45 protein-coding genes, 1 tRNA gene and 1 pseudogene are annotated in these 48,446 nt (G+C 62.1%); 17 read left to right on the top strand and 30 right to left on the bottom strand.

Annotated features, from left to right (window positions below; translation table 11 throughout):
- On the top strand, positions 1-194 hold a 194-nt coding region (locus tag BQ8794_RS34595; RefSeq protein ID WP_143744521.1), incomplete at its 5' end, for a transposase.
- Between the two features lie 218 nt (positions 195-412).
- Here BQ8794_RS34595 and araD1 read toward each other — a convergent pair.
- The 4 genes from araD1 to chvE all read right to left on the bottom strand — a co-directional run bounded on the left by araD1 (position 413) and on the right by chvE (position 5,679).
- Positions 413-1,405 carry an AraD1 family protein gene (araD1, locus tag BQ8794_RS10850; RefSeq protein WP_077376749.1) on the bottom strand — a complete coding sequence of 331 codons (993 nt, stop codon included), beginning with the start codon at positions 1,403-1,405 and terminating at the stop codon, positions 413-415.
- Positions 1,406-1,693: 288 nt separating this feature from the next.
- Positions 1,694-2,986, bottom strand: a complete 1,293-nt coding sequence (gene mmsB, locus BQ8794_RS10845) for a multiple monosaccharide ABC transporter permease (protein WP_077376746.1) — start codon at positions 2,984-2,986, stop codon at positions 1,694-1,696.
- Positions 2,983-4,515, bottom strand: a complete 1,533-nt coding sequence (gene mmsA / locus BQ8794_RS10840; protein ID WP_077376743.1) for a multiple monosaccharide ABC transporter ATP-binding protein — start codon at positions 4,513-4,515, stop codon at positions 2,983-2,985. Before mmsA ends, mmsB begins: the two co-directional genes overlap by 4 nt.
- 99 nt (positions 4,516-4,614) lie before the next feature.
- On the bottom strand, positions 4,615-5,679 hold the full coding sequence (gene chvE / locus BQ8794_RS10835; protein ID WP_023802196.1) for a multiple monosaccharide ABC transporter substrate-binding protein: 1,065 nt from the start codon (positions 5,677-5,679) through the stop codon (positions 4,615-4,617).
- A gap of 314 nt (positions 5,680-5,993) precedes the next feature.
- On the opposite strand from chvE, the gene BQ8794_RS10830 reads away from it, so the two are divergent.
- Positions 5,994-6,983, top strand: a complete 990-nt coding sequence (locus BQ8794_RS10830) for a LysR family transcriptional regulator (protein WP_077376740.1) — start codon at positions 5,994-5,996, stop codon at positions 6,981-6,983.
- Between the two features lie 200 nt (positions 6,984-7,183).
- On the opposite strand, the gene BQ8794_RS10825 is transcribed toward BQ8794_RS10830, so the two are convergent.
- Positions 7,184-7,957 carry an outer membrane protein gene (locus BQ8794_RS10825; RefSeq protein WP_077376738.1) on the bottom strand — a complete coding sequence of 258 codons (774 nt, stop codon included), beginning with the start codon at positions 7,955-7,957 and terminating at the stop codon, positions 7,184-7,186.
- A gap of 397 nt (positions 7,958-8,354) precedes the next feature.
- Between BQ8794_RS10825 and BQ8794_RS35590 the strand changes: the two genes are divergently transcribed.
- Entirely contained in the window at positions 8,355-8,678 is a 324-nt protein-coding gene (locus tag BQ8794_RS35590) for a peptidoglycan-binding domain-containing protein (protein ID WP_167378703.1), read from the top strand.
- A complete protein-coding gene (locus BQ8794_RS35585; protein WP_244554913.1) occupies positions 8,662-9,351 on the top strand; it encodes a L,D-transpeptidase in 690 nt (229 codons plus the stop codon). Before BQ8794_RS35590 ends, BQ8794_RS35585 begins: the two co-directional genes overlap by 17 nt.
- 50 nt (positions 9,352-9,401) lie before the next feature.
- On the opposite strand, the gene BQ8794_RS10815 is transcribed toward BQ8794_RS35585, so the two are convergent.
- From BQ8794_RS10815 to BQ8794_RS10780, 8 genes are all read right to left on the bottom strand, one after another.
- On the bottom strand, positions 9,402-10,286 hold the full coding sequence (locus BQ8794_RS10815; protein ID WP_077376735.1) for a hypothetical protein: 885 nt from the start codon (positions 10,284-10,286) through the stop codon (positions 9,402-9,404).
- Positions 10,283-10,678, bottom strand: a complete 396-nt coding sequence (locus BQ8794_RS10810; RefSeq protein ID WP_077376732.1) for a phage holin family protein — start codon at positions 10,676-10,678, stop codon at positions 10,283-10,285. The genes BQ8794_RS10815 and BQ8794_RS10810 overlap by 4 nt, the downstream gene beginning before the upstream one ends.
- Positions 10,675-11,349, bottom strand: coding sequence for a hypothetical protein (locus tag BQ8794_RS10805; RefSeq protein WP_174654413.1), 675 nt, complete (start codon positions 11,347-11,349; stop codon positions 10,675-10,677). Before BQ8794_RS10805 ends, BQ8794_RS10810 begins: the two co-directional genes overlap by 4 nt.
- 315 nt (positions 11,350-11,664) lie before the next feature.
- A complete protein-coding gene (locus tag BQ8794_RS10800) occupies positions 11,665-11,868 on the bottom strand; it encodes a hypothetical protein (RefSeq protein ID WP_077376729.1) in 204 nt (67 codons plus the stop codon).
- A 139-nt stretch (positions 11,869-12,007) separates the two neighbouring features.
- Complete coding sequence (locus BQ8794_RS10795) at positions 12,008-12,733, bottom strand: Crp/Fnr family transcriptional regulator (protein ID WP_077376726.1); 726 nt, start codon at positions 12,731-12,733, stop codon at positions 12,008-12,010.
- A 154-nt stretch (positions 12,734-12,887) separates the two neighbouring features.
- The gene (locus tag BQ8794_RS10790) at positions 12,888-13,136 is read right to left on the bottom strand and encodes a DUF3606 domain-containing protein (RefSeq protein WP_077376769.1); all 249 of its coding nucleotides are present in this window, start codon (positions 13,134-13,136) and stop codon (positions 12,888-12,890) included.
- Positions 13,137-13,408: 272 nt separating this feature from the next.
- Positions 13,409-13,482 (bottom strand) — tRNA-Gly (locus BQ8794_RS10785).
- A gap of 75 nt (positions 13,483-13,557) precedes the next feature.
- A complete protein-coding gene (locus tag BQ8794_RS10780; RefSeq protein WP_077376723.1) occupies positions 13,558-15,429 on the bottom strand; it encodes an acyltransferase family protein in 1,872 nt (623 codons plus the stop codon).
- A gap of 281 nt (positions 15,430-15,710) precedes the next feature.
- Here BQ8794_RS10780 and BQ8794_RS10775 point away from each other — a divergent pair, with 281 nt between their 5' ends.
- Positions 15,711-15,974, top strand: a complete 264-nt coding sequence (locus tag BQ8794_RS10775) for a DUF6460 domain-containing protein (RefSeq protein WP_077376719.1) — start codon at positions 15,711-15,713, stop codon at positions 15,972-15,974.
- Positions 15,975-16,016: 42 nt separating this feature from the next.
- Here the strand turns inward: BQ8794_RS10775 and BQ8794_RS10770 are convergent, their stop codons facing one another.
- From BQ8794_RS10770 to BQ8794_RS10760, 3 genes are all read right to left on the bottom strand, one after another.
- The gene (locus BQ8794_RS10770) at positions 16,017-16,919 is read right to left on the bottom strand and encodes a histone deacetylase family protein (protein WP_077376767.1); all 903 of its coding nucleotides are present in this window, start codon (positions 16,917-16,919) and stop codon (positions 16,017-16,019) included.
- A gap of 161 nt (positions 16,920-17,080) precedes the next feature.
- Positions 17,081-18,157, bottom strand: a complete 1,077-nt coding sequence (locus BQ8794_RS10765; protein ID WP_077376716.1) for a quinone-dependent dihydroorotate dehydrogenase — start codon at positions 18,155-18,157, stop codon at positions 17,081-17,083.
- Positions 18,154-18,504 (bottom strand): DUF952 domain-containing protein, encoded by a 351-nt coding sequence (locus BQ8794_RS10760; protein ID WP_077376714.1) that lies wholly within the window; start codon positions 18,502-18,504, stop codon positions 18,154-18,156. Before BQ8794_RS10760 ends, BQ8794_RS10765 begins: the two co-directional genes overlap by 4 nt.
- Positions 18,505-18,673: 169 nt before the next feature.
- On the opposite strand from BQ8794_RS10760, the gene BQ8794_RS10755 reads away from it, so the two are divergent.
- Positions 18,674-19,111, top strand: a complete 438-nt coding sequence (locus BQ8794_RS10755; protein WP_077376764.1) for a hypothetical protein — start codon at positions 18,674-18,676, stop codon at positions 19,109-19,111.
- Between the two features lie 126 nt (positions 19,112-19,237).
- On the top strand, positions 19,238-19,897 hold the full coding sequence (locus BQ8794_RS10750) for a response regulator transcription factor (RefSeq protein WP_023803301.1): 660 nt from the start codon (positions 19,238-19,240) through the stop codon (positions 19,895-19,897).
- A gap of 10 nt (positions 19,898-19,907) precedes the next feature.
- Here the strand turns inward: BQ8794_RS10750 and BQ8794_RS10745 are convergent, their stop codons facing one another.
- On the bottom strand, positions 19,908-23,396 hold the full coding sequence (locus BQ8794_RS10745; RefSeq protein WP_077376761.1) for a hybrid sensor histidine kinase/response regulator: 3,489 nt from the start codon (positions 23,394-23,396) through the stop codon (positions 19,908-19,910).
- A gap of 229 nt (positions 23,397-23,625) precedes the next feature.
- Between BQ8794_RS10745 and mscL the strand changes: the two genes are divergently transcribed.
- Entirely contained in the window at positions 23,626-24,048 is a 423-nt protein-coding gene (gene mscL / locus BQ8794_RS10740; protein WP_077376758.1) for a large conductance mechanosensitive channel protein MscL, read from the top strand.
- Positions 24,049-24,160: 112 nt separating this feature from the next.
- A complete protein-coding gene (locus BQ8794_RS10735) occupies positions 24,161-25,327 on the top strand; it encodes a pyridoxal phosphate-dependent aminotransferase (RefSeq protein WP_077376711.1) in 1,167 nt (388 codons plus the stop codon).
- A 23-nt stretch (positions 25,328-25,350) separates the two neighbouring features.
- On the opposite strand, the gene hemA is transcribed toward BQ8794_RS10735, so the two are convergent.
- Entirely contained in the window at positions 25,351-26,628 is a 1,278-nt protein-coding gene (gene hemA / locus BQ8794_RS10730) for a 5-aminolevulinate synthase (protein WP_077376755.1), read from the bottom strand.
- Positions 26,629-26,909: 281 nt separating this feature from the next.
- Here hemA and galE point away from each other — a divergent pair, with 281 nt between their 5' ends.
- The 3 genes from galE (at position 26,910) to BQ8794_RS10715 (ending at position 31,462) form a co-directional block, all read left to right on the top strand.
- A complete protein-coding gene (gene galE / locus BQ8794_RS10725) occupies positions 26,910-27,905 on the top strand; it encodes a UDP-glucose 4-epimerase GalE (protein WP_077376708.1) in 996 nt (331 codons plus the stop codon).
- Between the two features lie 112 nt (positions 27,906-28,017).
- Positions 28,018-29,268 (top strand): D-amino acid dehydrogenase, encoded by a 1,251-nt coding sequence (locus tag BQ8794_RS10720; protein WP_077376705.1) that lies wholly within the window; start codon positions 28,018-28,020, stop codon positions 29,266-29,268.
- Between the two features lie 367 nt (positions 29,269-29,635).
- Positions 29,636-31,462: an alanine racemase gene (locus tag BQ8794_RS10715; RefSeq protein WP_077376702.1), complete on the top strand. Its 1,827-nt coding sequence runs from the start codon at positions 29,636-29,638 to the stop codon at positions 31,460-31,462.
- Here BQ8794_RS10715 and BQ8794_RS10710 read toward each other — a convergent pair whose 3' ends face one another.
- The 7 genes from BQ8794_RS10710 to BQ8794_RS10680 form a co-directional block, all read right to left on the bottom strand.
- Positions 31,463-32,833, bottom strand: coding sequence for an FGGY-family carbohydrate kinase (locus BQ8794_RS10710; protein WP_077376699.1), 1,371 nt, complete (start codon positions 32,831-32,833; stop codon positions 31,463-31,465). It abuts the gene before it with no gap.
- Positions 32,830-33,147: an L-rhamnose mutarotase gene (locus BQ8794_RS10705; protein WP_077376696.1), complete on the bottom strand. Its 318-nt coding sequence runs from the start codon at positions 33,145-33,147 to the stop codon at positions 32,830-32,832. Before BQ8794_RS10705 ends, BQ8794_RS10710 begins: the two co-directional genes overlap by 4 nt.
- Positions 33,147-34,148 (bottom strand): ABC transporter permease, encoded by a 1,002-nt coding sequence (locus BQ8794_RS10700; RefSeq protein ID WP_077376693.1) that lies wholly within the window; start codon positions 34,146-34,148, stop codon positions 33,147-33,149. The genes BQ8794_RS10705 and BQ8794_RS10700 overlap by 1 nt, the downstream gene beginning before the upstream one ends.
- Positions 34,145-35,122, bottom strand: a complete 978-nt coding sequence (locus tag BQ8794_RS10695) for an ABC transporter permease (protein WP_077376690.1) — start codon at positions 35,120-35,122, stop codon at positions 34,145-34,147. Before BQ8794_RS10695 ends, BQ8794_RS10700 begins: the two co-directional genes overlap by 4 nt.
- Positions 35,119-36,660, bottom strand: a complete 1,542-nt coding sequence (locus BQ8794_RS10690; protein ID WP_077376687.1) for a sugar ABC transporter ATP-binding protein — start codon at positions 36,658-36,660, stop codon at positions 35,119-35,121. Before BQ8794_RS10690 ends, BQ8794_RS10695 begins: the two co-directional genes overlap by 4 nt.
- Before the next feature lie 84 nt (positions 36,661-36,744).
- Complete coding sequence (gene rhaS, locus BQ8794_RS10685; protein ID WP_077376683.1) at positions 36,745-37,740, bottom strand: rhamnose ABC transporter substrate-binding protein; 996 nt, start codon at positions 37,738-37,740, stop codon at positions 36,745-36,747.
- Between the two features lie 46 nt (positions 37,741-37,786).
- A complete protein-coding gene (locus BQ8794_RS10680; RefSeq protein WP_077376680.1) occupies positions 37,787-38,596 on the bottom strand; it encodes a DeoR/GlpR family DNA-binding transcription regulator in 810 nt (269 codons plus the stop codon).
- A 214-nt stretch (positions 38,597-38,810) separates the two neighbouring features.
- Here BQ8794_RS10680 and BQ8794_RS10675 point away from each other — a divergent pair, with 214 nt between their 5' ends.
- The 3 genes from BQ8794_RS10675 (at position 38,811) to ggt (ending at position 44,247) form a co-directional block, all read left to right on the top strand.
- Positions 38,811-40,913 carry a bifunctional rhamnulose-1-phosphate aldolase/short-chain dehydrogenase gene (locus BQ8794_RS10675; RefSeq protein ID WP_077376677.1) on the top strand — a complete coding sequence of 701 codons (2,103 nt, stop codon included), beginning with the start codon at positions 38,811-38,813 and terminating at the stop codon, positions 40,911-40,913.
- 13 nt (positions 40,914-40,926) lie between these two features.
- Positions 40,927-42,216 carry an L-rhamnose catabolism isomerase gene (rhaI, locus tag BQ8794_RS10670; RefSeq protein ID WP_077376674.1) on the top strand — a complete coding sequence of 430 codons (1,290 nt, stop codon included), beginning with the start codon at positions 40,927-40,929 and terminating at the stop codon, positions 42,214-42,216.
- 297 nt (positions 42,217-42,513) lie between these two features.
- On the top strand, positions 42,514-44,247 hold the full coding sequence (gene ggt, locus BQ8794_RS10665; RefSeq protein ID WP_077376671.1) for a gamma-glutamyltransferase: 1,734 nt from the start codon (positions 42,514-42,516) through the stop codon (positions 44,245-44,247).
- A gap of 10 nt (positions 44,248-44,257) precedes the next feature.
- Here the strand turns inward: ggt and BQ8794_RS10660 are convergent, their stop codons facing one another.
- Positions 44,258-44,602, bottom strand: a complete 345-nt coding sequence (locus BQ8794_RS10660; RefSeq protein ID WP_167378701.1) for a hypothetical protein — start codon at positions 44,600-44,602, stop codon at positions 44,258-44,260.
- 133 nt (positions 44,603-44,735) lie between these two features.
- Between BQ8794_RS10660 and BQ8794_RS34590 the strand changes: the two genes are divergently transcribed.
- On the top strand, positions 44,736-45,218 hold the full coding sequence (locus tag BQ8794_RS34590) for a hypothetical protein (protein ID WP_143744520.1): 483 nt from the start codon (positions 44,736-44,738) through the stop codon (positions 45,216-45,218).
- Positions 45,219-45,358: 140 nt separating this feature from the next.
- Here the strand turns inward: BQ8794_RS34590 and BQ8794_RS10655 are convergent, their stop codons facing one another.
- Positions 45,359-45,799: a hypothetical protein gene (locus BQ8794_RS10655; protein ID WP_077376668.1), complete on the bottom strand. Its 441-nt coding sequence runs from the start codon at positions 45,797-45,799 to the stop codon at positions 45,359-45,361.
- A 305-nt stretch (positions 45,800-46,104) separates the two neighbouring features.
- Positions 46,105-46,273 (bottom strand): annotated as a pseudogene (locus BQ8794_RS36380) (site-specific integrase); the annotation flags it as partial.
- On the opposite strand from BQ8794_RS36380, the gene BQ8794_RS35580 reads away from it, so the two are divergent.
- A complete protein-coding gene (locus tag BQ8794_RS35580) occupies positions 46,205-46,348 on the top strand; it encodes a hypothetical protein (protein ID WP_167378700.1) in 144 nt (47 codons plus the stop codon). The pseudogene BQ8794_RS36380 and the gene BQ8794_RS35580 overlap by 69 nt on opposite strands.
- 174 nt (positions 46,349-46,522) lie before the next feature.
- Here BQ8794_RS35580 and BQ8794_RS10650 read toward each other — a convergent pair whose 3' ends face one another.
- Both BQ8794_RS10650 and BQ8794_RS10640 read right to left on the bottom strand, forming a co-directional pair.
- Positions 46,523-47,305, bottom strand: a complete 783-nt coding sequence (locus BQ8794_RS10650; protein ID WP_167378699.1) for a hypothetical protein — start codon at positions 47,303-47,305, stop codon at positions 46,523-46,525.
- A gap of 481 nt (positions 47,306-47,786) precedes the next feature.
- A complete protein-coding gene (locus BQ8794_RS10640) occupies positions 47,787-48,317 on the bottom strand; it encodes a class I SAM-dependent methyltransferase (RefSeq protein ID WP_167378698.1) in 531 nt (176 codons plus the stop codon).
- Positions 48,318-48,446: the final 129 nt, after the last annotated feature.

The raw sequence follows: 48,446 nt of genomic DNA, 5'->3' as shown, positions 1-48,446 counted from the left end.
AACCTAAATTCATCCCGCTCTATCGCATGCGCTGGCGCATCGAGCTCGCCTTCAAACGTCTGAAGAGCCTGATCGGACTGCGCGCTCCCCCCGCCAAAGACCCAAGGATCGCAAAGCCTTGGATTCTTGCCCACTTCCTCATCGCGCTTGTGACCGAACCCCTCTCGCAGGAGTTTGGTGTCTCTCCCCCTTGAGCGACGGGCGCCCGCTACTGTGGCGCGCCACCCGCCAGATCGTCGCCTCTCTGATCGCAGCGATCTTTGCTCAACCTCCCTTGGCAATCCTGCGCCAAAATCTCCCTGCCTTGCGACATCGATGGCGTGAGCCACCACGAAAGCGCAAATTTCAGTCCATGCCAAAACTATCTTAGCGCATATGCCCAAGTGGGGGAGATCACGCCGTCATTGACCGTTCAAAGCGCCTTGACGGCCACCTTCACCGGCTGCTCGATTTCAAGCGGGTTGCGCAGCGGCAGGCCGAAATCCTTGGCCTCGATCTCGAAGACGTCGCCGGCCTCGGTCCTGATGCCGTCGGCGAAGGACAGTGTCGCGGTGCCGAACATGTGCACATGCACGTCGCCCGGCTGGCGGAAGGCCGAATATTTGAAGTGGTGATGTTCGAGATTGGCGATGGTGTGCGACATGTTCGCCTCGCCCGACAGGAACGGTTTTTCCCACAGCAACTGGCCGTTGCGGAGGATGCGCGAGGAACCCCTGACGTCGGACGGCAGCTCGCCGATCAGGATCTCCGGTCCGAACGAGGCGTTGCGCAACTTGGAATGGGCGAGGAAAAGATAGTTCACGCGCTCGGTGACGTGATCGGAAAACTCGTTTGACAGCGTGAAGCCGACGCGGAACGGGACGCCGTCGTCACCGATGACATAGATGCCGGCAACTTCCGGCTCCTCGCCGGCATCCTCGGCGAAGGCGGGCGACAGAAGTGCCGCACCGGGCGCCACTGCCATGGTGCCGTTGCCCTTGTAGAACCATTCCGGCTGCACGCCGGTCTGGCCCTTGGCCGGCTTGCCGCCCTCCAGCCCCATGCGGAACATCTTCATGGAATCGGTGAGCTGCTCTTCGCCGTCGCTGCTGAGCTTCTTGTGCATGGAATCGCGGGTCGCGGCGGAGCCGAGATGTGTCAGCCCGGTGCCGGTGAGGTGGAGATGCGCCGGGTCGGGATGGTTGATCGGCGACAACAGCCGCCCCTTCTTGTAGGCGGCATCGAGGTCGACCGCTTCACCAAAACCCTTGCGCTCGCTCAGGGCGACGAGCCCGGTGCCGGTGCGCGCGGCCTCCATCGCCAGCGAATAGACGCTGCGGGCGCCGTTGATGATTCTGGTCTTGCCGCCGTTGCGGGCGACGACGCGGATGGTCTCCGCCTCGTCGAGGATCTGGGAAATCAGCATGACGTACCCTCTCTCAATTGCCTTGGCCGGCCTGCCGGTCTGGCAAGCCTTTCCTGGCGCAGCTCGGACGGTGTCCGCGCCACGGGTGAAATTCTTCGTCCGGGTTGCGCTCGCGGGTCCGGTCCCTGGGGGACTTCCTTGCGCCGCCCGGCAGCGCCGCGATGTGACCCGTGCCTCCTAAAAGCGCGCCGCGTTTGAAAACGGGCCCGCTTTAATCCTTGCTTTCATGCACGCCGTTGTCCCAACACGCTGACACGTTTTTGGCGACATGCATGAGTTCCCTCGCCCTCAAGCCTTGTTCTTGTTGTAGACGTCGAAGATCACGGCGCCGAGCAGCACCAGGCCTTTGACCACCTGTTGCCAATCGACATTGACGCCCATGATCGACATGCCGTTGTTCATGACGCCCATGATGAAACCGCCGACCACCGCGCCGATAACCTGACCGACGCCGCCCATCGCCGAAGCGCCGCCGATGAACACAGCGGCGATGACGTCGAGCTCGCTGCCGAGACCGGCCGCCGGCACCGCCTGGCCAAGGCGCGCCGCAATAATCAGCCCGCCGAGCGCCGAGAGCACGCCCATATTGATGAACACCATCAGGGTCAGCCGCTCGGTCTTGATACCCGATAGCTGCGCCGCCTTGGCATTGCCGCCCATTGCGTAGATACGGCGGCCGACCGTCATGCGTTTGGTGACGAAGACGAACAGCGCGATTAGCACGCCCATCACCACGAGAACGATCGGCAGACCCCTGTAAGTGGCGAATTGGTAGACCAGAAACAGCGCCAGGGCGCTGGTCACCAGGGTCTTGACGACGAACAGCGAGAACGGCTCGGCTTGGTAGCCATGCCGCTCGCGGCTGCGCCGTGCCCTGAGCCCGAAATAAGCATAGGCGAGCACGGCGACGATGCCGATCACGATCGTTGTCATGTGCAGCGTGAGGCCGCTGCCGACGATTGTCTTGCCGGCGGCGTTCACCACCGGCGGTATCAGCGTCAATGAGCCGATCACATCGGGAATAAAGCCGGAACTGAGCGCCTTGAAGCCGACCGGAAGCGGCCCCACGGAAGATCCCCCACCCAGCAGCGCCTGGCAGATGCCGCGGAAGATCAGCATCCCCGCCAGCGTGACGATGAAGCTCGGTATTCGGTGATAGGCAATCCAGTAGCCTTGTGCCGCGCCGATTGCACCACCGACGACCAGGCAGATGATCGACACCACCAGCGGATTGCTGAACGGGCCGAGAGGCCAGATGACCATCATCATCGCCGCCAGCGCGCCGATGAAACCGGCGACCGAGCCGACGCTGAGATCGATATGGCCGGAGACGATCACCAGCAGCATGCCCAGCGCCATCACGATGATGAAGCTGTTTTGCTGCACCAGATTGCTCAAGTTCACCGGCTTGAACAGCGTTCCGGACGTCGTGTACTGGAAGAACACCATGATGGCGATAAGCGCCAGGATCAGGCCGTATTCGCGCAGGTTGGTGACCAGCGCCGAGACGGCAATGCGCGGCCCTTGCTGCACATCTTCGGCGACGCCGCTTTTCGGGACGGGACCGCTTTCGGTGCTCATGATGCTTTTCCTTCTCCGCGAACGATGGCGCGCATGATCTTTTCCTGGCTGGCATCGCTCGCCGCCATTTCGCCGACGATACGTCCTTCGTTCATGACATAGATACGGTCGGTGATGCCGAGCAGTTCGGGCATCTCAGACGAGATGACGATGATCGCCTTACCCTCCGCGGCGAGACGCGCGATGATCGTGTAGATTTCATACTTGGCGCCAACGTCGATGCCGCGCGTCGGCTCATCGAGGATCAGCACCTCCGGATTGGCGAACAGCCACTTCGACAGCACCACTTTCTGTTGATTGCCGCCCGATAGATTGCCGGTCATCTGATAGACGCTGGACGAGCGGATGTTGGTCTTGGCCTTGTAGTCGTTGGCGACGGCGAGTTCGCGCATGTCGTCGATCACGCTATGGCGCGACACGCCGGGAAGATTGGCCAGCGTGATGTTGTGCTTGATATGATCGATCAGGTTGAGACCGTAGGTCTTGCGGTCTTCGGTGACGTAAGCAATGCCGTGTTCGACTGCCTTGCTGACAGAGGAGACATCGATGGGCTTGCCGTTGAGCAGCACCTCGCCGGTGATGTGGCGGCCATAGGAGCGGCCGAACAGGCTCATCGCGAATTCGGTGCGTCCGGCGCCCATCAGCCCGGCGATACCCACCACCTCGCCCTTGCGGACGTCGATATCGATACCCTTGATCACTTGCCGCTCGGCATGGATCGGATGATAGACCGACCAGTTCTTCACCTGGAGGACGACCTCACCGATGTCAGGCTCGCGCGACGGATAACGGTCGTCCAGCGAGCGGCCGACCATCGAGGTGATGATGCGGTCTTCCGAGATGTCCTTCTTCGCCAGCGTCTCGATCGTCCGCCCGTCGCGGATGATCGTGACCTTGTCGGCGACCCGGTTGATTTCGTTGAGCTTGTGCGAGATCAGGATCGAGGTGATGCCCTGCCGCTTGAATTCGAGCAGCAGGTCGAGCAGCGCCTGGCTGTCCTTTTCGGACAGGCTCGCCGTCGGCTCGTCGAGGATCAGCAACTGCACTTCCTTGCTGAGCGCCTTGGCGATCTCGACCAGTTGCTGCTTGCCAACGCCGATATTGGTAATCAGCGTCTTGGGGTCTTCCCTGAGGCCCACCTTCTTGAGCAGAGCGCTGGTGCGCGTCTCGTTGGCGTTCCAGTCGATGATGCCGTAGCTGGCGTGTTCGTTGCCGAGGAAGATGTTTTCGGCGATCGACAGCATCGGCACCAGCGCGAGTTCCTGGTGGATGATGACGATGCCGCGGCGCTCGCTGTCGTGGATGCCTTTGAAATGGCACTCATCGCCGCGATAGACGATTTCGCCGTCATAGGTGCCGGCTGGATATACGCCCGACAGCACCTTCATCAGCGTCGACTTGCCGGCGCCGTTCTCGCCGACCACGGCGTGGATCTCGCCTTCCTCGACGCTGAGGTTGACATTCGAAAGCGCCTTCACGCCGGGAAACGTCTTGGTGATGTCACGCATCTCCAAAATCGTCGAGGCCATCGGGAATACCCCTCCTGCGAGGTCCGGAAACATACCGGGGTCGTTCACTGACGAAGAGGGGCCCTGCGTTACGCAGGACCCCGGGTTTTACTTCTGCGGTTACTTCAGCTCTTCGGCCTTGATGTAGCCGGAATCGACCACCAGGGCCTGGTAGTTCGACTTGTCGACATCATGCGGCGTCAGCAGGATCGAGGGGACGACCTTGACGTCGTTGTTGTAGGTCTTGGTGTCGAGGCCTTCCGGCTTGCCGCCCGAGAGCACCTTGTCGACGAGCTCGACCGTCGCCTTGGCGAGTTCGCGCGTGTCCTTGAACACGGTCGAGTACTGCTCGCCGGCGATGATCGCCTTGACCGAAGCGGTTTCGGCATCCTGGCCGGTGACGATTGGCCATGGCTGATCGGCCGTGCCGTAACCAACGGCGCGCAGCGAGGCGATGATGCCCCGCGACAGGCCGTCATATGGCGAGAGCACGCCATCGACGCGGCTGCCATCCGAGTAGTGGGCGGAGAGCAGATTGTCCATGCGGGCCTGGGCGGTGGCTGCCAGCCAGCGCAGCGTGCCGACCTTGTCCATGCCCATCTGGCCGGACTTCACGACGAGGGTCTTGTCGTCGATCAGCGGCTGCAGAACGGACATGGCGCCGTCGTAGAAGAAGAAGGCGTTGTTGTCGTCGGGCGAGCCGCCGAACAGCTCGACGTTGAACGGACCCTTGTTCTCGGGATAGCCGAGGCCCTTGAGCAGCGATTTTGCCTGGATGACGCCGACGCCGAAATTGTCGAACGTGGTGTAGTAGTCGACATTCGGGGTCTTCTTGATCAGTCGGTCATAGGCGACGACGACGACGCCGGCGTCAGCCGCCTTTTGCAGCGCGTCCGACAAGGTGGTGCCGTCGATCGAGGCGATGATCAGCGCCTTTGGGCCCTTGGTGATTTCGTTTTCCAGCTGGCTGAGCTGATTGGGGATGTCGTCCTGCGCATATTGCAGGTCGACAGTGTAGCCCAGAGCCTCGAGCTGGGACTTGACGGCGTCGCCGTCGTTGATCCAGCGCTGCGAGGTCTTGGTCGGCATCAGCACGCCGATGAGGCCTTCGCCTGCCTGCGCCGGGACCGTCATGGCCGCGATGCTAAGGGCCGCGACGGCGGCCAGTGTCTTGATGATCTTCACATTAACTCTCCCTGGTTGATGGACGCGCACCCTGGGTTTCGTGGGCCGCGCGATCGTGCAGGAGCGCCAAACGCGCCGCTGCCGCCATATCGATCTCCGGTATCCTCCCAATCGGCCCTGAGACTCTGGTTCCGGTCGATGCGATTTTTCTCGCTGGCGACGGTCAAGTTTCAGGACGCGCAAAGGTGTGGCGCTTTGCCATAACTGTCAAATGCGATCTTTGGTAGTTGCTATATCAAAACTGGTATACTGAAAGTGGCCAAAGACCTGGCCGGGATTGCCGGCCGGCCACCAGCGGGGAGCAAACCGACATCATGGCGGCGCTACGGGATTTTGGCGGACTTTCAGAGGGTTATGGGGAAAGTCCCGGCAGGAGTGAGACCTTGCTGCGCAGCGGCCTCAGTCTGCGCCACATGCGCATGATCGCAGCCCTCGACGACCATGGCCGGGTCAGCGCGGCAGCCCAGGTCATGAACATCTCCCAGCCCGCCGCCTCGCGCATGATCGCCGAGATGGAGGCGGTGCTCGACGTCAAGCTGTGCGAGAGGCTGCCGCGCGGCATCACGCTGACGCCCTATGGCAAAGCGTTGGCGAGGCGCGCGCGTTCGATCCTGCTCGAGATGCGTGAGGTCGACCGCGAGATATCCGAGCTCAAGGCGGGCAAGGGCGGCTCGGTGTTCCTGGGCGCGGTGACTGCCCCTGCAATCGAGCTCGCCGTGCCGGCGATCCGCGAGATCCGGCGCATCTATCCGCGTATCGAGATCACCATGCAGGTCGAGACCTCCAATGTGCTGGCGCGCGAGCTGATCGCCACACGTCACGATTTCATCATCGCGCGCATCCCCGAGGACCTCAATCCCCGGCTGTTCGAGGCCCGCGTCATCGGCGTCGAAAAAGCCTGCCTCATTGTGCGACGCGGCCACCCGCTGGCCAAGGGCAAGGCGGTGCGGCTGGAGGAGACCGCCGCCTACGACTGGGTTTTCCAGTCGGGCGGCTCGCCGCTGCGCCAGGCGATGGAGAGCAATTTCCTGAACCGCAACATCGCGCTGCCGGACCGCATCCTCAACACCAGTTCCCTGCTGCTCACCCTGGTCATGGTCGCACAGTCGGACGCCATCGCGCCGGTGTCTATCCAGGTGGCGAAATTCATCCAGAACCCCGAGGGGCTGGCCGGCGCCATCGACGTCGTCCAGACCGAATTCGATATCGAGGTCAGGCCTTACAGCCTGATCACCGTAAAAAATCGCGTGCTGTCGCCGGCGGCCAAGATGCTGCACGACTTCATTTTGAGAGAGGTGGGCTGACGGCTGGAGCGGGAATCGAACCCGCGCGTTCAGTTGGGAAGCTGGCATCCTGGAAAGGCAGCGACCGCTCTCGCTAAGCCCTTCGACTGAACGAAGAGTCTCCGGGTGCCTTCAAATCCGGACTTCGAGCATCCGAATTGCAAGGACAGCAAACAAAAACCCCGCCGGAGCGGGGCTGTTAGAGATTTGGATGCCAAATACTAGAACTTGTACGCAAGCCCTAGGGCAACGGTGTGAGTATCGACATCTATTGAACCATCACCGCCGGGCTCAGTGTAGTCCACCTCGCCATAGTCCGTATACCTGTACTCTGCACGTCCAATCAGATTGGCACTGAACGCAACATCGGCGCCGGCACCAACCGTCCAACCGACTTTCGTCTCACTGGCGGTTGCAAACGTTCCCCCGCCGTCAAACAGGTCGACGTCGATATCCCCGAACGCCACGCCGCCGGCAGCGTAGATCAAAATTTGGTCGAACGCATATCCGAGACGGCCACGAGCCGCACCATTCCAGTTGAGTTCCGTGGTCGCGCTAAAGTCAAAGACGTTAGTCGATGTGCCCTCAATGCCGCTATAGTTCACATCTGCCTCAATGCCGGCTACGACCTGATTGAATTGCCAATTCCAACCGCCGTAGATACCGACAAGACCGCCATCAATATCGCCGTCGATTTCTGCTACCGGCGATGGGGGAAAGTCATCGTCAGCGTCGCCCCAGGCATAGCCCGCCTGAACGCCCACATATCCGCCAGACCACACAAATCCGGCCGGCGGTTCAGCTACCGCCATAACATCAGCGGCAGAGGCGAAACTCACAGACGCGGCCAAGATCGATGCAGTTACCAAGAATCGTTTCATGAAAATGTTCTCCAAGCCCACTCGATGATTTTCATGCGCAAAACCCATGAAGAAATACAGGCTGTTTTTCGCGTTTTCACCACAGGGTTGCAATTTGTTGCGATTATGCAACATCCTCTGGACGGAGCGAACGGCTCGTGGGGACAGCGATGCTTCCGTTAATTTCGTCGCCGAACTGACCGCGCTACGCGGCGAGTCCTCGTCCCAAAAATCCTGGAGGACGCGTGCTGAAGATTTTCCGCGCCTAAGGTGCTTTGCGCGGGCTTTGATCCTGAAGCTGATCCACTGATTGGCCAGCAGCTTGGCATGCCTTTGAGCACCTCGCCGGCCAAGCACTTCGTTCTATAGCGATCGCAGCTGTTCCGTATGGCCTCCAGGCGATTCTAGTCACGCGGCACGGCTCTTCGGCCATGTCGCTTCAATTCACAATATCGCTCGAGCGAAGGAACCACACAGGGCCGTGCCGCGTCATAGAAGCGGGCTCCCGTTGCGGGTCCCAGGGAGGCTATCGATGATCAGGCTTCTCCTCGTCTTGGCCGCGATGCTTGCCTTGGCATGCGGCGTGTTCGGCCAAGCTGGATTTAGCCACCGTCAATCAGGCTCAATTCACCGCTGGCGAACCAAAGGATGTCGATCCAACGGTGCTCAAGGCCAGATTCTTTTGGATCGCGCCCGCTTCTCGCCGGGGCTGATCGACGGTCGCCTGTCAGAGAACTTTGCCAAGGCAGTTGGCGCCTTTCAGCAGGCGAACGCTGCCATCCGATGGCAAGCTCACTCCTCAGACCTGGAGCAAGCTCACGGCGACTTCCGCCGACCCGGTGCTGGTCACCTATGAGGTGACGCGCAAGGATTTGCGCGGACCTTTCACCAGGCGTATTCCGGCTCGCATGGAGAGGATGGCCCGTCTGCGGCGGCTCGCCTATCGCAACGCGGTGGAGAAGCTGGCGGAGCGCTTCCATGTCAGCGAAAAGTTGCTCAGGATGCTCAATCCGGGCGTCGGCTTCAGGAGGCCCGGCAAGACCTTGATCGTGCCTGATGTTGGCCGCGGCGATCCTCCCGCGGCCGTAGCCCGCATCGAGGTCGACAAGGGCGCTCGCCTGGTGCGCGTGCTCGACCCTTCCGGCAAATGGCTCGCAGTCTACCCCGCCTCGATCGGCAGCGATGAAAACCCGGCGCCAAGCGGCATGGCGGAGGTCAAGCGCGTGGTGCGCAACCCGACCTATCACTACGATCCGGATTTTGCCTTCAAGGGAGTCAAGACCAAGCGTCCCTTCACCATCGCTGCCGGGCCGAACAATCCCGTGGGATCGGTCTGGATCGATCTCTCCATCGAAAGCTACGGCATCCACGGAACGCCCGAACCTGGCAAGATCGGCACGACCTTCTCGCATGGCTGCATCCGATTGACCAATTGGGATGTCGAAGATCTCGGCTCCATGGTGCACCCGGGCACGAAAGTCGAGTTCAAGGACGAGATCGCCCGCGCCGTCGACGAGCTTGCTCCGTAGCAAAGCGGACTGGCCAGCCACCTGGACCTGGCCTACAGGTCGGTGGCGAGCTACGACGTGGTGGAAGACCCGTCCGACGACCCCGGCAAACGATCGCGAATGGCTTCCTCGGTTCGCTTTGCCGCCGATTCGACAACCTTGCCGACCTTGCCTGCCAGCGTCTCGGCATCTCCACCCGAGCCTTGCCGGTCGGCCTCTTCCTTGACCGTTTCGTAGGTCTCGGCGGCAACTTGCTTTGCTTGCTCCAGGCCCGTTTCGAAAACCTCCTCCGCACTGTCGCGAATTTTGTCGCGGTAGGCGCCAAGTTGCTCATCCTCTGTGGCTGTGTGGGGCAGCATCATCCCGATGGCAGTGCCCAGCGCGAGACCGACTGCGGCGATAGCCAGCGGTTCGCGCTCGAAGAGGTCTTGTGCCGATTGGCGCGTCCGAGCCGCTATATCGCTGGCGCTTGAGCCGAGCTGGCCGGCGGTGTTTGTCATCCTCTCCTTGGCGCCTGTTGCAGCGTTTGCCGCAGCTTCGGCCGCGCCGCTTGCTGCCGATGCAACCGAACCGGCGGTATCCGCGAGCATCGCCCCGATTCCGGACGCTTCGCTGCCCTGGCTGAAATCCTCATCGCTGCGCGGGTCGGAAAACGCGTCACGAGCCAAGCCTTTCCGATAAGCGGCGGCAGCTGAGTTGGTTGCCGACGTGCCGTTGCCGAGCATCAGCCACGCCAGACCGGCTCCAATCAACGTCAGCGGCAACGGGTTGTCCCTGACTTGCGACTTGAGGTTGCCAAGCATGGCAGACCCCTCGCCGCCGGAAAACATTCCGGTAAATTCATCGATCAATTGACCCGGTGTCATCTTGCTGCGGATCGATTCGGCGGTGTCTGCTACTTTGGCCCGGGCGATGTCGGCATCGCGTTCAAGCTCGGCTGCGGATTTGTCGCTCATCTCATTTGATCCTTGATCACGCGTGCATCGCGCTTCAGTTGGTCTTGTGTGCGATCGGGCGTCAGCTCGGAAGGAGCCATGCTTTTCGTGCCAGAGCGCAAGAGAATGATCCCCAGTGCCGCGACGACGATCCCGACCAGCAGCGAGGACCATCCCGCTCCCAGGCCGGCACTCGCCAGGGCGATTACGAGGGCTTGCAAAAGCACCATCAAGGCCGCGAGAAGGCATATGGCGCCGGCCAGAACCTCGGCGGCGCCTGCGCCGGCCTTGCTGATTTTTTCCGACATCTCGGCCCGCAACAGCCTGCTTTCGGTTTGAAGCAGGGCTGTGACCTGCTGTGCCAGATCGCTGACGAGGGTTGCGAGGCCGCGACTTTCCTGGTTGTTGGTCATGGCTCCCGCTCCAGGCTTTCGCCGGCCCAGTCGCCACCGGCCAAGTCATCGCCCGCCCTGTCGTCTCCCCTGTCGTCTCTGGGCTGATTGAAGCGGGGCGGCGGCGTGTCAGGTGCCTCTGCCAATCGCGTGGCGGACTTATCCGAGTTCGAAATCGTGCCGGAAGGCCGTCCCGATCGACGCTGTGCTTCGGTGCGGGCAGATGGCGGCGAGCTCTTGATAAACCGCCCCAGCGCCAAGCCTGCCAATACTGAGCCGGCTATCAGCGCCCCTGAGTTTTCGCGGCCGAACGACCGCATCTCGCCAAGAACGTCTTCGAATGGTTTGTCCTTCAACGAAGATGAAAGGCGTTCAAGCGAGCCGGCGGCGTCGAGGGTGAACTTCGAAGCGGTCCGTTGATCATTATTGGCCAGATGCTCGCTTGCTGCTCGCAAGGCTCCGCTAAAGGCCTTTAGGTTGGAACTGATATCGCGCTGTGTTCCCTCGGCCTTGTCGAATAACGCCTGCTTCGCTTCAGCAGCGTAGTCGCCCGCCTTCCTGGCGAGTTCGTCGCGAGCGTCGTGTAGCGCCTCTGTCGCGGTCTGCGTTTCCTGCTGCAACCGTTCGGACAGTTCGCTTCTGGCTGTTTCGAAATCGGCCGGCTTACGGCCCTGATCGTCTTGGCCCTGCATGGTATCTCCTAATGGAACCCGAGGAAGGAGAGGATCGCAAGCACGACGACGACAAGACCGATGAGATAAATGACATTGTTCATGGCGGCAATCTCCTCCATTGCCTAACGAACTTGCCGGGGGCAAACATGTTCCATCACTTCCAGCTAAAATAGCAGTCGCTAACCAATTGCTGAGCCGGGTGAAGTCTCTGGGAACTTCGCACGCGTCGTGTGTCAAGAAGCGGGCCTGGGCCGACATGCAGAGCCTGGTCCGCGCCTCGGTGCACCAGACCTCAAAGGCTCAGGGTCGGGCTAGCATAATGAGGCGCCACGCCTAGCTCTCATTAAGGTCAAAGCTCACCGGAAGGTTGTAGTCTATTGCCCGATTGGCGATCATGTCCGCCAGGTCGGAATCCGAGACCGAACATGCCGGTACGATCTGTTTGAGCGCCTTAACGGCGAGCCCCGTCGATATGAAACTATGGCGCCGCCTCCGACTATTTACATAATGCTCGATGAGATTTTCGAGTTCACGCATGCGCAATCCTTCCTTGACGTCAACTGTGCCAATTGAACCCAGCCGTAATCAATCCGGAGCGAGGGCTCATTCACATTGTTTAGTTGACGAGAAATCTTGATGCCGCATCAGTGCGCCGACGCGTCTTGGCCGAGGACGGTCACCGCGGTTCATGGAAGAGATTTAGGTAAGTCGCATCAAAGTCGGCCAGTATGGCCAATCGCTGGAAATCAAGGATAACAATCCTCCGGTCTTTCCAGATAACCAGGTCCTTCGCTCGAAGCTCCTGCAGCGTCCGATTCACGTGAACTACAGACAGACCAAGCACGTCGCCCAATTCCGCTTGCGTCAGTGGAATAGCGAACGTCTGGTCAGAGGCCAATCCGACCAATTCTAACCGGACATACAACTCGCAAATTATATGTGCGAGATGCTGTTTGGCGGAGCGACGCCCAAGGCAGGTTATCCAAGTCCTTTGGATCGAGGCGTCGATAGTCGTCGAAAGCCAGAGCATCCGGGTGAGATGTGGACTTCCACCGATTGCTGTAAGGAGGTCTTTGTGTCGAATGAAAACGACTTCGCACGAACCCAGGGCGCTCACGCTGTGATCCATCACTTTCAGCAGTAAACTATGCAGATCGACAAAGTCTCCCGGCACGTGAATTGCCGTTATTTGACGCTTTCCTTCCCGAGTAGCCTGGTTTCGAACTGCGAACCCATTCGCGACAAGGCAGCTTTCGGTGGGGCGGGAACCCTCCCTGACGATCTCCTCATCGGGTCCGAAAGTTACCGGCCGGACCGGAAGAGCCTCAATGAGCGCGATCTCGTCTGGCGGCAGGGTGTCGCGGCGGTCGAGCATGCGAACCAGGAGGTCTTTGCCGAACATCGCGGTGCCTTTTCAGCAGGTCAGGCATCGAGTTCCAGCGGCTCGTGCCAGTTGACGTACCGAAGGTCCCGAGCATCTACGACTTGGCCGCCTGTGGGATACGCATAAATATGGTCGCTCTCATGTTCGACATCTTCGCTATGTCGATTGCCGGTCATGGGCGGCCCTGGTTGTGAAAAGTCCGGTCGTCGTTCGAGATCCGCTCTTGTGTGGTCACGGCGTTTCCGAGCTTCCGAGCCTCCCGATACAGGGTCTCGCGATCAGTGCCGTGTTTGCCAAAAAGCTCGCGGATCTGCGGTATTGAGAGGCCGAACTTGGTAGCGAAATAGCGGAACTCATAGTCTTGGTCGTGCGCGACGCGGTTTCCGTCGCCAGGACCTCTATTGCTCTTGTCGTCGGCCATTTTTGTTCCTCCCTGGCTGGCCTTCAGATCAAACGCAACGCGGATCAGCGTCTTTTGTTGCCGCCTCATATTAGAATCACGTTATGTTCTGTTCCGATGACATAGGCGACCCAGCTGGACCGGCTTATGTGGGCCATGTGAGGTGCCGGCGCCGCCCGTGGAACAAGGTCGGCATCGGCGAGGCCAGACAGAGAACATGAGCTGTAAAACTGCCTGTAAAACCGCTGGTTTCGGCACTTGCCAAATCAGGCGCAAAGCCTTATGGCGCAAGCTGGAGCGGGTAGCGGGAATCGAACCCGCGCGTTCAGCTTGGGAAGCTGACAGGCTACCATTACATCATACCCGCGCAGCAGCCTCGTTACCACGCAAGCCGGCGTTCGGGCAATCGTTAAGCGTGCACTCGTTGCCAGCCGCCCGACTGTTATTCCGCCGTGGCAAGGGTATCGTCTGTGGCAAAGGCCGGCCAGTATTTCGAAATCGCCAGCGTGGCCCCGATGGTAGAAAAATGGCCGTAGTCGAAATAGAGGAACTGGCCTGCGTCGGCGTAGGAGCAGCGTCCTGCACTACAGAGGAAATTCAGCGGATCGATAAAGGTGGCGCCTTTGGTAAATGCGCGCACACGGTTGTTGATGTCGGGATCCATGGCCATTGGCCAGGACGTATCATCCAGGTTTTCCCGTTTTGCGAAGAACGCGATTTTCCGAACGTCGGTTATGAACTGTGGAGACTGGCCGATGACAAACACACGCACGCCCAGGCCACGAAGCGTATCGATCGTTTGCTGGAGACCGTCGAAACTCCTGGCCTCATAATCGGTCCACCGACCGCTGAGCACAACCGTCTTGATGCCAGCGTCCTGGATGATCTTCAGGGCTTGCTGATTGAACCGCATGCAATCTGGGCGTCCATAGGAGAAGTAGGAGAGAATTGGGGGACAGCCCGCGTAAGTATATTCGACGATGTTGGCCTGTAGCTGATTTATGTTGGCGTCCAGGCCTGGAACATAGTGGGCGGCGAACGAGTCACCCCACAACAAAACGGTTGTAGGGAAGCCGCGTGTGCGCGTGCAATCCTCGATATTCCAGTTTTCGATCCGGCTGAAGCCCTCGTTGAAACAGGTGCCATTGCCCCAGTCCCCGACAGGAATCCGCTGTTGGACATAGTCTGGAAAGCGTTGCGGAAAGCCGTTGCCGAGCGCCCCGGCCGCCCCGCCAAGGCAAAGAACAGCGATTGCGCCCGCTGAAAAGGCGAAGATGGGCGCCGGGGCGGTGAAGCTCCTTTTCTGCCGAAACGGCTGCTCGACGTACTTCCAGGAAAACGCAGCCAGCGCGAAGCTTGCTGCTGTCAATGCAACGGTCATCGACGGGTCGAGTTCTTCTAGTGAGAGATAGTGCGCGAACGCATTGATCGGCCAGTGGACAAGATATAGCGAATAGGAGATGAGGCCGATCCAGACCAGTGGTCGGACTTCGAGCAGGCGGGTAACGATCGTCGAGGGGCTGTTTTGGCCAACATAGATAAGCAGGACCGTTCCGACGCAAGGATACAAAGCGTTGTAGCCCGGGAACGGGTCGCTCTCCGAGATCATGAAGAACCCGATGGCAAGAAGGCCAAATCCGACCAACCCGAGCAGTTCCATAAGAAACCGGCTGCTCAAGGGCGGGGGGCGTTTCAGCATAAGCACGGCGCCCAGCATGAGCTCCCAGATCCGTGTCGGCAGCAGGTAGAATCCCGCGTTTGGCGCCAGCCACGTCGCCATGACCGCCAGCACGAAGCTGCCGAGGATGATCGGCAGGAGTATCGTCAGCCAGCGTTTGCCAAAATAGCGGTAGATCAGGAACATCAGGATCGGGGCAAAGATATAGTACTGCTCCTCGACCGAAAGCGACCACGTGTGCAACAGCGGTCGGAGCTCGGCATCGATCGAGAAGTAATTTGACGTTTTCCAGAAATAGATATTCGACCAGAAAGTCGAAGCCGCTACGACGCTGAGACTGAATTCATGCAGATCCGACGGCAGAAGAATGAACAAGGCCGCAATACAGGTGAGAAGCGTGACAAAGATCAGCGCCGGCAGGATGCGCCGGGCGCGGCGCCAGTAGAAGCTGACGATCGAAAACTGGCCGCGTTCGAGGTCGTCCAGAAGGCTTCCGGTGATCAGGTAACCAGATATGACGAAGAAGATATCGACGCCGGTAAAGCCGCCTGGAATCGCCGAGATGCCGAAATGGAAGAGCACAACCGGCAGTACCGCAACGGCCCGAAGACCATCGATATCGCGCCTGTATCTCATTCAAGAAGCCCTGTGTTCCAAGAAGCCATGTGTTCGCAAGTCAGGGTGAGGCAGCATCCGTCCATGGCCGGGCGATGAGTCTGGCAGTTCGATATCAACTGGTTACCCTCTGTCGTTCAGTTTTGCTGCACTGCAACATAAGTGTCAAGAGCACAATTCGACAAAGCGCCGACCGGAGCAACTGAGCGATCACCTTGATGCCGGGCGGCCAAGTGCGTATTTCTGGAGCTGTGACCGAATCGAGGCAACCGAATCGGGGCAACCGAATCTGGAGACACGCCTTGTCCGCACTGACGCGCTTTCTCGGCGACACGCCGCTCCGGGTGCTCCTGAAGCTGCTGGTGCTATCGTTCCTCGTCGGCCTTGTCATGAACGCGTTCGGCTGGTCGCCGATGGATGTGCTCTACGGCATCCGCAATGTCTTCATCGATCTCTGGAACCTGGGCTTCCGCGCCATTGACCGTTTCCTCGGCTACATCCTGCTGGGCGCGGCGATCGTCATTCCGGCCTTCATCCTGCTCAGGATCGCCAACTATCGAAAGTAGAACATGACCCCGAGCCCGAAGGTCGGCGTAGCAAAAAAGCCGTTAGGCGAAGCCTGAGGCCGTTTCGAACAGGATGGCATGGCGCGCGGCCAGAGCCGCCACGTCAGTCGAATAGCCGCCGCCGATAACGCCGCAGACCGGGATGCCGAGCGCGCGGAAATGACGGATCATCATGTCGTCGCGGGCACGCAGCCCGTCGTTCGACAGCGACAACCTGCCAAGCCGGTCCTCGGCATGAACGTCGACCCCGGCATTGTAGAAAACGATGTCCCAGCGCGCCCTGGCGGTGAGTTCCGGCAGGATGCCGCCCAACCTTTCGAGATAGGCCGCATCGCCGGTGCCGTCGGGCAGGGCGATGTCGAGGTCGGAAGCGATCTTGCGCGTCGGATAGTTGCGGTCGCCATGCATGGAAAAGGTGAAAACGCGCCGTTCATCGCCCAAAATGTCGGCCGTGCCGTCGCCCTGATGCACGTCGAGATCGACGATCAGGATATTGCCGGCGGCTGCTTCGGCAAGCAGCACCAGTGAAGCCACCGCAACATCGTTGAAGGTGCAGAAGCCGGCGCCTTGCGCGCGCCGCGCATGATGGCTGCCGCCGGCGGTATTGCAGGCGATGCCGTTCAGCAACGCCAGCCGCGCCGCCAGCACGGTGCCACCCGTTGCGAGCTGCGCCCTGAGCGAGACGCGCGGGCTCACCGGAAAGCCGATCTCGCGCTCGATCTTCTCCGGCACTCCGCAGGCCAGCACCTGGTCGACATAGCCGGCGGCATGGGCAAGCTTCAGCCATGATGCCGGGGCCGGCTCGGGCATGTTGAGCGCGGCGTGGCCGGCCAGTCCGCGCGTGCCCAAGGCTTCCATCAGCAGCTTGTATTTGCTCATCGGGAAGCGATCGTTGACGGCGAAGCCGGCGTCATAGTCGGGATGATGAACGATCTGCAGGGGCATGAGCGGCAGCTGCGCCAGCGGCGGGTTTCGGTTGGCTGTGGTTGGATGAGTGGTACGAGGCGTCCGGAAACTGGGCCACATCGGCTGTTCGATCAAGCCGCAATGGGGAGCGGATCCTGGATCAGGTGTCGGAAACGACCAACGGCAGGTCCTTCGCCGGGTTAGAGCGGCTTCGACGTCCATCGCTCGAGGCTGCTATCGCGCAACTCGCGCAGTGATTTGAGCCGTTGCATGTCCGCGAACCGGGCCATACCGGCAAGAATGCGGCCGGGCAGTGCAGGCCCGGCATAGATCATGCCGGTGTAGAGCTGGACGAGATCGGCGCCGGCGCGGATCTTTTCAAGTGCCGTCTCCGCGGAATCGACGCCGCCGACGCCGATGATGGCGGGGTCCGGGCCAAGCAATTTGCGCATCTTTGCCAGCACGATCGTCGAGCGTTCGAACAACGGTTTTCCGGAAAGCCCGCCGGCCTCGCCGGCCAGCCCGGCGCTACGCAGCCGCGGCCGCGTAATCGTGGTGTTGGAGACGATGAGCCCGTCCATTTGCTTCTCGCTGACCTCGGCGGCGATATCCTCCAGTTCGGCCTCGACCAGGTCCGGCGCGATCTTCAGGAAGATGGGCGGCTGCGCGGCCGCTGCCGCACGTGCGGCCATGACGCGCGACAGCAACTCGCCAAGCTGTTCACGCGCCTGCATGTTGCGCAGGCCCGGCGTGTTCGGCGAGGAGATGTTGACCGTCAGATAGCTGGCGTAGGGCGCAAACCTGGCAACGCCGCGTTCATAGTCACCGACGCGGTCGGTGCTGTCCTTGTTGGCGCCGATATTGACGCCGACGATGCCGGCGCGGCCCTTGCGGGCGGCAAGCCGTTGTTCGGCGGCCGCGTGACCCTCGTTGTTGAAGCCCAGCCGGTTGATCACCGCTTCGTCGGACGTCAGCCGGAAAATGCGCGGCTTCGGGTTGCCGACCTGCGGCAGCGGCGTGATCGTGCCGATCTCGGCAAAGCCGAAGCCAAGGCCAAGCAGCGCATCGGGAACCTCGGCGTTCTTGTCGTAGCCGGCGGCCATGCCGAGCGGATTGGGGAAATCGATGTCGCAGACGCGGACTTTCAGCCTGTCGTCGCGCACCGGTCTCGCGCCTATCGGCAGCCCGCATTTCAGCGCCGCGATCGACAGGCCGTGGGCTGCTTCCGGATCGAATGCGAACAGGAATTTTTGGCCGAGCCGGTCTAGCACGCTCATTCGGCCTCCAGCGTCGGGAATTGATGCAGGCCATCGGTGCCGAGCGGCAATGGTTGCACCCAGACGACTGCGTTGAGGTCGAGCGGGCCGTAAAGATGCGGGAACAGCGCACCACCGCGCGAGACCTCGTATTTTAGCGCATCACCCAGTCTGGATCCATCGACGGCGACCAGCAGCAGCCCGGTCTGCCCGGTAAAGTGTTTTGCCGCGGTTTCCTTGGCCTGGCCAGCGGTGGAAAAATGAATGAAGCCGTCGGCGACATCGATCGGCGCGCCGGTGAAGCGGCGACTTCTTTCGGCCTCGCGCCACAGCGGTTCAGGTACTATCTTGTAGATAATCTGAGACATGGTTGCGCTATAGTCCCAACCAATCTTACGGGGAAGAGGCAAGCAGGTTCCGGAAAAGTGTCACACGGTTTTCCGACAGGAACCTGCGTCAAGGTAAAGGCCAGGGTTCTTCCCCATTTCCGGCGCAAACATGCGATAATATTGCGCTTACTGGCCCATGGAGGACAACATGCGTCCGCAGCACGTCTTGATTCCCGCAGCCCTAGTCTCGCTCGTCGCGGCATCAGCATTTTCCGAGGAAGCCGACCGCTACCGGTTGGAAAAGTCGGCCACCGGCTATGTCCGCATGGACACGCAGACCGGTGCGATGTCGATCTGCGAGGAGCGTTCCGGCCAGCTCGTCTGCAGGATGGCGGCCGATGAACGCGCCGCCTTCCAGGACGAGATCGACCGGCTGCAAAGTTCGGTGAAGGCGCTCGATCAGCGCGTCGTCAAGCTCGAGAACTCGCTTGCCGCCCGCTTTGAGTCGACATTGCCCAGCGAGGAGGATTTCAACAAGACGATGAGCTACATGGAGCGCTTCCTGCGCGGCTTCATGGGCATCGTCAAGGACATGGAAAAGGACAGCGCCGAGGATGGCGCCAAGCCCAATCTGCAAAAAACCTGAGCACCGTTCACCGGGGAAACCCGGCACATAGCCTTTGCCGCTTGAAAACGGCTGATATCGCCGCATAATCGTTCGACTGATCCCGTAAGAAGCAGACAATCATCAATGGGATTCGGGGAGGGACTTGTGCCGTCGGGCTACACTTTCGTCATCGCTGACGATCATCCGCTTTTTCGCGGCGCGCTGAGAGAGGCGCTTGCCGGCATCGGCGACGTCGCCGGCATTCACGAGGCCGGCGATTTCGAAAGCGCCAAGGCGCTGGTCGTGGCCAATGAGGACGTCGATCTGGTGCTGCTCGACCTGTCGATGCCGGGCGCTAGCGGCCTTTCCGGCCTGATCTCGCTGCGCGGCATCCATCCGACGGTGCCGCTTGTGGTGGTGTCGGCGCATGACGACCCGGTGACCATCCGGCGCGCGCTCGACCTCGGCGCTTCCGGTTTCATCTCCAAATCGGCCAGCATGGAGGAGATCCGCAGCGCTGTGCAGTCAGTGCTTGCCGGCGACATCGCTGCGCCCACCGGCATCGATCTCGGCGTCGAGCGCGATCCCGAGATATCCGATCTGATCAAGCGGCTGCAGACGCTGACGCCGCAGCAGACGCGTGTGCTCGGCATGCTGGCCGAAGGTCTGCTCAACAAGCAGATCGCCTACGAGCTCGGTGTCTCCGAAGCGACGATCAAGGCGCATGTCTCGGCCATTCTGCAGAAGCTTGGCGTCGACAGCCGCACCCAGGCGGTGATCCTGCTGTCCAAGATCGGCAGCGACCCGCTGGCGGCGGCCGGCTGACCCTCCGGCTTTACTCCGCCGCCGACGCCAGCGGTCTGACCCTCGCCATCATCGAGCGCAGCACCGCTGGTTTGAGCGGCTTGTTGATCACCGGCACGTCGAGCCTGCCGGCGCTGGCGCGCACCTCGCCCGAGCGGTCGGCGGTGACCAGCACCGCCGGCATGTCATGGCCATGGATAGCGCGCAGTTTGGCGATCGCGTCAAGGCCGGTCTCGCCGTCGAGATGATAGTCGGCAAGCACGATATCGGGTCGACGCATGCCGGACCCCTCGAAATCCCTCGAGCCGGCAAACGTGTCGACGCTGCAGCCCCAGCCTTCGAGCAGCAGCCGCATGCCGTCGAGGATGCGGGCGTCGTTGTCGATGCAGAGCACGCGCAGCCCCGCAAGCGAAGCAGCAGTGCGGACCGGCGCCTTGGCCTCGATCTCGCGCCGCGGCTCCTGCACTGCCGCGACCGGCAGGACGACGGAAAAGCGCGTGCCCTTGCCCGGGCTTGAAAAAATCTGAAGTTCAAGGCGCAAGACGCGAGCGATGCGGTCTACGATCGAAAGGCCGAGCCCAAGGCCTTCGGCTTCACGGGCGCCCTCATCGAGCCGGGTGAATTCGTGAAAGACCGTGTTCAGCTTGTCGGCGGCAATGCCGATGCCGGTGTCGATCACCTGTATCTCGGCCAGTTCGCCGCGCCGCCGCACGCCGACCAGGATGCGGCCATGGCGGGTGTATTTGATAGCATTGGATACGAGGTTCTGGATCAGGCGGCGCAACAGATTGCGGTCAGTCGTCACGCTGAGCGACGATGGCATGATCGTCAGGCTGAGTTTCTTCTCGGCGGCAAGCGGCTGAAAATCGTTGCCGATCTGGCGCAGCAGTCCGTCCAGGCTGAAGGCCGTGTCGTCCGGTTTCATCGCGCCGGCGTCGAGACGGGAAATGTCGAGGACCGCGCCGAGAATGGTCTCGACCGATTCCAGCGAGGATTCGATGTTGATCGCGGCCTTGCCCGCAACTCCCTTGCCGGCCTTTTCGATCAGCGACGAGCAATAGAGACGAGCAGCGTTCAGCGGTTGCAGGATGTCATGGCCGGCGGCAGCGAGGAAGCGGGTCTTGCCGAGATTGGCCTCCTCGGCCAGCATCTGCGCCTGTGCCAGCTCCTCGTTGACGCGGGTCAGTTCGACGGTGCGGTTCTTGACGCGCTGTTCGAGCGTTTCATTGGCGCGCTTCAGCGCCAGGTCCTGCTCGACGCGCCCGGAAATGTCGGCATAGGTGGCGACGATGCCGCCATCCGGCATCGGGTTGGAGCGCAATTCCAGGATGCGGCCGCTGGTCTTCAACTCCATCTGCCAGGGGCTGACGAAACTGGTGAGGCGGTTGAGCATCGCTACCCGCTGGTCGGCCGGAATGTCCCCACGCTCGGCAAGGTGGCGCAGGATGCGGTCGAGCGAGACGCCGACCTGGCCCATCTCGTCGGGCAGGTCGAACAGCGCGCGATATTGGCGGTTCCAGCAGATCAGCCGGAAATCACTGTCGAAGACGGTGATGCCTTGTTCCATCTGGTCGAGCGCGATCTGCAGCAGGTCGCGGTTGTGCTGCAGCGCTTCGGTGGCGTCATCGAGCAGGCGAAAAGCGTCCTTCGCCTCTCGATCGTTGCGGCGCAGCAGCAGCGAGAGGATCAGCCGCGCCGAAGAGGAGCCGACGGCACTTGCCAGAAGCTGCTCGGAGAAACGGATGACGTCCATGCTGGCCTGCTCGTTGCCGTGCAGCGAAGCGCCGTTGCTCTTTTCGAACGACTGAAACGACCGTTCAGTGCGTTCGACGCCGAGATAGCGCGCGATGGTGTCCTTGAGGTCGTTGACGGTGACGGTGGTGCGGAAGCGGCGCAGGCTCGGCATCGGGCTCGCCTCGCGCGGCACGAAAATCGACGCCTGGATGCGCTCCAGCGGCACCGACGCGCGCGACAGCGAGCCTAGCACGAAGAACAGCGTGTTGACCGACAGGCTCCACAGGACACCGTGGTTCAGCGGCTCGGCGACGGTGCCGAACAGCGCTTGCGGCCGCAACGCTTCGAAACCGAACAGGCCGTGGACGACGATGCCGGTATCGGACGCGGCGAGCGAAGGAAGCAGCAGCGTATAGCTCCAGACGACGATGCCGGCGACCATGCCGAGCGCCGCCCCCCTGCCATTGGCGCCGCGCCAGATCAGTCCGCCGATCAAGGCCGGCGCGAACTGGGCGATCGCGGCGAAGGACATCAGGCCGATCGAGGAGAGCCGCGCGCTGTCGGTGCTCTCGCGATAGTAGAGGAAGGCGATGAACAGCATGATGAAGATCGCCGCCCGTCGCACGTTGAGGATGAGCGCTGACCAGTCCTCGTTCTCCGATGTCGTGGTCTTGAGCAGGCGACGTACAAACAGTGGAATGACGAGATCGTTGGAGATCATGATCGACAGCGCGACGCTTTCGACGATCACCATCGCGGTCGCCGCCGACAGGCCGCCGATGAACGCCGCCATGGCCAACACATCGTGACCGCTGAGCAGCGGCAGCGACAGGACATAGAGGTCGCTGCTGGTCCTGGTGCCGACCAGCGCCAGGCCGGCGAGCGCGATTGGCAGCACGAAGAGGTTGATCGCCACCAGATAGAGCGGAAACACCCACGTCGCGGTGCGCAGTTCGGCCTCGCTGCGGTTCTCGACAATGGTGACATAGAACTGGCGCGGCAGCATGATGATGGCGAAACCGCTCAGACACGTCAGCACCAGCCAGGTTGCGAGCGAGGTGCTGTAGCTCATCGCTCGCTGAACTTGCGAATTCTCGGCGAGCTTGTCGACCATATCGCCCGGGCCGCCGAAGATCAGGAAGGTGACCATCAGGCCGATCGCCAGGAAGGCGGCGAGCTTGACGACGGTTTCCACCGCTACCGCCAGCACCAGCCCATCCTGGTGCTCGGTGGCGTCGGCATGGCGCGTGCCGAACAGCACCGCAAACAGCGCAAGCAGCATGGCGACGACCAGCGAGATGTCGCTGACGAAAGGATCGAAGGAAGGCGGCGAGCCGGTATAATGCTCGACCATCAGGCTGACCGAGCCGGAAATCGCCTTCAACTGCAGCGCCATATACGGCACCGCGCCGATCGTCGCGATCAGCGTGGCGATCGCTGCTACGGCAAAGCTCTTGCCGTAGCGGGCGCCGAGGAAGTCGGCGATCGAGGTGATCTTCTCTGTCTTGGCAAGCCTGACGATGCGCCGAAGCAGCGGAAAGCCGAACACGAACACCAGCACCGGGCCGATATAGATGCCGAGGAATTCGAGGCCGCGCTCGGACGAAAGGCCGACCGAGCCGAAGAAGGTCCAGGAGGTGCAGTAGATCGCCAGGCTGAGCGCATAGATGAAGGGCCGGGCCCGGTCAGGCCCGGATGTCGTCGAGCGTTGGTCGCCGAGGCTGGCGATGACGAACAGCAACGTCACATAGGCGATCGCGATGATGACGATGAACCAGCCCTGCACGGCCCCAAAATCCTCCCTTGCCGGTTTTTGCATCCGGCCTGCTGAGACGCAATCACAGCTTGGCGATCAAGTCCATCGCGGCTTTCGGCGCAGGATGGCTGCGGCTTTGGGAAATTTTGGCCGGAACCGGTCTTTTGCCGATGCTGCAACCGCAGGTTTTTGCTATTGTAACTGTGGGCCGAACGAAGCGGGCGGCGGCGGCCTGGCCCGTCAGAACAAGGAGGGTCGGATGCTGAAAGAATTCCAGGAATTCATTTCCCGGGGCAATGTCATGGACCTGGCCGTCGGTGTCATCATCGGCGCTGCCTTCAGCAAGATCGTCGATTCCCTGGTCAACGACATCATCATGCCGATAATCGGGGCGATTTTCGGCGGGCTCGACTTCAACAATTATTTCCTGCCCTTGTCCTCAGCGGTCAACGCCACATCGCTGGCTGAAGCCAAGAGGCAGGGTGCAGTCTTCGCCTATGGCAGTTTCATCACCGTGGCGCTGAACTTCATCATCCTCGCCTTCATCATCTTCCTGATGGTCAAGGCGGTGAACGATCTGCGCAGACGGCTGGAGCGTGAGAAGCCCGCTGCGCCTGCTGCCGCTCCGCCGGCCGATGTTGCGCTGCTTACCGAAATTCGCGATCTCCTCGCCAGGAAATAGCGCAGGGGCAAGATCTCTGGACCAAAACCCCGGTCGATTTCGGCCGGGGTTTTCTATTTTCGCCTGTCGCAAAACACGCTAGCTGTCCGGAAGGCGAAAAACGGATCCATCCATGACCCTGATCGAGAATTTGCGCGCCGAGGCCCGTGCCGCGCCGGAAAGCGGCATTGTCGCCGTCATGAACCGCGGCCGCGACCGCGACGGCATGATCCCGCTCTGGGCCGGCGAGGGCGACCTGCCGACGCCCGCCTTCATCACCGATGCCGCAGCCCGGGCGCTGGCCGGCGGCGAGACTTTCTATACCTGGCAGAAAGGCATCCCCGAACTGAGGCAGGCGCTCGCCCGCTATTACGTCAGGCATTTCGGCAAGAGCTTCGCCGAGCAAGAATTCATCGTCACCGGCTCGGGCATGCATGCCATCCAGCTGGCGCTCGACGCCGTCGCCGGGAAGGGGGACGAGGTCGTCTATCTGTCGCCGGCCTGGCCGAACTTCGCCGCAGCCGCCGGCGTGGCGGGCGCCGTCCCGGTCGCGGTCACGCTCGACCAGTCCGGCAATGGCTGGTCCTGCGACATCGGCAAGATCGAGGCGGCGATCACGCCAAGGACAAAGGCGCTGTTCGTCAACTCGCCGTCCAACCCGACCGGCTGGATCGCCGACAGCGAGACGCTGCAGGCGATCCTCGACCTTGCCCGCGAACGGGGGCTGTGGATCATCGCCGACGAGATCTATTCGCTGTTCCACTACGGCGACAGCCGCGCGCCGTCCTTCATCGACATCATGGCCGACGAGGATCGCATCCTGTTCGTCAACAGTTTTTCCAAGAACTGGTCGATGACCGGCTGGCGGGTCGGCTGGATCAAGGTCCATCCCTGCCTGCAGCAGGTGTTCGAGAACCTGGTCCAGTATTCGACCTCCGGCGTTGCCCAGTTCATGCAGCGCGGCGCCGTCGTCGCGCTCGACGAAGGCGACGCCTTCATCGTCGAGCAGGTGGAGCGGGCGAGGGCGGCGCGTGACCTGGTCTGCGGCATCCTGGCGGCGACCGGCAGGGCGCGCTTCACCGTGCCGCAGGGCGCGTTCTATCTGTTCTTCGCAGTCGACGGCATCACCGATTCACGCGCCGCCGCCTTCGACATCGTCGAACGCGCCAATGTCGGCCTGGCGCCAGGAACCGCATTCGGTCCCGGCGGCGAAGCCTTCCTCAGGCTATGCTTCCACCGCCGCCTCGACCAGCTCGAGGAGGCCGCGCACCGGCTGGCGAAGTGGATGAAGGGTGTGTGATCTGCCGCGAAGCCGCGTTGGCTTCAGCCGCCTGACTTCGGCACCAGCAGCGGAATGACGCGGTCGCTTTCCCTTACCGCCGGCCGACCCGCAGAACCGTAAGAGATGCCCAAGGCGTCCCAGGTCTCGACCAGCGCGTCCTGAAGCGCCGCGATCAATTGATCCGAATGGAACGGCGTCGGGGTGATGCGCAGCCGTTCGGTGCCGCGTGGCACGGTCGGGTAGTTGATCGGCTGGATGTAGATGCCGTGGACGCCGAGCAGGCGGTCGCTGGCCATCTTGCAGAGTTCCGGATCGCCGACGAGCAGCGGCACGATGTGGGTAGCGGAGTCCATCACCGGCAGGCCGGCGGCGGTAAGAACCTGCTTGGTCCGCGTCGCCTGGCGCTGCTGCGCGGCGCGTTCGGCCTGCGAGCGCTTGAGATGGCGGATCGACGTGGTCGCCGCGGCGGCAATGGCCGGCGGCAGCGCCGTGGTGAAGATGAAGCCCGGCGCATAGGAGCGCACGGCATCGATCACCGCACTTGTGCCGGTGATATAGCCGCCGAGCGTGCCGAACGCCTTGGCCAGCGTGCCTTCGATGATGTCGATACGGTCGGCCAGCCCTTCGCGCTCGGTGATGCCGCCGCCGCGCGGTCCGTACATGCCGACGGCATGCACCTCGTCGATATAGGTCATGGCGTTGTAGCGCTCGGCAAGTTCGACGATCTGTTTGATCGGCGCGATGTCGCCATCCATCGAATAGACGCTCTCGAAGACGATCAGCTTGGCGCGCTCGCGGCCCGCCGCCTGCAGCAGGCTTTCGAGATGCGCAACGTCGTTGTGGCGGAAGATCTTCTTCTCGGCGCCCGAACGCCGTACGCCCTCGATCATCGAGGCGTGGTTCAACTCGTCCGAGACGATCAGGCAGTTGGGCAGCAGCCGCGCAATGGTCGAGATCGAGGCTTCGTTGGAGACGAAGCCGGAGGTAAAGACGAGCGCGGCTTCCTTGTCGTGCAGGTCGGCCAGTTCCAGTTCGAGCTCGACCAGCGGATTGCTGGTGCCGGAGATGTTGCGGGTGCCACCGGCGCCGGATCCCATCTTGCCGGCGGCGTTCTGCATCGCGGCGATGACGTCGGGATGCTGGCCCATGCCGAGATAGTCGTTGGAGCACCAGACGGTGATTTCCTGGGCGCGGCCGTTGGCGCGCCAGATGGCGCGTGGAAAGTTCCCCACGATGCGCTCGAGGTCGGCGAAGATGCGATAGCGACGCTCGGCGTGGAGCTGGTCGATCGCGTCTTCGAAGAACCGCTGATAGTTCATTTCGGCTTCCCAATTTTTGCGTGGGATCATAATCATTGCCCTATTCGCCGTCTACTTGGCCTTTTTGGTCAAAATGCCACGCCCCAAGCCTGTTCCTAACGGCCACGGATCATGGCCTATTCCCTTGATGTGGATCAATTTTGTTTCAGCACGATGCCATGCGCCGATGAGACTGGTTACCACAGGCACTGATGGACATGGACTAATGGCCTGGCGGCAGGCTTTCCAGTAAGGCGGGTGTTGAGACAGCTTCCGATAAATCTTGAACAGCGAGGACACGGATGACGGTTTTGGTGACAGGCGGCGCCGGCTATATCGGCAGCCATATGGTCTGGGAACTGCTGGACGCGGGCGAGAGCGTTGTCGTCCTCGACCGGCTTTCGACCGGCTTCGAATGGGCGGTGGCGCCGGAGGCAAAGCTTGTCGTCGGCGATGTCGCCGACAAGGAGCTGGTCGGCGGGGTCATCCGCGGCAATCATGTCGATGCGATCATCCATTTTGCCGGCTCCATCGTGGTTCCCGAATCGGTCGCCGACCCGCTCGGCTATTACGAGAACAACACCTGCAAGACGCGCACGCTGATCGAGACCGCGGTGCGCGAAGGCGTGCCCAATTTCATCTTTTCCTCGACCGCCGCCGTCTATGGCGGCGCCGGGCTGGAGCCGGTGCGCGAGGATGCGCGCCTTGCACCGGAATCGCCCTATGGCCTGTCCAAGCTGATGAGCGAATGGATGCTGCGCGACGCCGCAATCGCCCACGGCTTGCGCTATACGGCGTTGCGCTACTTCAACGTCGCCGGCGCCGATCCGAGGGGCCGCACCGGCCAGTCGACGCCGGGCGCCACGCATCTGATCAAGGTCGCCTGCGAGACGGCGCTCGGCAAGCGTCCCTTCATGCAGGTGTTCGGCACTGACTATCCGACGCCCGACGGCACTTGCATGCGCGACTATATCCACGTCAGCGATCTGGCGGCGGCGCATCGGCTGGCGCTGCAACGGCTGCGCGCCGGGGGACCAAGCCTCGTCGCCAATTGCGGCTACAGCCATGGCTATTCGGTGCTCGAGGTGATCGACAGCGTGCGCCGCGTTTTTGGCCATGATTTCGACGTGCGGATCGGCGAGCGCCGTGCGGGCGACGCGGCGGCGGTGGTCGCCAATTCGGAGCTGGCGCGCCGCGAGCTCGGTTGGACCCCGCAACGCGACGACCTCGACCAGATCGTCGCCGACGCGCTGGCCTGGGAGCGTATTCTGACCGGCAAGAATTCGGCGCGGAGCTGAAGTCCCGGTTTTTCCTCCGTGGGCTCGTAGATCGAGCGTAGAAGCGCTATTGAAGGAGCTGCCGGCTGAAACGTGGAGGCGTTTCGGCCGTATCTGATCCTTTGGGGGCGGCATGAAGATATTGGTCCTTGGCGCTGGCGTCGTCGGCACGGCGGCGGCCTATTATCTGGCGAGCGACGGCCACGAGGTGACCGTGATCGAGCGCCATCCGATGGCGGCGCGAGGCACCAGCCAATCGAATGCGGGTCTGGTGTCGCCCGGCGACGCCACCGCCTGGGCCTCGCCCGCTGCGCTGAAGACGTTTTTGCGCGCGCTCTACAACCACGATCTCGGCATCAAGGTGCGGCTGCGCTTCGATCCCTATTTCTTCGCCTGGAGCCTGCGCTTCCTGCGCCAATGCACGCAAGTCCGCTTGCGCGCCAACACCGACATCAAGCTGCGCCTGGCGCTTTATTCGCGCGACTGCATCAACGCCATCTCGGCCGACACCGGCATTCACTATGACGAGCGCAAGAAGGGCATTCTCTATTTCTTCCGCTCGCAGAAGAGTTTTGATACCGGCACCGACAATTACCGCTATCTCGCCGAGCACGGTCTGCCGATCGAGATCGTCGGCCGCGAGCGGCTGGTCGAGCTCGAGCCCGGCCTTGCCGACGCCAGGGACAGAATAGCCGGCGGCGTCTATTCGCCGATCGACCAGACCGGCGACTCCAGCCAGTTCACCCGAAACCTGGCTGCCTATGCTGCCGAGAAACTCGGCGTCCAATTCCTCTACGGCACGACGGTCGAAGGCCTCGACATCGAAGGCGACCGGGTGCGCGCGGTGATGACCTCGGCCGGCCCGAGAACAGGCGACGCCGTCGTCATCTCGATGGGCCCGGAGAGCGGCCTGCTCGGTCGCCGCTACGGCATCGACCTGCCGGTCTATCCGGTCAAGGGCTATACAGCGACCGTGCCGCTGGAGGACGAGAGCAAGGGTCCGACCATGGGCGGCGCCGACGAGGACCAGCTCATCGGCTATTCCAGGCTCGGCAACCGGCTGCGGCTTGCTTCGACCGCCGAGTTCACCGGTTTCGACCGCAGCCACAAGCCGAGCGATTTCGCCGCCATGTTCAGGACCGGCAAGGAGCTTTTCCCGGGCGCCTTCGACGAGAACAAGGCCGAGCTCTGGGCCGGTCTGCGGCCGATGATGCCGAACTCGGTGCCGGTCATCGGCCGGGCGCGCTACAGCAATCTCTACCTCGATACCGGCCACGGCCATGTCGGCTGGACCATGGCCTGCGGCTCCGGAAAATTCCTTGCCGATATGGTCGCCGGCCGCAAGCCGGAGATCGACCCGCAAGGGCTGGTCTACGTCAATTGAGGGAGAATTAATCGTCGTGTCGGCACCGGGTCCATTCGCCCAGCACCCATTCGGCAAGCCAGCCGCATTCAAGCTCGCCAATCTGCGTCAGATTAGCTTGCCTGGCGGTGAGGTGCCTGAAGCCGACAACTTCGAAATCTTCGCAGTCTGTGGGATGATCGTGCTCGCCACAGGTTAGTTGCCACTCCCCATCGAGATGACGAATGACCAATGTGACGGGCCTCTCTGCGCGAAAGACATGCCCACATACAAGAGCCCTGGTTTCCGGCATGAACACGACCCCAATGCGGATTCATATTGATTGTCGCCAGCTAGGCGACACCGAGATAAATGCGTCTAATACCGTGCACAAATTCTGAGTAGAAAAATGTCCGGACCGCAAGTCGCCATCGACCTTGGCCGCATCGAGCGCAACGCACGCACCATCGTCGACCGCTGCGCCCTGTCCGGCATCAAGGTCTTCGGCGTCACCAAGGGCACTTGCGGCATGCCGCAGGTGGCGCGCGCCATGCTGCGCGGCGGCGTTGCCGGCATCGCCGAATCGCGCTTCGAAAACATCCGCCGGCTGCGCGACAGCGGCATCAATGCGCCGATCATGCTGCTGCGCAGCCCGCCGATGGCGCGCATCGAGGAGGTTGTGCGCACCGTCGACATCAGCCTGCAATCCGAGCTCGCCACCATCCGCGAGCTGTCGCGCATCGCCGAGCGTATGGGCCGCGTCCACGACATCATGCTGATGATCGATCTTGGCGACCTCAGGGAAGGCATCTGGCCGAACGACCTCATTCCGACGGTCGAGCAGATCCTGGCGCTCAGGGGCGTTCGCATTGCCGGCATCGGCACCAATCTCGGCTGCTTCGGCGCCATCATGCCGACGCAGGAAAATCTCGGGCAGCTCGTCGCCCATGCCTACAAGACCGAGCGCCTGTCCGGCGCAAGGCTCGACTGGATCTCGGGCGGGGCATCATCGTCGCTGACGCTGCTGCTCGAAGGCAGGCTGCCCGCCGGCATCAACAATCTGCGGGTTGGCGAGGCGATCCTGCAAGGTGGCGTCGAAACTTTTCGCGAGACGCCGTGGGCCGAACTCGAACCCGACGCCTGCCGGCTGACCAGCGACATCATCGAGGTCAAGCTGAAGCCGTCGCGGCCGATCGGCCAATCCGGCTACGACGCTTTCGGCAACCAGCCGGTGTTTGCCGACGATGGCGACAGGTTGCGCGCCATCGCCAATATCGGCCGCGAGGATGTGTTGATCGAAGGTTTGACGCCGATTGCCAAGGGCGTGCGGGTGCTTGGCGCCTCCAGCGACCATCTGCTTCTCGACGTGACCGATGCCGAGCCGCCACCCGCCGTCGGCGACCGTGTCGCCTTCCGTATGAGCTATGGCGCCATGCTGCTGGCGATGACCTCGGAATATGTCGAAAAGGCGCCAATGCACGATGTCGAGGATTTTTCCGGCCGCAAGATGGTGTCGATATCTGCCGAACCGGCGGCGGCCTGCATCCTGGCCAGGGAGGCGACCGGCGCCCGGCTGGAGGCGATGAATTTCGATGTCGTCGAACTGGCCGATATCGAGCGGCCGCCGTCCGGCCTGGTCCGGCTCACCGCCGGCAGCGACCGGCGCATCGCCCACAAGGCGCTGACGGCGACGGCGCGGGCGACGCACTCCTTCGGTCTGATCTGGATCGACTCCATCGCGGCCTTGATGCCCGAGGACGAAGACGGCATCGATCTGCCTGAATGTTCGGTGCTGGCGCGGGCGCTCGGCCTCGATCACAAGCCCGGCGCGCTGCAGCCACAACTGTCGCCGGAAAATGTCGTCATCGTCGGTTTGCGCCATGCCGATCCGGCCGAGGCCCGGGTGCTGAAGGATTCGCGCGTCTGCGCCTTCACCATGACCGACATCGACGCCATGGGCATGCGCGACGTAATGCACGAGGCGATCCGCATCGCCACCTCCGGCACGCAAGGCTTCCATGTCAGCTATTCGCCTGATGTGACCGAATTCGCCGGCTGGGCGGCGGGCTCCGGCGGCATCACGGTGCGCGAAACGCATCAGGCGATGGAGGCGATCGCGTTGTCCGGCGGGCTGTTGTCGATGGACGTTTCCGGCCTGACATCAGCTTTGGAACCGCGGATTGCGACAGACACCGTCAACTTCGTCATGTCGGCCTTTGGCAAGCGGATTTTGTGATCAGCCCTGCGCGCCGACCGCCGCGCACCATGAACGTCCATAATCCGCCCAGGCTGGGTCGGCCGGCGGTTCGATCTTTTCGGCCTTGCCCTGGGCCGTTCCATGATCCGACGCCAGCAGGGCGGCGCCGATGCTGGTGCCGGTTGCGGCCTCGGACGCATTGACGGCGCGTGCCGTCGCTGCAGCGAGCATGCGCGTGAAAAGCCGGTTGCGGGCGAACGGGCCCTCGACGATGGTCGGGCCGTCGGCGCCGATCAGATCGAGGCAGGTCGCGGTCATCAGCGCCAGGTAGAAAGAGATGGCGGCAAAGCGCTGGCCGTTGTTGATGCCGTGCGCGTCAAGCCAAGCGGCTCTGTGATGCGCGAACGGCCCCGAACCCTGTTGGGTCGAAGGCAGCAGGGACGTCTTCCGCGCGAGCACTGTGGCGATATCCGCTTCGGTCCAGTCTTCCGACAGGCCTTCCGTCAGCAGCGAAAACTCACGGCCGCCCATGAAGCGTGCCGACGGCACCGGATCACCGAGCGCGTTGACATTGACCAGCGTGTCGCGGGCCGGGTCGAGCGCGACCTTGTTGCCGCCGACCGCCATCGACACCACCCAGGTGCCGGTCGAGACGACCGAGAAGGGCGGCGTATCGGACAGGAGATGCGGCAGCAGCGAGGCGTTGGAATCGTGCAAGCCGCAAAACACCGGCGTTTGCGGATCAAGCCCGGTCCGTGTGGCAAGGGCGGGCAGGATCGGTCCGAGGCGATCCTTCGCCGGCCGCACCGGCGCCATCAGATGGCGCCATTGCATCTTGTCGACCAGCGACGAAAAATCCGCCTTCCACGGGTTCCACAGGTCGGTGTGGCAGCCGAGCGAGGTCGCTTCGTTGGCGGTGACGCCGGTCAGGCGCAACGCCCAGTATTGCGGGTACATCAGCATCGCGGCGGTCTTGGCGAACTCCGCCGGGAAGCGCTTCTGCTGCCAGAACAGCTGCGCGCCGAGATTGAGGCCGGCCGGCAGGCGCGGCGTGCCCGTCTCGGCGAAGGCCGGACGGATCCTGTCATAGTCCTCGGCAAGGGTGTCGGGCCCGGCAAATTCATAGTCGAGCACCGGCAGCGCCAGCTCGCCGGCAGCGTCCACCAGCACGCCCGTCGCGCCATGGGTGGTGATCGATATCGCTTCAATGCGCTGTTCGCGATTGATCTCGGCGAGGCTGTCGAGGATGAACGACCACAGAAGCTCGACATCGTGGTGCGGGTAGGGACCGTCGGCAACGGGCGCATTCGCCGTGCGGCGCAGCGAGACTTCGCGTACATCGGCGAGATCGACCAGCGCCACCTTGGCGTTGGTCTTGCCGATATCGATGACGGCGACGTGGCGGGTCATTCCATATGGAACATTGTTTCCAGCGGCACCGCCACCGGCTCGTTATCAGGCCCGGTCTCCATGATGTCGGCCATTTCCGCCCACCAGCGCTGCATCAGCTTGTGCTTCGGCAATTCGTCCATGCCATGGTCGCCGAGCCGCCACAGCACGCCGAACAGTATGTTGGTCTCTTCGTCGAGATGGATCGAATAGTCGGAAACGCCGGCCTGTTTGAGTAGCGCCACCAGCGACGGCCAGATGTCGTCATGGCGGCTTTTGTATTCGGCCTTCATCCCCGGATTGAGCTTCATCTTGAACGCGAATTTTTCGGCCATCAGGTAAAACGCTCCCGCCGCAGCCGCCGCCAGACGATCGGCAGCGCGATGACGATGATCAGCAGCAGGCCGATGAAGATCGACATGACGATCCCTGGCACGTTGAGCAGCCCCAGGCCGAAAGTCACCAGCCCCATGATGAAGGCGGCGAGCACCACGCCCAGAATGCTGCCGGCGCCGCCCAGGATGCTGACGCCGCCAAGCACCACCATGGTGATTACTTCCAGTTCGTAGCCTTGCGCGATCGATGGCCGGGTCGAGCCGAGCCGCGAGGTGATCAGCACCGAGGCGATGCCCGCCATCAGTCCGGTCAGGCAGAACAGGATGAATTTGATGCGGCCGACGCGCACGCCGGAAAACTGCGCCGCGACCGGGTTGTTGCCGATGGCGAAGACGCGGCGGCCGAAGCTGGTCCGGTGCAGCAGAAACCAGTAGATGACCGCCGCGACGAGGAGCAGCGTCAGCTCGAACGACACCACCCACCAGACATAGCCCTGGCCGAAGAAGGCGAAGCTCGCGGGATAGCCCTTGTAGGCCTGGTCGCCGAGGACGATGAAGGCGATGCCGCGAAACAGGCTCATCGTGCCGATGGTGACGACGATCGACGGCAGGCCGAGCCTGGTGACGAGCAGGCCGTTGAAGGCGCCGCAGCCGAGCCCGACCAGGATGCCGATCGCCACCAGCACCGGTGTGCCGGCGCCGGCCTGCACCGCCATGCCCATCATCGTCGAGGCCAGCGCAATGATGGCGGCGACCGACAGGTCGATCTCTCCGGAAATGATCAGCAGCGCCATGGCGAGCGCGATCAGCGCCTTTTCGGTGAAGTTGAAGGTCAGGTCCGACAGCGACCACGCGTCGAGAAAATAGGGCGAGGCGAAGCTGTTGACGGCGAAGATGGCGACCGCCACCGCGACCAGCAGCGCCTCCCACGAGAAGATCGCCGAGCTGAACGGCGTGTCGAGCCGGTCGGGAATGTGGCGTGGGGCTGGGGTGTCGGTCATGCCGCTTCCGCCTTCTTGAGAATGATGCGGCCTTGCCGGCGTTCGCCGCGCGCATTGAGCACCACGGCCAGGATGATGGCGCTGCCCGAAATCGCCATCTGCCAGAACGGCGAGATGTTGATGACCGGCAGCGCGTTGGAGATGATGCCGAGGAACAGCGCGCCGAGCACCGCGCCGCCGACCGAGCCGATGCCGCCGGCGATCGAGATGCCGCCGATGACGCAGGCGGCGATGATGTTGAGCTCGTAGCCATTGGCGACCTCGACCGAGGCGATGACATAGCGCGAGATCCAGAGATAGCCGCACAGACCGGCGGCCATCCCCGAGATGCAGAAGACGATGAACCTGGTGCGGCCGACATCGATGCCGGCGTAGATCGATGCGGTCGGATTGACGCCGATGGCATAGATCGAGCGGCCGAGCGCGGTGCGCGTCATCAACAGGAAGAACAAGGCGATGACCAGTATGGTGATCCACGACAGCACCGGAATGCCGAGAAAGGCCGCGCGCTGCAGGCCGATGAAATCAGGGCTCATCTGATCGGCATTGACCCAGGCGCCGCCTGAAATGACGAAGGTGGCGCCGCGATAGATGGTAAGCGTGCCGAGCGTCACCACGATCGAGGGAATGTTCAGCCGCCATACCAAAAAACCGTTGATGGCGCCGAGCACCAGGCCGACCAGAAGCGCGATGACGATCAGCAGCGGGATCGGGATTGCCGGATGCGCGGCGTTCAGCATCGCCACCACCATGCCGGTGAAGCACAGGTTCGACGCCATCGACAGGTCGATCGAGCGGGTCAGGATCACCACCATCTGCCCCAGCGCCAGGATCATCAGGATCGAGGTGTCGTTGAACACCTGGCGCAGATTGCCGAAGGCGGCAAAGCCCGGAAAGCGCATCGAGATCAGCCCGATCAGCACAACGATGGCCGCGAGCAGCCAGACTTCGCGATATCTGAGAAGAGCCTTCATGCTGCGATCCCCGCTGCCGTCTTGACCAGCGTTTCGGCGTCGAGCCCCTTGTTGTCATAGATCGAGGCGATGCGGCCCTCGCGCATGACGACGACCCGGTCGGACATGCCGAGGATTTCGGGCAGTTCGGACGACACCATGATCACCGACAACCCTTGAGCGACCAGCTCAGCCATGAAGCCGTGCACGGCGGCCTTCGAGCCGATGTCGATGCCTTTGGTCGGCTCGTCGAGGATGATCACCTTGGGCGCGGTCGCCAGCCATTTGGCGATGACGATCTTCTGCTGGTTGCCGCCCGACAGTGTGCCGACATCTTGGCTGAGCGAGGCGGCGCGCAGGTCGAGCCGCTCGGTGTAGGAACGGGCCAGCGCGAATTCTTCCGCCAGCTGCAACACACCTGACTTGGACGTGCGCTTGAGCGAGGGCAGCGAGATGTTCTGGAAGATCGGCAGGCCGATCACCACGCCTTGCTTGCCGCGTTCTTCCGGCACGTAGACGATGCCGGCGTCGATCGAATCCGCCGCCGATTTCGGCACGATCGCCTTGCCTTCCAGCGTGATGGTGCCGCTGGTGGTGCGGGTGATGCCTGATATCGCCTGCATCACCTCGCTGCGCCCGGCGCCGACAAGGCCGTAGAAGCCGAGGATCTCGCCTCTGTGCAGCTCGAAGCCGATGTCGTCGAACTCGGTCGGGTGCGACAGGCCGGAGACGGCAAGCACCGGCGCGCCGATCTCGGCCTTGCGTTGCGGAAAGATGTGATCGACGGCGCGGCCGACCATCATGCGCACGATCTGGCTCTGGCCGGCATCCCTGATCAGGCCTTCGCCGACCATCTCGCCGTCGCGGAACACCGTATAGCGGTCGGCGATGCGATAGATCTCGTCGAACTTGTGGCTGATGAACAGGATCGCCTTGCCTTCGCTCTTCAGGAACTCGACCAGCAGGAAAAGCTCCTCAATCTCCTTCAGCGACAGCGCTGCGGTCGGCTCGTCCATGATGACGATCCGGGCGTCGATCGACATGGCGCGGGCGACTGCGACCAGGTGCTTGTTGGCGATGCCGAGGTCCTTCAGCCGCGCATCGGCGTCGATGTGGCCGGCGCCCATCGTGTCGAGCACCTCGCGGGCTTGTCTGCGCATGGTGCGCCAGTCGATGGTGCCGAAGCGCGATCGCGGCGCATGGCCGAGAAAGATGTTTTCGGCCACCGTCAGGTCGTCGAACAGCACGGTTTCCTGGTGGATGGCGGTGATTCCGTGCCCGAAGGCGGCATGCGCGCTGGGCAAGGTGACGGCCTGGCCATCGATGCTGATCGTGCCTGTGTCAGGCTGGTAGATGCCTGTCATGATCTTGACCAGCGTCGACTTGCCGGCGCCGTTCTCGCCGATCAGCGCGGTCACCTGGCCGGGATAGAGCGACAGGCTGACATCGTGCAGTGCGCGCACGCCGGGAAAACTCTTCGAGATGCCGGACAGGGTCAGGCGCGGAACCGGAGTCAGAGGCTGCTCGGTGGTCGGGTTGAGTTGGGCTGTCGTGTCCATGGTCGTATCAAGCCCTGAAGCAAGGTTCGTTTGAAGGCGCGGCGGAACCTCTGCCCCGCCGCGCCGGCTTGAAGGGCTCCAGGATCAATAGATCTTGGAGAACTCTTCGATGTTCGACTTGTCGAACTTGAAGGGCGGAGCCATTGCAGCCGAATTGGTATCGTCGAGCGTGACCTTGCCGACGCGGCCGATCGACAGCGTCGCACCCGGCTTGGCTTCCTCCTTCTTCACCGCCAGGTCATGGGCGAGGTAGACGGCCGAGTAGCCGAGGTCGATCGGGTTCCACAGCGCAACCGCCTGGCTGGCGCCGTTGTCGATGAACTTCTTGAACTCCGACGGCAGCGCCAGACCGGTGACGTTGACCTTGCCGATCAGGCCCTGGTCGGTCACCACCTGGGCGGCGGCGACAACGCCGACGGTGGTCGGTGCGATGATCGCCTTGAGGTTCGGATAGGATTTTAGCAGGCCCTTGGCCTCGTCCGTGCTCTTGGCCGAGTCGTCGTCGCCATAGACGGTGGCGACGAGATTGATCTTGGGGAATTTCTCGGGCAGCACCTTCTTGGCCGCTTCGATCCAGGCGTTCTGGTTGGTCGCGGTCGACGAAGCCGACAGTATGGCGACATCGCCGCCTTCCGGCAGATAGTCGGCGGCAAGCTTGATGATGGTCTCGCCGATCAGGTTGGTGTCCGAGGGGTTGAGGTGCAACTGGCGGCCTTCCGGAGCGACGCCCGAATCCCACGAGATGACGGTGATGCCGCGATCCATCGCCTTCTTCAGCGCCGGCACCAGCGCGTCGGCGTCATTGGCCGAAATGGCGATCGCGTCGACTTTTTGGGCGATCAGCGAATTGATCACCTCGATCTGCGGTTCGGCGGTCGCCTTGGTCGGGCCGGTGTAGATGATGTCGACGTCGCCGAGTTCCTTGGCAGCCTCTTCTGCGCCCTTGTTGGCGGCATCGAAGAAGCCGTTGCCGAGGGATTTCACCACCAGTGCGATCTTGACGTTCTCGGCATAGGCGGCATTCACGAACATGGCGGCGGAGAACGCCGCCGTAACCATCAATTTCTTCAGAAAGCTCATCGAATATCCTCCCTTGAGCGTTGCATTCCATCGCCGCTGCGAACCCTCAGGCCTGCAGCGAAGATTCTTCCTTGTTGGCTGCCGTTGTGCGGGCGATGACCAGCGTCACACCGGCGGCCTCCAACATCTTGGCCTCGCGATCCTCGATGCCGTCGTCGGTGATGACGGTGGCGATGCGCGACAGGCCGCACAGGATCAGGCTCGAGCGTTTGCGGAACTTCGACGAATCGACCAGCACCACCAGCTCGTCGGCCTGATCGATCAGTTTCTGCTCGGCCTGGATCAGCAGCGGATCGCCTTCCATCAGGCCGAGCGGCCCGAGCCCTTGCGCGCCCATGAACATGCGGCGCGCATAGAAATTGCGCGTCACGTCATTGTCGAACGGCGACAGGATGATGTTCTGCTCGCGATAGATGGTGCCGCCCGACAGCATCACCGTGTTCTTGGAGTGCTTGAGCAGGTGCTCGGCGATCGGAAAGGAATTGGTGAAGATCGGCATGCGGCGGCCGGTCAGGAAATGCACCATCTGGAAGGTGGTGGTGCCGCCATTGATGATGATCGGCTCGCCGTCCTTGCACAGTTCCACGGCGTCCCGCGCGATCGCCCGCTTCTGCGCAGCGTTGATCGTCTCGTTGACGGAAAAAGGCCGGCCGGCAAGGCCGATGAATTGCGGCGGGGTGATCGCCTCGGCGCCGCCACGCACGCGGCGCAGGCGCTTTTGCACATGCAATGCGGCGATATCGCGCCGGATTGTCGCCTCGGACGAGTCCGTCAGGTCGACCATCTCCTGCACCGTCACCACAGGCTTTTCCTGGACGGCGGACAAAATGATCCTGTGGCGCTCTTTTTCGTGCATGGTTCCTCCCTGCCTCGGCATCTAGGCACCCAAAACGCGCAGTGTCAATCATTTCCGATCATATAATTCCATTGTGCAGTGCAATATGATCAATCTTGATCGTTTGTGATTGACAAGGCCGCCGCTTCCGTGGACATTCCGACCGAAGCTGACCCGCTATGCGGTCGCAATTGACCGCACCGTTTGCGCGTCTCACGTCACGGGAGGATTACCTATGCTTGACAAGCGCTCCGGCACGCGCCTCGCCAATCTTTGGGATGAGGCGAAAAACCAAGCCATGAGCGAGCCGGAACGTCTCGTCTATCGCTCGAATGTTCTTGGCTCCGACAAGCGCGTCACCAACTATGGCGGCGGCAACACCTCTTCCAAGATCTGGCAAAAGGATCCGCTCACCGGCGAAAGCGTGGAAGTGCTGTGGGTGAAGGGCTCGGGCGGCGACAGCGCCTCGATTAAAACAGACGGTTTCGCCACCCTCTACATGGACAAGTTGCGTGCGCTTAAGGGTCTCTATCGCGGCCTCGAGCATGAGGACGAGATGGTCGCCTATCTGCCCCATTGCACCTTCAACCTTAACCCGCGCGCGGCCTCGATCGACACGCCGCTGCATGCCTTCGTGCCGAAGCCGCATGTCGACCACATGCATCCCGACGCCATCATCGCGATTGCCGCCGCCAAGGATTCGCAGGCGCTGACCAGGGAGATCTTCGGCGACGCGATCGGCTGGCTGCCATGGAAGCGCCCGGGCTTCGAGCTCGGCCTGTGGCTGGAAAAATTCTGCTCCGAAAACCCTGAGGCCAAGGGCGTTGTGCTGGCAAGCCATGGCCTGTTCACCTGGGGCGACACCCCCCGGGAATGCTACGAGACGACGATCTCGGTGATCAACCAGGCAATCGACTGGTTCGAGCGCAAGTCTGAAGGCAAGCCGATCTTCGGCGGCGAAATCGTCAAATCGCTCGACGCGTCGGCGCGTCGCGCCGTGGCGGCAAGGCTGATGCCGAGGATCCGCGGCCTGATCTCGGAGAAAAGCCACAAGCTCGGCCATTTCGACGATTCGCCGGCAGTGCTTGAATTCGTCAATTCGAAGGATTTGCGCCCGCTGGCCGCGCTCGGCACCTCCTGCCCGGATCATTTCCTGCGCACCAAGATACGGCCGCTGGTCATCGAGTTCGACCCCAAAAATCCCGATGTCGATGCCGTCATTGCCCGTCTTGCCGACGATGTGGCGGAGTATCGCGTTGGCTATCAGGCCTATTATGACAGGTGCAAGCATGCGGATTCGCCGCCCGTGCGTGATCCGAACGCCGTGGTCTATCTGATGCCCGGCGTCGGCATGTTCACCTTCGCCGGCGACAAGGCGACGGCGCGCATATCGGGCGAATTCTACATCAATGCCATCAATGTCATGCGCGGTGCCTCGACGGTGTCGACCTATGTCGGCCTGCCCGAGCAGGAAGCCTTCGACATCGAATACTGGCTGCTCGAGGAGGCAAAGCTGCAGCGCCTGCCCAAGCCGAAATCGCTTGCCGGCCAGATCGCGCTGGTCACCGGCGGCGCCGGCGGCATCGGCCGCGCGACGGCCAACCGGCTGCTGCGCGAGGGCGCCTGCGTCGTGCTGGCCGACATCGACGAGGCAGCCCTTGCCAGCGCCAATGACCAGTTGGCCAAGGACTATGGCTGGGATTTCGTGCGGCCGGTGGTGATCGACGTCACGTCAGAGGACCAGGTGATCTCCGGTTTCGCCGAAACGGCGGTCGAGTTCGGCGGCATCGACATCCTGGTGTCGAATGCCGGCCTGGCAACCTCGGCGCCGATCGAGGAGACGACGCTGGCGCTGTGGAACAAGAACATGGACATCTTGTCGACCGGCTATTTCCTCGCTTCGCGGGAAGCATTCCGGTTGTTCCGGGCGCAGAAGATCGGCGGCAATGTCGTCTTCGTCGCCTCCAAGAACGGTCTTGCCGCCTCCCCCAATGCCGCCGCCTATTGCACGGCCAAGGCCGCCGAGATCCATCTGGCGCGCTGCCTGGCGCTGGAGGGCGCGGAAGCCCAGATCAGGGTCAATGTCGTCAATCCCGACGCCGTGCTGCGCGGCTCGAAGATCTGGACCGGCGAGTGGAAGGAACAGCGCGCCGCCGCCTACAAGATGTCGACTGACGATCTGGAGGAGCACTACCGTTCGCGCTCGATGCTGAAGCGTTCGGTGTTGCCCGAAGACATCGCCGAGGCGATCTATTTCTTCGCCTCCGACATGTCGGCCAAGTCGACCGGCAACATCGTCAATGTCGACGCCGGCAATGCCCAGTCGTTCACGCGCTGAGCGGAGACGGGCGATGGAACAGATCATCTCCGCCGACATCGTCGACAAGGACAACGCCGCGCGCGCGGCCGACCTCAAGCGCGACTACGACTCGCTCGGCGAGCGCCTCGACCGTCGGGGCATCGCCGTCGACGCTATCAGCGACAAGGTCGAAAAATTCGCCGTGGCGATCCCGTCCTGGGGCGTCGGCACCGGCGGCACCCGCTTTGCCCGCTTTCCCGGCGCCGGCGAGCCGCGCGACATCTTCGACAAGATCGAGGACTGCGCCGTGATCCGGCAGTTGACGCAGGCGACACCGACCGTTTCGCTGCACATTCCGTGGGATAAGGCTGATCCGAACCGGCTGAAACAGGCAGCCTCGCGCTTCGGCCTCGGCTTCGACGCGATGAATTCGAACACGTTCTCCGACGCCAGCGACCAAAAACTTTCCTACAAATTCGGCTCGCTGTCGCATGCCGACGCCGGCACCCGCCGGCAGGCCGTCGAGCACAATCTCGAATGCATCGAGATCGGCAAGACGCTCGGCTCCAAGGCACTGACGGTATGGATCGGCGACGGCTCGAATTTCCCCGGCCAGGTCAATTTCGCCAAGGCGTTCGAGCGCTATCTCGACGCGATGAAGGAGATCTACGCCGGACTGCCGGGCGACTGGAAACTGCTCACCGAGCACAAGATGTACGAGCCGGCCTTCTATTCGACGGTCGTGCAGGATTGGGGCACCAACTACATCATCGCCAAAGAGCTCGGCGACAAGGCGTTCTGCCTGGTCGACCTCGGCCATCACGCGCCCAACGTCAACATCGAGATGATCGTGTCGCGGCTGGTCCAGTTCAAGAAACTCGGCGGCTTCCATTTCAACGATTCGAAATATGGCGACGACGATCTCGACGCCGGCTCGATCGATCCCTACCGGCTGTTCCTCGTCTTCAACGAACTGGTCGATGCCGAGCTTGCCGGTGCCGAAGGTTTCGATCCGGCTCACATGCTCGACCAGAGCCACAATGTTACCGACCCGATCGAAAGCCTGATGTTGTCGGCGGTCGAGGTGCAGCGCGCCTATGCGCAGGCGCTGCTGGTCGATCGCCAGGCGCTGGAAGGCTATCAGGATACCAATGACGCGCTGATGGCGACGCAGACGCTTAAAGCCGCCTATCGCACCGATGTCGAGCCGATCCTCGCCATGGCGCGGTTGAACACGGGCGGCGCCATCGATCCGGTCGCCACCTATCGCGCCGCCGGCTACCGAGCCAAAATCGCGGCGGAACGGCCGGCAGTTGCTGGCGGCGGCGGCGGGATTGTTTGATATCGGCCTGAAACGAAAAAACCCGCCTGAGGCGGGGCTTCATTCCAGCTTGGGTCCCTCGCCCCACGAAAGTGGGGAGAGGTGGCTCGGCTAAGCGGAGACGGAGAGGGACCCGCGCTCTACGAAGCCCCCTCTCCGGCCGCTTCGCGGCCACCTCTCCCCCGCTTCGCGGCGGGCGAGGAACCCAGGTTGAGAGTTCGTGGAAGGTGCAAGCCTCGCCTTTCTCGCATCATTGTCAGTAGACTCGCCCTCTCCAAACGGCTTTTCTAGGCGCATCCCACGCCTCGGAGAACGGCCATGCACCGCCGCACCCTAATCGCACTCAGTCTTTCCCTCACCTTGACCTTTGCGCCGCTGGCGGCTGCATTCGCCGCCTCGCCGCAGCCGGCGAAGGGCGAGCATGGCATGGTGGTGACCGCCCAGCATCTTGCGTCGGAAGTCGGCGTCGAGGTGCTGAAGAAGGGCGGCAATGCCGTCGACGCGGCGGTCGCCGTCGGCTATGCACTGGCTGTGGTCTACCCGAACGCCGGCAATATCGGCGGTGGCGGCTTCATGACCATCCGCTTCAAGGACGGCCGCTCGACCTTTCTCGATTTCCGCGAGCGCGCGCCGCTCGCCTCGACGAAAACCATGTATCTCGACAAGGACGGCAAGCCGGTGAAAGGCGCCAGCCTCGACGGCTATCTCGCGGTCGGCGTGCCGGGCTCGGTGGCCGGCTTCGAGACCGCACGGGAAAAATACGGCACGCTGACGCGGCAGGACTTGATGGCGCCGGCCATCCGCTATGCCAAGGACGGCTTCGTGCTGGAGCAGGGCGACGTCGCTTCGCTCGAAGGCGGTGCCGCGCGGCTCGCCAAGGACCCGGCCGCGGCCGCCATCTTCCTGAAGCCGGACGGCAAGCCTTATGCCATCGGCGAGCGCCTTGTTCAGTCCGATCTCGCCGCCTCGCTCTCAGCCATTTCGGAACAAGGTCGCGATGCCTTCTACAAAGGGCCGATCGCCGACGGCATCGTCAGGGCGAGCGCGGAGAAGGGCGGCATTCTGGCCAAGCCGGATTTCGAGACCTACGCGGTCCGCGAACTCGAGCCGGTGACCTGCAACTACCGCGGCTATGAGATCTCCTCCTCGCCGCCGCCGAGCTCGGGCGGCGTCATCATTTGCGAGATACTCAACGTGCTGGAATTCTACCCGCTGTCCTATCTCGGCGCGGGTTCTGCCGAAACCGTCAAAGTCATGGTCGAGGCAATGCGCCATGCCTATGTCGACCGCAACTCGGCGCTCGGCGATCCCGACTTCGTCGACAATCCGGTCGAAATGCTGCTCGACAAGAATTATGCGAAAGAAATCCGCGAAAAGATCGATCCGTTCCGGGCCGGCGTGTCGCAGGAATTGATGCCGAAGGGTTTTGGCGAGAGCCAGGAGACGACGCATTACTCGATCGTCGACAATGACGGCAACGCCGTCGCGGTGACCTATACGTTGAACGGTTCGTTCGGCGCTGGCGTCGTCGCCGACGGCACCGGCATCCTGCTCAACAACGAGATGGACGATTTCACCCAGAAACCGGGCGTGCCCAATCTCTACGGCCTCGTCCAGGGCGAGGCGAATGCGATCGCCCCGAGGAAGACGCCGCTGTCGTCGATGAGCCCGACCATCGTCGCCAAAGACGGTAAGCCGTTCATGGTCATCGGCAGTCCCGGCGGCTCGCGCATCATCACCATCACGCTGGAAGCGATCGTCAATGTCGTCGATCACGGCATGAACATCCAGGAGGCGATCGACGCGCCGCGCATCCATCACCAATGGCTGCCCGACACGGTCTATGTCGAACCGTTCGGCCTGTCGCGCGATACCGAAAAACTGCTTGCCGGGATGGGCTACCACCTCGATGTCGCCGATGCGACCTGGGGTCAGGCGGCCGGTATCCTGGTCGGCGGCAAGAGCCTGGCCGAGATCGAAAAGGGCGGCGGCGCCCGCTACAATGGCGCCATCGACAGCCGCGCCGCGTCCGGCGAGGCGATCGGATATTAATTTTGTTCGGTCAGATGACCAGCGTTATGGTGGACGCAATCAGCATCACCGCCGCGATGCCGACGAACAAGGCATAGATACGCGGCCGATCGAGCAGGAGCGCATTTCCCGATATCCACGCCGCGGTGGCGCCGCCAAGCGCGTACAGGAAGCCGTTGCGGTGCCCCAAGGCCAGGGTTGCGGCCATCAAGCCGCCAATGATGAGAGCGCCGAACACGATGATCACGGCGACCGCGTATTTCTCGAAATCGTTGCTGGCCACACCCGGACCCATCACGTTCAACGTCGTCAGGTCGTCCGGGTCGAAGGGGCTGGCCGACCCATATTCGTCTTGACCGGCAGGCTCGTGCATCATTCATTCTCCTTGAAGCGGCAACAAATCATCAAGCCTTGCCGAGTGCAACCGGATCGCGACGCGTTCAATGCGATCGGCACGGTCTTCAACACTTTCTGGCCGCGGCTTGCTACCGCTTTTTTGGATTTAATGCATGTCGCGCAAAAGTGTGCAGCGGTTTTGCGGTGACGACATGCAAAAAAACAACAACCTGAAGCGCGTCGCCCGGTCGAACGCGACGCGCTTCAGGTCGGATCGTGCTGCCGTTCCAGGCGATCTGTCGGACTGGAATCGCCAGTCGGGGCGTTTTGACCTGAAAGTCCGCCGCTCTGGAGGCGGATTAAGAACCGCTGTCGCTGGCTTCGGCCTGACCGCGCGTTACGTGCTGGTGGCCAGGATTGGGCCGGCGGCCAAGATAGGGCCGGTGGCGAAGATTGTCGGTGGTGGAGAGTGGCCGGCGCCACGTTGGGGGGGCGTTGGGGTAGATTGCCTGATGGGCGCCGGCCAAGCGGAAATCAGGTCCGCCGCGAGCAAATATAGCAGGAATGGCGCGGTATGGCAGTGGTGTGATCGCGGAAGATGGTTCGCGCTTTCCCGGTGCGGTGCCCCATTTTGGGTCAAACCGTCTGGCACCTGAATTGCACGGTAAGCAATGCCGGGGCAACGGCCCGGAAGTTGTTCCCGAATATCGGGCCTCGCCGCTTCGCAAATGGAGCGGCGGGCCTTTTTTGGCTAGAGCATTGGACCCGAAAGTGGGACCTGTTGAGGCAGCATTTCTTAGGCGGCGGGAGCCGGCGGCAGTTCGAACAGTTTGGCGCCATTCTCCTGGCCCCGCTCGACATAGCCGATTATCCGGAACCATTTTGCGACGTCCGGTCTATGGAGCCAGCTGCGCGAGTGAATGGGGAGGTTGCCTGCGAGCGCCTGGATATGGCGAATGTGCCGCTTGCAGAAGCGAACTGTCGCGGCACTGAAGAAATCCTCCTGTGCGGCGAACAGCGTATCGGCAGCGTCGCTATTCTCGTGCCACGCGATGATCGCCACGGTCTTTTCGCCCTGGACAAGCGCGTGAGCACGGCCCTCTTTCAAGTTCATCATCAGATTGTCGTAGGCGATCTTGCTGTCCTTGCCGGCCGCGGCGTATTCGTCCGATATCCGCTTGGACAGATCACGGAAAAGAGCTTCCAGATCGCCAACCGTTGCTGCGCGTGCTCTCATTTCGCCTCCTGGAGCCCCAGCAGGCAGTTTGCCCTAAGGATAGGGGATCACCAAGCAAATCAAATCCGTCATCCGCCCAATGCGAGCAAAGATGTTTCGCCGGGGGAGAACGCTGCGCGGCATGCCGTGACACCGACGGGCTGATCCCTGCCAACTGATTAGCAAAATCGGCGGCCATGGCACAAGCTACTGAAATTGCGAGGTGCCCTTGAAGTGGATTCGAGCCACCGACATGCTGATTTTCAGTCTGCTGTCGATGGTTGAAATCGTTGAGCTTTTCAGCTCCATGTCGCGTTCATGTCGCGTCAGGCCAAAAGTGCCCGTTCGGCCGCAGCCAGTTCCTCGACATCATCGCCGCGCGGGAACAACTTGCCCGTAGACGTCCATTGTCATCATGATAGAGGAATGGCCGAGCCGTTCCTGAACCATTTTGGGTGGCAGGCCCAGGCCACCATCGGCAACGCGATTGATGCAACGCCGTTGTCCGATCCGGGCGAGGCCTATTTCGCTACTGGCAACGCCGCCGGACTGCAGCACGTCGGCCGATGACGCCAATAGCCCTCAGTGCGTGGTGACGCCGACCCTAGGGCAGATGACGCCCACAGGAACCTTTTGGCGCGGGCGGGACAGCGCGCCCCTCTTCCGTCGTGCCGTCAAAAAAAACCGCCGGGCGAAACCCGGCGGCTTGGTCGTTCGACTGGGTCGTTTCAGCCGCGATCGGCTTTACGGCGCCGGAGCCTGCTTGGCGGCCAACTGGTCGATCTTGTCGGCAAGCACACCCTTGGCCCAGTCCGTGACCTCGGCGTCGACGGGCTTGTTGGCCATGTCGGCCAGTGCCGCGTCGAGCGATGCATCGTCGGTGCCGACAGCGGCCTGGTCGGCAGCCGTCTGGGCCGCGGCAGCAGCTGCTTCGGCATCCGAGACCGTGGTTTCCTGGGCCGCGACCTGTGCTTCCAGATCCGCGATCTGTCCCGGCAGGGCCGCCTGTTCCTCGGGCGTCATGGCTGCAATCTGGTCAGGCGTAAGCCCATTCAACGTGTCGAGCTGCGCGTTCAGGGAATCCAATTGGGCCTGAGCATCGACCGCCGCCGCGGCCGCCTTGTCAGCCGCGGCCTGTGCGTTCTGGGCGTTCGCGGACGCCACCGCAAAGGCCTGTACGGCAGCGAACCTCTTGCTCTTGGAGTTCATGTAGGCGTTGACGTTGCGCTGCAGCGAATTCAACCGGCCGAGCTTGGCACGGATATTCTTTTCCTTGGACACAGAGACGGTCTGCTCAGTGTCGTCAACGCTTGCAACAGTCTCTTTTTCGGCCTTGGCCACCTGCCCCTTGGCTGTCGCCGACTTGCCCTGCGAACCGCTATTGCCGGAATTGCCGCCAGCATTGCCGTTGCCGCCGCCGCCGTTACCGCCGCCGCCGTTACCGTTGCCGCCACCATGGCCATTACCGCCACCATGGCCGTTACCGCCTGCACCGGCCAGCGCCGGAGATGCCAGAAGCGCGAACACGGCAAACGCGGCGAAAAGAGTCTTTCGGGATGTCATAATTCCTCCTTTGAATCGCACCTCCGCATATAACTGCCAAATATAACGAAGAGCTAATTTATATCTGAGAAACTTTATGCAAATGCGAAAGTCCGGCGGGTTGCGACGCCGACCTGCACCGAGGCCCTCGAAATTCCCCGGGCAGAACTGTCTCAATCAAAGCCAAAAAGACCCTAACCGTTTTTGCTAAATTTCGGACAGAAGGCCGTTCTTGGAATTGCGCTAGAGCGGATGCAGGATATCGGGCGCCCGCCTGTTCGTCGAACAGAACCGCGCAGCCGCTTGAGTGCCATCGCTGAAAGGGCGTTCGCCATCGCATCATCCGGCGACACAAAATCCACCGGTCAGCACCATCAGCTCTTCCACCGCCCTGACCATCGAGCGGCGACCCTCCTCTCACAACGTCTGGTGCGTGGGTCGCGCAGGCAATCGCCATCCGCCCGGTCTAGTGGCGATGATAAGCCAGAACTGTACTGCCGCGTGGCGACTTGTGGCGATACGATGAGCTGAACCCAGCACTCTCGATTAAAGACTGAAGCCGGATGTCGTCTTCGTCGGGGACTCGCGCCACAATCGTCTGTGCGCGGTTGATGATGTCGGTGAAGATGCGATCGGCCTCCTCCTGGCCCAACCCCCTGCGGACATGCTGGTACACAGCGAGAAGAAGCACGATATCGTAACTGTCATTTAGAACAGATTGAAGCTTTCGGCTGCCCAGGTTCATGGCGTCAAATCGACTTTCTACGTTCGATCCTAGAAAGATGGAACGCGCCACTCGGGTGTGTGGCTTCAGAATGTCAATGCCGTGGATGTAGGCCGGTCTGCGTTTGGCTATTTCATAAGCGACGATGCCCATATTGCAGCCAACATCAAGGATCGTCTTACCGGAGTAGTTTACCCCGCATGAAAATAATCCATCGAGCCGATCGTCCCACGTTCCTGCGCTATATTTCTTGTGCGATTTCCAAAAAGGCACGACTATCCTTCCGTGTCCTGGACCAAAGTCGAATTTTATCTGCGCCCGCTAGCATTTTCCGGCAAAGTCCAACGAAACGTGTGTCGGACGGTTACGCAATTGCCATGGAAAATGGTGCCCAGAGGCGGA

This window comes from Mesorhizobium prunaredense, assembly GCF_900156895.1.
Classification (GTDB): Bacteria; Pseudomonadota; Alphaproteobacteria; order Rhizobiales; family Rhizobiaceae; genus Mesorhizobium; species Mesorhizobium prunaredense.
This window is presented reverse-complemented; position numbering and strand designations above follow the sequence as displayed.

What these genes read in the sequence shown, in the direction of transcription:
- araD1 (WP_077376749.1), bottom strand. Translation starts at nt 1,405, where the DNA reads ATGCTGATTTCCCAGATCCTCGACGAGGCGGAGACCATCCGCGTCGTC.
- mmsB (WP_077376746.1), bottom strand. Translation starts at nt 2,986, where the DNA reads ATGAGCACCGAAAGCGGTCCCGTCCCGAAAAGCGGCGTCGCCGAAGAT.
- mmsA (WP_077376743.1), bottom strand. Translation starts at nt 4,515, where the DNA reads ATGGCCTCGACGATTTTGGAGATGCGTGACATCACCAAGACGTTTCCC.
- BQ8794_RS10830 (WP_077376740.1), top strand. Translation starts at nt 5,994, where the DNA reads ATGGCGGCGCTACGGGATTTTGGCGGACTTTCAGAGGGTTATGGGGAA.
- BQ8794_RS10825 (WP_077376738.1), bottom strand. Translation starts at nt 7,957, where the DNA reads ATGTTGCATAATCGCAACAAATTGCAACCCTGTGGTGAAAACGCGAAA.
- BQ8794_RS35590 (WP_167378703.1), top strand. Translation starts at nt 8,355, where the DNA reads ATGATCAGGCTTCTCCTCGTCTTGGCCGCGATGCTTGCCTTGGCATGC.
- BQ8794_RS10815 (WP_077376735.1), bottom strand. Translation starts at nt 10,286, where the DNA reads ATGAGCGACAAATCCGCAGCCGAGCTTGAACGCGATGCCGACATCGCC.
- BQ8794_RS10810 (WP_077376732.1), bottom strand. Translation starts at nt 10,678, where the DNA reads ATGACCAACAACCAGGAAAGTCGCGGCCTCGCAACCCTCGTCAGCGAT.
- BQ8794_RS10805 (WP_174654413.1), bottom strand. Translation starts at nt 11,349, where the DNA reads ATGCAGGGCCAAGACGATCAGGGCCGTAAGCCGGCCGATTTCGAAACA.
- BQ8794_RS10800 (WP_077376729.1), bottom strand. Translation starts at nt 11,868, where the DNA reads ATGCGTGAACTCGAAAATCTCATCGAGCATTATGTAAATAGTCGGAGG.
- BQ8794_RS10795 (WP_077376726.1), bottom strand. Translation starts at nt 12,733, where the DNA reads ATGTTCGGCAAAGACCTCCTGGTTCGCATGCTCGACCGCCGCGACACC.
- BQ8794_RS10790 (WP_077376769.1), bottom strand. Translation starts at nt 13,136, where the DNA reads ATGGCCGACGACAAGAGCAATAGAGGTCCTGGCGACGGAAACCGCGTC.
- BQ8794_RS10780 (WP_077376723.1), bottom strand. Translation starts at nt 15,429, where the DNA reads ATGAGATACAGGCGCGATATCGATGGTCTTCGGGCCGTTGCGGTACTG.
- BQ8794_RS10770 (WP_077376767.1), bottom strand. Translation starts at nt 16,919, where the DNA reads ATGCCCCTGCAGATCGTTCATCATCCCGACTATGACGCCGGCTTCGCC.
- BQ8794_RS10765 (WP_077376716.1), bottom strand. Translation starts at nt 18,157, where the DNA reads ATGAGCGTGCTAGACCGGCTCGGCCAAAAATTCCTGTTCGCATTCGAT.
- BQ8794_RS10760 (WP_077376714.1), bottom strand. Translation starts at nt 18,504, where the DNA reads ATGTCTCAGATTATCTACAAGATAGTACCTGAACCGCTGTGGCGCGAG.
- BQ8794_RS10755 (WP_077376764.1), top strand. Translation starts at nt 18,674, where the DNA reads ATGCGTCCGCAGCACGTCTTGATTCCCGCAGCCCTAGTCTCGCTCGTC.
- mscL (WP_077376758.1), top strand. Translation starts at nt 23,626, where the DNA reads ATGCTGAAAGAATTCCAGGAATTCATTTCCCGGGGCAATGTCATGGAC.
- BQ8794_RS10735 (WP_077376711.1), top strand. Translation starts at nt 24,161, where the DNA reads ATGACCCTGATCGAGAATTTGCGCGCCGAGGCCCGTGCCGCGCCGGAA.
- hemA (WP_077376755.1), bottom strand. Translation starts at nt 26,628, where the DNA reads ATGAACTATCAGCGGTTCTTCGAAGACGCGATCGACCAGCTCCACGCC.
- galE (WP_077376708.1), top strand. Translation starts at nt 26,910, where the DNA reads ATGACGGTTTTGGTGACAGGCGGCGCCGGCTATATCGGCAGCCATATG.
- BQ8794_RS10720 (WP_077376705.1), top strand. Translation starts at nt 28,018, where the DNA reads ATGAAGATATTGGTCCTTGGCGCTGGCGTCGTCGGCACGGCGGCGGCC.
- BQ8794_RS10715 (WP_077376702.1), top strand. Translation starts at nt 29,636, where the DNA reads ATGTCCGGACCGCAAGTCGCCATCGACCTTGGCCGCATCGAGCGCAAC.
- BQ8794_RS10710 (WP_077376699.1), bottom strand. Translation starts at nt 32,833, where the DNA reads ATGACCCGCCACGTCGCCGTCATCGATATCGGCAAGACCAACGCCAAG.
- BQ8794_RS10705 (WP_077376696.1), bottom strand. Translation starts at nt 33,147, where the DNA reads ATGGCCGAAAAATTCGCGTTCAAGATGAAGCTCAATCCGGGGATGAAG.
- BQ8794_RS10700 (WP_077376693.1), bottom strand. Translation starts at nt 34,148, where the DNA reads ATGACCGACACCCCAGCCCCACGCCACATTCCCGACCGGCTCGACACG.
- BQ8794_RS10695 (WP_077376690.1), bottom strand. Translation starts at nt 35,122, where the DNA reads ATGAAGGCTCTTCTCAGATATCGCGAAGTCTGGCTGCTCGCGGCCATC.
- BQ8794_RS10690 (WP_077376687.1), bottom strand. Translation starts at nt 36,660, where the DNA reads ATGGACACGACAGCCCAACTCAACCCGACCACCGAGCAGCCTCTGACT.
- rhaS (WP_077376683.1), bottom strand. Translation starts at nt 37,740, where the DNA reads ATGAGCTTTCTGAAGAAATTGATGGTTACGGCGGCGTTCTCCGCCGCC.
- BQ8794_RS10680 (WP_077376680.1), bottom strand. Translation starts at nt 38,596, where the DNA reads ATGCACGAAAAAGAGCGCCACAGGATCATTTTGTCCGCCGTCCAGGAA.
- BQ8794_RS10675 (WP_077376677.1), top strand. Translation starts at nt 38,811, where the DNA reads ATGCTTGACAAGCGCTCCGGCACGCGCCTCGCCAATCTTTGGGATGAG.
- rhaI (WP_077376674.1), top strand. Translation starts at nt 40,927, where the DNA reads ATGGAACAGATCATCTCCGCCGACATCGTCGACAAGGACAACGCCGCG.
- ggt (WP_077376671.1), top strand. Translation starts at nt 42,514, where the DNA reads ATGCACCGCCGCACCCTAATCGCACTCAGTCTTTCCCTCACCTTGACC.
- BQ8794_RS10660 (WP_167378701.1), bottom strand. Translation starts at nt 44,602, where the DNA reads ATGATGCACGAGCCTGCCGGTCAAGACGAATATGGGTCGGCCAGCCCC.
- BQ8794_RS34590 (WP_143744520.1), top strand. Translation starts at nt 44,736, where the DNA reads ATGTCGCGCAAAAGTGTGCAGCGGTTTTGCGGTGACGACATGCAAAAA.
- BQ8794_RS10655 (WP_077376668.1), bottom strand. Translation starts at nt 45,799, where the DNA reads ATGAGAGCACGCGCAGCAACGGTTGGCGATCTGGAAGCTCTTTTCCGT.
- BQ8794_RS35580 (WP_167378700.1), top strand. Translation starts at nt 46,205, where the DNA reads ATGGCCGAGCCGTTCCTGAACCATTTTGGGTGGCAGGCCCAGGCCACC.